General features: G+C 64.1%; 50 protein-coding genes (2 of these 50 running past the window's edge). 37 read left to right on the forward strand and 13 right to left on the reverse strand.

The genetic code is table 11. The annotated features are described in order from the left end of the window. The 3 genes from OG394_RS29310 to OG394_RS29320 all read left to right on the forward strand — a co-directional run. On the forward strand, window positions 1-776 hold the 3' portion of the coding sequence (locus OG394_RS29310) for a hypothetical protein (RefSeq protein ID WP_328990339.1). Its footprint begins 595 nt before the window's first position; only the last 776 of its 1,371 coding nucleotides appear in the window; its start codon lies off the left edge, out of view; the stop codon is at window positions 774-776. A 177-nt stretch (window positions 777-953) separates the two neighbouring features. Next, window positions 954-1,562: a RusA family crossover junction endodeoxyribonuclease gene (locus OG394_RS29315; protein WP_328990340.1), complete on the forward strand. Its 609-nt coding sequence runs from the start codon at window positions 954-956 to the stop codon at window positions 1,560-1,562. Between the two features lie 312 nt (window positions 1,563-1,874). Then, complete coding sequence (locus OG394_RS29320) at window positions 1,875-2,555, forward strand: hypothetical protein (RefSeq protein WP_328990342.1); 681 nt, start codon at window positions 1,875-1,877, stop codon at window positions 2,553-2,555. Between the two features lie 53 nt (window positions 2,556-2,608). Here OG394_RS29320 and OG394_RS29325 read toward each other — a convergent pair whose 3' ends face one another. Next, on the reverse strand, window positions 2,609-4,477 hold the full coding sequence (locus OG394_RS29325; protein ID WP_328990343.1) for a hypothetical protein: 1,869 nt from the start codon (window positions 4,475-4,477) through the stop codon (window positions 2,609-2,611). Between the two features lie 995 nt (window positions 4,478-5,472). Between OG394_RS29325 and OG394_RS29330 the strand changes: the two genes are divergently transcribed. Continuing rightward, the gene (locus OG394_RS29330) at window positions 5,473-5,865 is read left to right on the forward strand and encodes a hypothetical protein (RefSeq protein ID WP_328990344.1); all 393 of its coding nucleotides are present in this window, start codon (window positions 5,473-5,475) and stop codon (window positions 5,863-5,865) included. A gap of 73 nt (window positions 5,866-5,938) precedes the next feature. Here the strand turns inward: OG394_RS29330 and OG394_RS29335 are convergent, their stop codons facing one another. The 7 genes from OG394_RS29335 to OG394_RS29365 all read right to left on the reverse strand — a co-directional run bounded on the left by OG394_RS29335 (window position 5,939) and on the right by OG394_RS29365 (window position 17,520). After that, window positions 5,939-9,184 carry a hypothetical protein gene (locus OG394_RS29335; RefSeq protein ID WP_328990345.1) on the reverse strand — a complete coding sequence of 1,082 codons (3,246 nt, stop codon included), beginning with the start codon at window positions 9,182-9,184 and terminating at the stop codon, window positions 5,939-5,941. Then, window positions 9,181-11,499, reverse strand: a complete 2,319-nt coding sequence (locus tag OG394_RS29340; RefSeq protein WP_328990347.1) for a hypothetical protein — start codon at window positions 11,497-11,499, stop codon at window positions 9,181-9,183. The genes OG394_RS29335 and OG394_RS29340 overlap by 4 nt, the downstream gene beginning before the upstream one ends. A gap of 47 nt (window positions 11,500-11,546) precedes the next feature. Next, window positions 11,547-12,428, reverse strand: a complete 882-nt coding sequence (locus OG394_RS29345; RefSeq protein WP_328990348.1) for a hypothetical protein — start codon at window positions 12,426-12,428, stop codon at window positions 11,547-11,549. Between the two features lie 49 nt (window positions 12,429-12,477). Beyond that, the gene (locus OG394_RS29350) at window positions 12,478-13,362 is read right to left on the reverse strand and encodes a hypothetical protein (RefSeq protein WP_328990350.1); all 885 of its coding nucleotides are present in this window, start codon (window positions 13,360-13,362) and stop codon (window positions 12,478-12,480) included. A 32-nt stretch (window positions 13,363-13,394) separates the two neighbouring features. Then, window positions 13,395-15,821, reverse strand: coding sequence for a DNA topoisomerase (locus tag OG394_RS29355; protein ID WP_328990352.1), 2,427 nt, complete (start codon window positions 15,819-15,821; stop codon window positions 13,395-13,397). A gap of 194 nt (window positions 15,822-16,015) precedes the next feature. Beyond that, window positions 16,016-17,179: a hypothetical protein gene (locus OG394_RS29360; protein ID WP_328990354.1), complete on the reverse strand. Its 1,164-nt coding sequence runs from the start codon at window positions 17,177-17,179 to the stop codon at window positions 16,016-16,018. A gap of 2 nt (window positions 17,180-17,181) precedes the next feature. Beyond that, window positions 17,182-17,520 carry a hypothetical protein gene (locus tag OG394_RS29365; RefSeq protein WP_020385236.1) on the reverse strand — a complete coding sequence of 113 codons (339 nt, stop codon included), beginning with the start codon at window positions 17,518-17,520 and terminating at the stop codon, window positions 17,182-17,184. A 283-nt stretch (window positions 17,521-17,803) separates the two neighbouring features. On the opposite strand from OG394_RS29365, the gene OG394_RS29370 reads away from it, so the two are divergent. The 23 genes from OG394_RS29370 (at window position 17,804) to OG394_RS29480 (ending at window position 37,373) form a co-directional block, all read left to right on the forward strand. Next, window positions 17,804-18,073: a hypothetical protein gene (locus OG394_RS29370; RefSeq protein ID WP_328990359.1), complete on the forward strand. Its 270-nt coding sequence runs from the start codon at window positions 17,804-17,806 to the stop codon at window positions 18,071-18,073. Window positions 18,074-18,120: 47 nt separating this feature from the next. Continuing rightward, window positions 18,121-18,594 (forward strand): hypothetical protein, encoded by a 474-nt coding sequence (locus tag OG394_RS29375; RefSeq protein ID WP_328990361.1) that lies wholly within the window; start codon window positions 18,121-18,123, stop codon window positions 18,592-18,594. After that, a complete protein-coding gene (locus OG394_RS29380) occupies window positions 18,591-18,839 on the forward strand; it encodes a hypothetical protein (RefSeq protein WP_328990362.1) in 249 nt (82 codons plus the stop codon). Before OG394_RS29375 ends, OG394_RS29380 begins: the two co-directional genes overlap by 4 nt. Before the next feature lie 304 nt (window positions 18,840-19,143). Beyond that, window positions 19,144-19,557, forward strand: a complete 414-nt coding sequence (locus tag OG394_RS29385; protein ID WP_328990364.1) for a hypothetical protein — start codon at window positions 19,144-19,146, stop codon at window positions 19,555-19,557. Between the two features lie 147 nt (window positions 19,558-19,704). Next, the gene (locus OG394_RS29390) at window positions 19,705-19,953 is read left to right on the forward strand and encodes a hypothetical protein (RefSeq protein WP_328990366.1); all 249 of its coding nucleotides are present in this window, start codon (window positions 19,705-19,707) and stop codon (window positions 19,951-19,953) included. A 192-nt stretch (window positions 19,954-20,145) separates the two neighbouring features. After that, window positions 20,146-20,496 carry a hypothetical protein gene (locus OG394_RS29395; RefSeq protein WP_328990368.1) on the forward strand — a complete coding sequence of 117 codons (351 nt, stop codon included), beginning with the start codon at window positions 20,146-20,148 and terminating at the stop codon, window positions 20,494-20,496. A 278-nt stretch (window positions 20,497-20,774) separates the two neighbouring features. Then, the gene (locus tag OG394_RS29400) at window positions 20,775-21,005 is read left to right on the forward strand and encodes a hypothetical protein (RefSeq protein WP_328990369.1); all 231 of its coding nucleotides are present in this window, start codon (window positions 20,775-20,777) and stop codon (window positions 21,003-21,005) included. 375 nt (window positions 21,006-21,380) lie between these two features. Beyond that, on the forward strand, window positions 21,381-21,860 hold the full coding sequence (locus OG394_RS29405) for a single-stranded DNA-binding protein (protein ID WP_328990370.1): 480 nt from the start codon (window positions 21,381-21,383) through the stop codon (window positions 21,858-21,860). Between the two features lie 247 nt (window positions 21,861-22,107). Further along, the gene (locus OG394_RS29410) at window positions 22,108-22,521 is read left to right on the forward strand and encodes a hypothetical protein (protein ID WP_328990371.1); all 414 of its coding nucleotides are present in this window, start codon (window positions 22,108-22,110) and stop codon (window positions 22,519-22,521) included. A gap of 321 nt (window positions 22,522-22,842) precedes the next feature. Then, complete coding sequence (locus OG394_RS29415) at window positions 22,843-23,193, forward strand: hypothetical protein (protein ID WP_328990373.1); 351 nt, start codon at window positions 22,843-22,845, stop codon at window positions 23,191-23,193. Between the two features lie 12 nt (window positions 23,194-23,205). After that, window positions 23,206-23,529, forward strand: coding sequence for a hypothetical protein (locus OG394_RS29420; protein ID WP_328990375.1), 324 nt, complete (start codon window positions 23,206-23,208; stop codon window positions 23,527-23,529). A gap of 73 nt (window positions 23,530-23,602) precedes the next feature. Beyond that, window positions 23,603-23,833, forward strand: coding sequence for a hypothetical protein (locus OG394_RS29425; protein ID WP_328990377.1), 231 nt, complete (start codon window positions 23,603-23,605; stop codon window positions 23,831-23,833). Between the two features lie 67 nt (window positions 23,834-23,900). Further along, on the forward strand, window positions 23,901-24,275 hold the full coding sequence (locus OG394_RS29430) for a hypothetical protein (RefSeq protein WP_328990378.1): 375 nt from the start codon (window positions 23,901-23,903) through the stop codon (window positions 24,273-24,275). A gap of 1,340 nt (window positions 24,276-25,615) precedes the next feature. Next, window positions 25,616-26,917, forward strand: coding sequence for an ATP-binding protein (locus OG394_RS29435; protein WP_328990379.1), 1,302 nt, complete (start codon window positions 25,616-25,618; stop codon window positions 26,915-26,917). After that, on the forward strand, window positions 26,914-27,462 hold the full coding sequence (locus tag OG394_RS29440; RefSeq protein WP_328990381.1) for a hypothetical protein: 549 nt from the start codon (window positions 26,914-26,916) through the stop codon (window positions 27,460-27,462). The genes OG394_RS29435 and OG394_RS29440 overlap by 4 nt, the downstream gene beginning before the upstream one ends. 148 nt (window positions 27,463-27,610) lie before the next feature. Next, on the forward strand, window positions 27,611-28,234 hold the full coding sequence (locus OG394_RS29445; RefSeq protein ID WP_328990383.1) for a hypothetical protein: 624 nt from the start codon (window positions 27,611-27,613) through the stop codon (window positions 28,232-28,234). Further along, on the forward strand, window positions 28,227-30,050 hold the full coding sequence (locus tag OG394_RS29450; protein ID WP_328990384.1) for a hypothetical protein: 1,824 nt from the start codon (window positions 28,227-28,229) through the stop codon (window positions 30,048-30,050). Before OG394_RS29445 ends, OG394_RS29450 begins: the two co-directional genes overlap by 8 nt. Further along, a complete protein-coding gene (locus OG394_RS29455) occupies window positions 30,047-32,770 on the forward strand; it encodes an ATP-binding protein (RefSeq protein WP_328990386.1) in 2,724 nt (907 codons plus the stop codon). The genes OG394_RS29450 and OG394_RS29455 overlap by 4 nt, the downstream gene beginning before the upstream one ends. A gap of 133 nt (window positions 32,771-32,903) precedes the next feature. Continuing rightward, window positions 32,904-34,325 carry a restriction endonuclease fold toxin-2 domain-containing protein gene (locus OG394_RS29460; protein WP_328990388.1) on the forward strand — a complete coding sequence of 474 codons (1,422 nt, stop codon included), beginning with the start codon at window positions 32,904-32,906 and terminating at the stop codon, window positions 34,323-34,325. Continuing rightward, the gene (locus OG394_RS29465) at window positions 34,325-34,729 is read left to right on the forward strand and encodes a hypothetical protein (RefSeq protein ID WP_328990390.1); all 405 of its coding nucleotides are present in this window, start codon (window positions 34,325-34,327) and stop codon (window positions 34,727-34,729) included. The genes OG394_RS29460 and OG394_RS29465 overlap by 1 nt, the downstream gene beginning before the upstream one ends. 40 nt (window positions 34,730-34,769) lie before the next feature. After that, window positions 34,770-35,183 (forward strand): hypothetical protein, encoded by a 414-nt coding sequence (locus tag OG394_RS29470; protein WP_328990391.1) that lies wholly within the window; start codon window positions 34,770-34,772, stop codon window positions 35,181-35,183. A 574-nt stretch (window positions 35,184-35,757) separates the two neighbouring features. After that, window positions 35,758-37,023, forward strand: coding sequence for a hypothetical protein (locus OG394_RS29475; protein ID WP_328990392.1), 1,266 nt, complete (start codon window positions 35,758-35,760; stop codon window positions 37,021-37,023). Window positions 37,024-37,040: 17 nt separating this feature from the next. Beyond that, entirely contained in the window at window positions 37,041-37,373 is a 333-nt protein-coding gene (locus tag OG394_RS29480) for a hypothetical protein (protein WP_328990394.1), read from the forward strand. Window positions 37,374-37,598: 225 nt separating this feature from the next. On the opposite strand, the gene OG394_RS29485 is transcribed toward OG394_RS29480, so the two are convergent. Next, a complete protein-coding gene (locus OG394_RS29485; RefSeq protein ID WP_328990395.1) occupies window positions 37,599-38,168 on the reverse strand; it encodes a hypothetical protein in 570 nt (189 codons plus the stop codon). A gap of 489 nt (window positions 38,169-38,657) precedes the next feature. Here OG394_RS29485 and OG394_RS29490 point away from each other — a divergent pair, with 489 nt between their 5' ends. Both OG394_RS29490 and OG394_RS29495 read left to right on the forward strand, forming a co-directional pair. Continuing rightward, a complete protein-coding gene (locus tag OG394_RS29490; protein ID WP_328990396.1) occupies window positions 38,658-39,392 on the forward strand; it encodes an HD domain-containing protein in 735 nt (244 codons plus the stop codon). 146 nt (window positions 39,393-39,538) lie between these two features. Further along, window positions 39,539-40,003 carry an NADAR family protein gene (locus OG394_RS29495; protein ID WP_328990398.1) on the forward strand — a complete coding sequence of 155 codons (465 nt, stop codon included), beginning with the start codon at window positions 39,539-39,541 and terminating at the stop codon, window positions 40,001-40,003. A gap of 69 nt (window positions 40,004-40,072) precedes the next feature. Here OG394_RS29495 and OG394_RS29500 read toward each other — a convergent pair whose 3' ends face one another. The 3 genes from OG394_RS29500 to OG394_RS29510 are packed head-to-tail and all read right to left on the reverse strand — an operon-like array spanning window position 40,073 to window position 42,753. Next, window positions 40,073-40,924: an N-6 DNA methylase gene (locus OG394_RS29500; protein WP_328990399.1), complete on the reverse strand. Its 852-nt coding sequence runs from the start codon at window positions 40,922-40,924 to the stop codon at window positions 40,073-40,075. Beyond that, window positions 40,921-42,216 carry a ParM/StbA family protein gene (locus OG394_RS29505; RefSeq protein WP_328990400.1) on the reverse strand — a complete coding sequence of 432 codons (1,296 nt, stop codon included), beginning with the start codon at window positions 42,214-42,216 and terminating at the stop codon, window positions 40,921-40,923. The genes OG394_RS29500 and OG394_RS29505 overlap by 4 nt, the downstream gene beginning before the upstream one ends. A gap of 57 nt (window positions 42,217-42,273) precedes the next feature. Beyond that, window positions 42,274-42,753 (reverse strand): hypothetical protein, encoded by a 480-nt coding sequence (locus tag OG394_RS29510; RefSeq protein WP_328990401.1) that lies wholly within the window; start codon window positions 42,751-42,753, stop codon window positions 42,274-42,276. 1,522 nt (window positions 42,754-44,275) lie between these two features. Here OG394_RS29510 and OG394_RS29515 point away from each other — a divergent pair. The 3 genes from OG394_RS29515 (at window position 44,276) to OG394_RS29525 (ending at window position 47,480) form a co-directional block, all read left to right on the forward strand. Next, window positions 44,276-45,835, forward strand: a complete 1,560-nt coding sequence (locus OG394_RS29515) for a hypothetical protein (RefSeq protein ID WP_328990403.1) — start codon at window positions 44,276-44,278, stop codon at window positions 45,833-45,835. Between the two features lie 559 nt (window positions 45,836-46,394). Further along, the gene (locus tag OG394_RS29520) at window positions 46,395-46,874 is read left to right on the forward strand and encodes a macro domain-containing protein (RefSeq protein WP_328990405.1); all 480 of its coding nucleotides are present in this window, start codon (window positions 46,395-46,397) and stop codon (window positions 46,872-46,874) included. A gap of 45 nt (window positions 46,875-46,919) precedes the next feature. Continuing rightward, window positions 46,920-47,480 carry a hypothetical protein gene (locus tag OG394_RS29525; RefSeq protein WP_328990407.1) on the forward strand — a complete coding sequence of 187 codons (561 nt, stop codon included), beginning with the start codon at window positions 46,920-46,922 and terminating at the stop codon, window positions 47,478-47,480. 87 nt (window positions 47,481-47,567) lie between these two features. Here the strand turns inward: OG394_RS29525 and OG394_RS29530 are convergent, their stop codons facing one another. Then, window positions 47,568-48,080: an Lsr2 dimerization domain-containing protein gene (locus OG394_RS29530; RefSeq protein WP_328990408.1), complete on the reverse strand. Its 513-nt coding sequence runs from the start codon at window positions 48,078-48,080 to the stop codon at window positions 47,568-47,570. A 152-nt stretch (window positions 48,081-48,232) separates the two neighbouring features. Between OG394_RS29530 and OG394_RS29535 the strand changes: the two genes are divergently transcribed. The 5 genes from OG394_RS29535 to OG394_RS29555 all read left to right on the forward strand — a co-directional run. Then, window positions 48,233-50,080, forward strand: coding sequence for a DHH family phosphoesterase (locus OG394_RS29535; RefSeq protein WP_328990409.1), 1,848 nt, complete (start codon window positions 48,233-48,235; stop codon window positions 50,078-50,080). Then, the gene (locus tag OG394_RS29540) at window positions 50,080-50,889 is read left to right on the forward strand and encodes a CPBP family intramembrane glutamic endopeptidase (protein WP_328990410.1); all 810 of its coding nucleotides are present in this window, start codon (window positions 50,080-50,082) and stop codon (window positions 50,887-50,889) included. The genes OG394_RS29535 and OG394_RS29540 overlap by 1 nt, the downstream gene beginning before the upstream one ends. Before the next feature lie 90 nt (window positions 50,890-50,979). Then, complete coding sequence (locus tag OG394_RS29545) at window positions 50,980-51,420, forward strand: hypothetical protein (protein ID WP_328990411.1); 441 nt, start codon at window positions 50,980-50,982, stop codon at window positions 51,418-51,420. A 1,225-nt stretch (window positions 51,421-52,645) separates the two neighbouring features. Next, on the forward strand, window positions 52,646-54,511 hold the full coding sequence (locus OG394_RS29550) for a DNA primase family protein (RefSeq protein ID WP_328990412.1): 1,866 nt from the start codon (window positions 52,646-52,648) through the stop codon (window positions 54,509-54,511). An 85-nt stretch (window positions 54,512-54,596) separates the two neighbouring features. Then, window positions 54,597-57,671: the 5' portion of a hypothetical protein gene (locus OG394_RS29555; protein ID WP_328990413.1), read on the forward strand. Its footprint extends 198 nt past the window's final position; the window shows 3,075 of its 3,273 coding nt (coding positions 1-3,075); its start codon is at window positions 54,597-54,599; its stop codon lies off the right edge, out of view.

Consider the following 57,671-nt stretch of genomic DNA (forward strand, 5'->3'; position numbering starts at 1 on the left):
ACGTCTGCATCGAGGCAACCTCGATCAATCCGTCCCGGGACAGGAAGGGCCAACTGCTGGACGGACCGCCTCGAGACACGCCAGAGTCGCAGCAGTCGTATGTTCAGGACTACCTTCCGATCAGGTATGCCGGTCCGCTCACGGCGAAGCTGTCCAAGCGGTACTGGGAGCAACCACATGTGGACGGGAAGCCACTTATCTTCGCGATCCAAGATTTCCAGGAGCCTCTATCGATGACCTGGACGCGATCAGCTCTCCCCACTTACCTGTACGGGATGGCTCATGAGCCGCATCGAAGAAGTGACGGCAGCTTGGAGATTCGAGCGGTTCCCGTTGCCTCGCACACGTGGGGTTCAAAGGAAGTCCAATCGGGGTTCTTCTCGCTTCCCGGTGCTGAGAACGTCAGTGCTGTCCTGTTCAACAGCAGCGGCACGATCTCCAAGTTCAACCGGATGGGCGTGGCAGCTGGATTCGGTCCTCTAAACGTCACATTGATCCGCAGAGGGGTCGCCGCAGACCCTGACCCGAACGCTAGTGAGCCGACATCGTTCGTACACATCGTCGGCGAGGGCTACCCGGAATCATGGATCGAGGGGACCGATGTCTACCACAATCCGCACGCCACACATCCGCTCGATCCTGAGATGCTTCCGGGAGCTGCGCACCATCGTCTAATGGATGACGGGCAAGTGGAGACTACCGCCCCTCGCTGGCAGCCGCTGTCCTCCGTGACATCGATCGTCGTCTTACCTGATCGCAGCGCAGATCTGCCTTGAGGGTCTGAGACTTGCGGCTCAGCGAGGCTGGCGTCGTGCGCGCTCCTATCTGGAGGGGTGTCGGCCTCTTCGTGCCAGTTGTCTGCACCTGCTGACGTTGAACGAGCAGCGATACTCGTATCTATGGGATTGGCAGAGGCGGCGTTCCGGATCGACGAGTTCTACGATGCTGGCCGAGTGGACATCCTCAGCACAGTTGCTCCCGTGACCCTTCAAGCCACTCCCTCTCGTAGGCGTGACTTCAAGGATGCACTCGGATCCGCGGTCACGGCTGCGACCAAGGGGATCTTCACCCATGACGTTGAGGTGACGCTCATCTGGTTCATCGAGGAGGCTCGGCGCTACCAGACGCATCTCGTCGCCGATCTCGACAACGTGCTGAAGCCGATCCTCGACGCCGTGACCGGGCCAGAGGCATTGCTGATCGATGACAACCAGATCCAGTCGATCAAGGCGTCGTGGATGACCCCAGGGCTTCATGGCGCCGGTTTCCAGTTGACTTTCGCAGCGCTGATGCGCGAAGAGTACGTGAGCCGGCAAGGACTCGCGTTCGTCGAGTTTTCCGCCGATCGCTGTTACATGCTGCCTGGCGGTCTCGGTGAACACGCTGCCCGATTCGTTGCGAGCTACCGCAGGATGGTGGGTGCCTACCAGGACATGCTTGCGGCGGGGATCCATGAAGAGGTGGCCCAAAGCGTCTTGCCGATCGCGCGGCCCTTTCCCAGGGCCAGGCTGGGCCGGTTCCCCGTCCGGCACCACAGCGAATTCGCGGAGCCCTTGGCCTGAGTGGCCTGAGATCGTTGACATATGTGACCTCGCGGAGACGGTCCTTTCCGTCGGGGCTTACGCCCGTCCTGTTGAAGCCTGGCCCGATGGTCGTGGCGTGGTAGTTGAAGGAGGGATGTCATGGCTACTCGAGGGCCACGCTCATATGGGTCCGGTGTAGAGAAGGCGCTGTACCGGCTAGCGCGCGGAACTTGCTACTTCCCTGGTTGCGCTCATCCGATCTTCGAGCTTGTCGATGACGAGCCGATCGTCGCAGTAGAGATCGCGCACATCTTCGGAGCGCTTCCGGGGTCCGCCCGGTACGTCGAGACGATGACGGATGATGAGCGAAGGGCATTCGAAAACCTCATCTTGTTGTGCACGGTTCACCACAAGGTCGTCGATGGTCCGCGACGTGACAGTTATCAGCCGGAGCTCCTACAGCAGTGGAAGCGTGACAATGAACCGGCTGAGGGTATCGAGGCACTGGAAGCGGCCGGCCTGACCGACGCAGTCCTTGAGAAAGTGCTGGAGCACGTCTTGGCGAAGGTCGGGCCGAAGCGTGAGATCGAAGTCAGCTTAGGTCCCGGCTTCATGGCGACCTTGGTGGGTGCATTGCTCACCAGTGATCTGGAGACTATGTACCGGATCCTAGATATCAACGAACACCTCAAAGTTCACCAGCTGGTGCTGGTGGCAGAGATCCGTAACACGGGCACGCTAGCCGTGAGTATCGCCGCGATCGACCTGTGGCTAGTGCTCGGTGATCCTCAGAAGCCTGCGCACTTCACGCTGATGGGTAGGAACGACTTCCCGGTCCAGAACCCACAGCTTTCTCACCGTCTCGCAGACGGCGATGCCATGTCCTGGCTCACGAAGATGGAGACGATTATCGAGATGGTGTCCAGCGCGAAGGCTGCTGGTCTCGATGTGGCCGGCGTCCGAGCTAAGGCGCGGCTTGCTACAGGCGAGGAAGTCGAGTCGGAATTGATGACATGGGTCGAGCCGGACTGAGGGTCGCGTCACCGATGATGGGGGACTGAATGCAACCGAGACTGTGCGGCGATCTAGGACACTGAGTCGTGGAGGACGATGGTGCCGTCTGCGTGGAGTGAGAAGGCGTTCCAAGTATCGCCGTCGGCTTCGCGTGCTGGCTCGAGAATGTGCGTCTCGGTGGCACCTGTCAGCATCAGAATCGGTGCGGCCGCAGAAAGCACATCTGCGTCGTCTGTGCACGGCGGGTACACCTCAACGGAGACATTGATCGTCGCCCAGTCGCTGCTCAGCTTGATACGCAGCGTCTCGGGGCCGCCATCGAATCCGTCTTCGAGGAGTTCGACATGCTCGCTGTCGGGGTCGTCGTAGAAGATGTGTGTGTGCCCATGAGGGCCGGTCACCAAGGCATGGATATCCAGGTCGTGCACCCCCGTGTTCCACTGCAGTGTGACAAGCAGGACCTTGCCGGTTAGTCGCATCGACGTCGGTTCGTGTTCCGGTGGAGGCGGGGCCGGCGGCAGGGCGTCGATGATCGCTTGCCGGAAAGTTGTCGACTCGGTTGGACGAGAAGGACGTAGGTCGGCGACAGTGATAGCTCGGTCGCGATTCTCGTCAGCCACGTACCTCTTCACGGTCCGCCCGAGGGGACCGTACGCGGCAAGGATCACCACCGCGTTGGGGAGACCGGCGGTGTAGTCGGCCAGCGCCTGGCCGTGAGTCTTGTTCGCAGCTTTCAGGTATTGCTTCACCTCGATGGCGAGTGGAGTGCCGCTGGCCCGGTCGGTAGCGCCGGAATCGAGGAAGCGATAGTCGGGTTGGATGTTCTTGGTTCGCGACTTTCCAGACGGATTGTCTAAGGGGGACCGGACCTCGGCCCACAACTCGAGGGTGGTGCTGTCACAGGGCAGGGTGGCGATCAGGGTTTCATGGAAGGGAAATGCGAGCCGGCCCTGGTCGACGCGGAAGCGCAACCGGTGATCAAGTGCCGAGTCAATTTCGGTGATGACCCAAGCTGCGTACAGCTCGTGCCGGAGACCCCAGGTCGGCAGCGACAGAATCGACTCCAGCACTTCGCGCCGCACCTCTGCTTGACGCAACCTTGTGGGCAAGGCGCTCAGCCAGTCCTTCAATGCACCGAGTAGATCGGGCGCCAGATCTTCGACGTTCTCGACCGCGAGCGCCCTGTGTAAACCGACCACGCACTCAGGAAGCCAGTACTCGGATACCAGCATCCAGAGTGCTTGGACGTCACTTGATGACTCGGCTCGAAGGCCACTGGGGGAGCTCAGCGATAGTCCACGCAGCCGCGCTAGGTCGGCCCGGCCGGACGACAACATGCGTGCACGTCCGAGCACGCTGCGGAAGACCTCCATTGCCTCGTCGGTCGACTGGTCCAAATCGGCAATCCCCGTTTGGGGTGGAGACGGAATCGTGATCGGCCAAGACTCACCGTCGACGTATTGGTCTACCCAATCCCTCAGCTCGGCCGGCACTAGGCTGATGCCTGCGCGGTCTACGAACGGAAATCGGGGATTCTCCGTCGTCAGCTGGACGGACAAGACGGACTCCAGCCGCGTGACGGTTCTCTGGACCTCCTCGCGGAAGTTGCTGAGTAGAAGATCGAGCCTTTGGTCCTGCTGGAACTCGTAAACGATTCGCAGGTTGTCCCCGGTGCCAGTGTCGCTGCCGATCCGGGCATAGAGCTCAAGAAGGTCCGTGAGCATCTCCGTGAAGGAGTGCAATGACATGAGCATGACGCGCACCAATGCCTCAGCGGTCGCCTCGACACGGGTTAGTCCAGCGGCTATTTCCTCGCGGGCCGTCAGCTCGAAGGCTGCACGGACCGTCTCGGCGAGGTCTTGGTCGTAGCCTCTCAGGCGCAATTTCTTCGTTTTACATAGGTCGCGCCAGAGATCGGCGGCCGAGGATATTGCGGTCATGGATGATCACCGTAGGAGGAAGCGCGGTCGCTGCCTAGACCTGATCAGGCCGAGGTTTGGCCGGGTAGCCGCTGTGCGTGCAGGCTCGCTGACGGGTGCTCCGTGCTGTGTCGACGTCGGGGCAGCAAGTCAGCTGCGTGGGTCACATTAGTACCGCGTTCCGCCTGCCGCCTTGTACCTGGCCAACGCCCGGTTCGCTTGACTCGGCGGCTGCGATTCAACTGGTCGAAGGTGTGCCTGTGCGAACCAGGCCTCGACCGACTCGGTGCGCTTCGGATCAGGCACGTACACGACTCGCGCAGCCCATCCTCCCCCGTTGGCTGCGCGCCACTCGTGGATCAAGCCGGGGCACCACCGCTCGGACTCGCCGACGCGAGCGCGAACCCAGCAGTGCCGCCGCCGGTTATCCGGCGGCGGCTCTGGAGGTGTGTAAACGCGACCTCGCGTCCCCATGGACTCATAATAGAACAGGGGTTCGACACGCCAGTAGATGGCCGTTCAGCAGGCCGTGTTATGTCGCAGGCCGTCAGCAGGCCGGGCTGTTGGGCGTTGATGATCGTAAGAACGGCGCCGACAGTTTGGTCCGCGGTCACTGCTCCTCGTCCATGATGAGGGGTGTGAAGCCTCCGAGCGCCTGAGGCGATAAGCACGTCGTGCAGACCGCGAGCCCCTCCTCTACGCACAACAGCAGGTCGTCGCGACTGCGCCCGGTGTGAAAATCACCTGTGATGTGATCTCGAGCCGGTGATACACCGCAGTAGGGGAGTAGGTCGCCGGCGCGGACATACAGGTGGTGGACAAGGCTCGAGGGCATGGGCCACATGGTGCCATCTCTCGTCGCCGGTTCGCGCACGGGCAACAACCATCTCGCTCCGACCCTCTGTCGACGCGCTGTGGGCTCCCGAAAGTGTGCTTGTGAAACAATGGCATCGCAGAGCAGCGAGCCACGGGGGCGCGCGCCGAACAGGCACGAGGAGGCCGACAGCATGATCGCGATGAGCGTCCGACTCCGCAGACAGGCCTTGATAGTTCCGGGCACGGCGGTTCTAGCGGCTGTTGCACTCGTGCTCGCGGGATGCAGTAGCTCCGACGGTCTGAGCGGCGAGTACTACGACAAGGATGGCCAGCTCGTGATCAAAGCGAGTGCGGTCTCGTACTACGAGTTTGGCTGCGACAAGGCCCGAAAGGGCGAAGCGGTCATCGACAGCGAGTCGACGTCGTCCGGTGAGCTCAGCAAAGAAGGCGACCAGGTCATCTGGTCGAACGGCAAGGGCACCGGCAGAGTGACTGCGAGCAAGAGCGGTGACACCGTCGACATCGACGGGAAGCAGTACACCAAGATGGACAAGGACAAGGCGCTGCAGTCGTACCAGCCAATGTGTAGCTGATAGCGATCTGAGGGCAGCGGCCCCGAACAAGAAGAACCCCTTGGACCGCCATTTACTCCAAGGGGTTCTTCAGCTACTCGTTCGACGAGTCCTGCCGCGTGTGTGGGCGCTTCTGTGTCTCCGAGGCTGGCCGCGTTGGCCGCGTCGGCTTGTCTTGCTGGGGTGGCTGCGGTGCTGGTGCGGCTTTCCGGACACGGGGCGTTGGGTCGGGTTTCCTGGTTTGCTGCGGGGACGTGCTGGCTGAGCGCTCGATACGTGGTGAGCGTGTGGGATGGATCGTGCTCGGCGATCCGTCTTTGTTGGGCAGCTTCGCTCGTGGGCTACTGCTCGGGCCAGAGCCGCGTGGAGGCACCCTCAGGGGTGCGCCGGCGCCGTTCGGCCGCCCTTGGGTGTTGTCCGCCGAGCTGTGGCTACTGCGGCCGTCGGACCCACTGATGTTCTGACCTGTCGACGGAGTGGCCTGGCCAGGAGAGCTGCGACGGTGCTGATTCTGTTGGCCAATGCCCAGATCTGTCAGTCCGCCTTGGTGACTCACAGTTTCGGCGATGTCGCGGTCTTGCTGTGAGCGATTGGCGCGCGTGCCTGGCTTGTTGTCGCTGGTCGCGATCGGTGAACCTGTGTCAGCCACGGATGAGCGGCTCTGGCCGGTCCTGCCGTTACCTGCTCCGGCGGTGCCGTCGCGCGTGTCAGCTGCACCGGCGCTTCCGGTCCTTCCGGAACCGGCCACACCTGACCCAGTTGGTAGCTCGCGGCCCGAAGCCGGGCCGCCGCGGCCGCCTGGGCCGCTGGGGCCAACGGGGCTGTGTGCGGGTCCGCCGTCGCCGGGCGGGAGCATCGGTCCAGGCGAGCGGCCCTCAAGTTCGCCTGGAGCACCGCCAGTAAGCTCGCCCCGCTTCTTGCCTGCTAGCGACAGGCCACCGTTGGTGCCGCCGGCATTCGTGGTCGCTGTGCCCGGCTGGCCGGTGTTGGTGGGCTTGTGAGGACCTGGCTTCGGTGGCTTGCCGCCCAGTTTGCCCATCATGCCGGAGGCCGCGGCCATGCCTGCCCCCGCGCCCAGGCCGTTGGCGATCGCGGGCATCAGACCGCCGTTGGTCTGCTTGGGCGGGGTGGTCGTGTCCAGGAACTTGTCGACCAGTTTGGTTACGGCCTCGTCGAGTGCCTTGAGGACCGTCTTGCGTACCCGCAAGAGGGTGAATGTCACCCCGATGATGAGGATGATCGACACGATCGTCATCACGACCACGGCGATCGAGCCGAGCACCGGGTTGCTGAAGATGTTCGCGAAACCGCGGCCTGAGCCGGTCGGGTTGCTGCTGACCAGCTTCGCGATCGGGCCCTCGATGATTTGCGGCAGCGACACCAGGAGCTCCGAGACGAACTGGTAGAGGAACAGTGTGACCAGCACTTCGAGGATCATGGCAATCGAGTAGATGACGACCTTGGCGATGCCGGCCATCACACCCAGGGTGGCGAAAGGAACTGCCGCGACGGTGCCGAAGGTCCGGCGCAGAGCACCGGTGAGCATTCCGACGCCGTAGAAGATTCCGATGAGTGTGATCGAACTCAGGAGGGTGAAGGTGTTGGCCCAGTACATGAACGAAGCCGGTCCGCTGCCGATCTGAGCCACCGAAGAGTGGAACGAACGCGTGAAACCCGAGGTCACCTTGTTGGACGAGAAGATCGTCATCGAGTCCGTGTTGAACTCGGTGTTCAGGTAGTTGTAGGCGCTGAGCGGGGACAAGTTGCAGTCGGCCGGTTTACCGTCGGTGTTCGGCTCGACGACAGTGAAGCCGCACTTGGTGTTGCCACTGGTCGAGGTGAACTCTGTGCTTGCGCCGTCGGTTCTGGCTGTCAGGCCGGATCCGCTCGTCGCGAGTAGCGGGTGCTCGTTCGGAGGCACTGGCTTGTTGCCGTCGCCGAAGTCCTGGGAGTCCTTGTAGCTCTTGCCGAGGAACCAGTCCTTCTTCAAGTCCCAGTCCACATCCTTCGGGTCGATCGCGGTCACCGCCCCCTGGATGTTTGATTCGAAGTCCGATGAGTTCACCGTCTGGCCCTGGAGGTAGCGGCCGAGCATGCCCAGTGTGGCGAACACGGTGTTCTTGTCGGTGTCGTTGTCCTTCAGCCGCGGGGTGCTGTTGGCCCAGGCGCTACCGGCGTCGCTGATCTTCTCGCCTGCGCTGATTCCGGGGAACTGCCCGGTCTGTGCGTTGATCGCGAGTGCGGAGTTCCGGGCCGAGAACACCGAGACGGGTTGGGCGTGCCCGGTGCTTGCGTCCCAGGTGATCGAGGCGTTCGCCGGCACCTGGAGGCGGTTCGTGTTCATCCACGCGTCGAAGTCGACGTAGGTGGAGAGCACGACTTTGGTCGGGCCTGAGCTCTGTGAGAGCAGGGAGTCGTCGAACTGGTTGAGGATCGAGGTGTACATCCCGCCGATGAGAGGAAGCCCGACGCCGATGAAGACGATGCGTATGGCAACCTTCTTGATTGCGCTGCCGCGCTCCATCTTCTTGAAGAAGACGAGCCCGAGCAGCAGGAAGCCGATGAAGAGCGGCACCAGCACTCCCCACGACAGCGACACCAGTGCGCCGTACCACTGAGACACGAAGCTCGACAGGCCTGAGAGTGCGTCGGGTGTCGTGTTGACGCCTGACGATGTGGTGACCATGCCGTCGGCCCATGTCTTGTACGCCGGGGACACTGCAGCGATGCCGTCGTGGAACCAGAGAAAGGGGTTCATGAGCTTCAGGATCTGGATGAAGATCCAGAACAGCAAGGAGACCCCCATAGCCAGTGCGTAGACCAGCCAGATCAGCGAGCCGCCGACCGCGTGGATCATCGGGTCGAAACCCGCGGACGACATCATGGCGTCGAAGCCGAGGTCGTGTGCGGCTGCTCCGAAGTGGGCGTAGTCCTTCATGCCGGAGGCTTGTGCGCTGTCGAGCGCGTCGTACTTGATCGTCTGTGACGAGCCCGAGATGGTCGAGAACAGCCATTTCACGAAGCCGTCGTCATCGGCGTAACCGAGCATCGAGCCGGCCTGGGCGGGACTGGCGACAACGGTCTTCCAGGAGTCGCCAACCCCTTTCCCGCCGTTCTCAGGGGCGCTCTTCTCACTGAAGTACACGCTTGCGTTCGACGCGAGGTGGTAGAGGCTGTAGTCCTTCTGATCCTTGTTGCTCGGGTCGTCGGCGTACGCCAGCGGCGCTACCGCGAGCACGATGAGCGACGCGAGCAGAGCCGCGAGCAGTCCGCCTGCGACGGTCCGCATCCAGGACGGCAGCCGCATGACGGATGCCGTCGGCGTGCTGTGTCTAGTCATGGCGCTCTCCGGTCTGGTTGTCTCGTCATCGAGGTCTGCGTGTTCTGCAACCCTGGATCGCCGGGATGGGCTGTCGGCTGCGATCCGGCACCGAGGAACTTCTTCCGCAGCTGCGCTGGCGGCGCATTGTCCTTCGGGGGTGTCGTGTCCTTCCCGGACTCGTTGCCGCCGCCTGCTTGGGTGATGTTGGCGCCCGGGACCGGTTTGTCGGTCATGACGGCGTCGAACCTGGCGGAGTCCGCGGCATGTCGCGCGGCGCGCTGCATCGTGCGGCGCTGCTTCTCGCGGTTCGGATTGACGCCCAGCGCCAAGTCCAGGTGGAACACGACGTTGGAGACCCCGCGACGCAGGTAGCTCAGGTTCTCGCCCTTTCGGGTGATGAGCTGGGCCAGGTCGGGTGGGATCCGCTGGTGCAGCAGTTCCTGGTAGTCAGCCACGGTTTTGTCCCGCATCGAGCCGAAGACCGTGTAGTCGGCGGCGTCGAACTTGTTGAACTTCACGCCGGCGAGCATCTTGTCGATGTCGTTGTAGCTGAACACGACCCTGCCGCCGCGCTGGTAGAGCTGCTCGAGCTGCATCTCGATGTACCCCGTGACGCGGTCGTCGATGTTCTCCGCGCCGTGGATCACGACCGTGTCACCGCGCTCGAGTTTGCCGACCGCGAATCCGACGATGTTGACGAGCTGCGCCATCGCGACACCGCGGCCGCGACGCAGGAGCTTCGAGAAGTCGTAGATCACGCGCTTGGCGTCTCGGATTCCGTCGACCGCGGCGGCTGTGTGGTTGTTGAACAGGTCACCGTTGTTGTCGAGCAGGTTCTTCGCGACGCTCTTGAGCACGTTGTACGCGCGCAGCTGGTCGGGGTCGTTCTTGTCGGAGTTCAGCAGGGCCTTGTGCTCGGTGTCCAGGTAGGAGACGAACATCTGCAGGCGCGGCACCTGCTCGTGCGGAATGCCCACGACGCGCAGGCGATGCCGCTGGGCCTTGGCATTTCGCACCCACATGCGCTGGTCGACGTAGAACTGTGTCGCCGTCTTCTCCAGTTCGTTGCGGATGATCGACCCGACACCGCCATCGGCAGACTCGTAGAGCTGCTCGAACATCAACGCGAGCTTCTGCATCTGCGCCGCGAAGACAGGCAGTTCGTCAGCCTCTTCACCGAACATCTCGAACATGTTCACGTCACCTGTGTTCAGGTCGACGCGAGACGTCAGGGCGTCGAAGCGTGGCCCCAGCCTGTCCAGTTCCGCGCCGTCGAGCACCAGGTGCACCACGTGGCCGTTGTTCAGCAGGCACGACTGGGACAGCTTCGAGCACCACAGGTCGGAGATCTGTGCGCGGTTCAGATAGTCCGAGGTCGCACCGTCGGCGATGACTACGTGGTGGTCGTAGCCGTTGGAATCGAAGAGCACCGCCGAGTTGTTCACGTCGCCGACCATGTAGCCGACGTACTCGCCGCCGCGGTCGTTGAGGCCGTTCGTGACGAGCGAGTACGAACCGGCGAACTCCGTGGAGGTGAAGTGGAATCCGCGGCCGCGCTTCTTGTCGTTCTTCTTCAGCAGCCCTGACAGCTCCTGGCGCTGCTCGCCGGCGTACGCCGCGGCCTTGAGCGTCCCGAAACGGTCGATGTAGAGACGCGAGATCCGATCGATGCTGTCTTCCAGGATTGCCAGGTCTGGGGCTTTGAGCAGCAGCCGGTTCTGCACCGACAGGTACGCCGCCCCGTTCTGGATCTCGCTGATCGTGGCCTCGAGGTCGCCGGCGACCTTCCTCGCCTTGAGCTTCGAGGACGTCGTACCGCCGTCGACCAGCTCACCCGCCTCCAAGTTGTCGAGCTTCTCGGACTGCTTCGTGTACTGGTCGATCCACTTGTCGGTCATCCGCGCGACCTGTTCGAGTACGACCGCGGTCACCCGTTCGTCGAGGCCATCGGGGATGCGCCCGATGCCCCAGAACGGGCCGAAGCTGTCGTGGGCGGCCATGTCGTGGAAGAACGCCAGGACGCAGCCGACCGAGGCGTCGACCTGGAAGTAGTCCGACCGGAAGAGGTACTTCTCCTTGGGCTTCAGCGCGAGCAGGTGTGGGTACGACTCGAACTTTCCCTCGAGACGCTTCGCATCCTGGCGGCGTCGCCACCAGCCGAGCCTGGCCTCCGACTCTGTTTGATCGGCGACTCCGCCGGCCGCATCCTGCCCGCTCGCCATGGAACCGGCAGTTGCCGGCGCGTCGAACGAGAACTCGTCGGTGAGCTCGGGACGCGCTTCATCCTTGTTCGGGGTCCCGAGTGAGGTTCGAAGCTTGGTGAGCAGTGCCATCGTCTCGTCTTCTCCTGCGTATATGCAGGGGTCGCAGTGCTGTCGGGTCAGCCCAGAAGGCTTTCGGTGGTGCCCTGGTACAGGATCCGGAGCATCTGATGGGACTCGTCGCGGCCGAGCATCGTGACCTCCTTGATCATGAGAGAGGAACCCTCGACCTCGGCCTGCAGGACCAGGTGTCCCTGGCGCAGCACGTCGGCGCTCTTGCCCTTGAGCAGGACGTATTGATGGATCGAGGTGAACTTGCCACCCACATGGCCGGTGAGGATGTCGTACTGCTCGTTCTGCAACTCCAGGAGATCCGGATCCCGTACCTGAAGAGCCTGATTGCGGCGTTCCAGGTTGGCCACCTGGTGGTAGATCCGCTGCGGCTCCTTCGTGGTGATAAAGACGTGCTCGCAACTGGTCGGCACCTTCCGCCAGAACGAATCGACGCGATCCAGGATCGAGGTCCGGTCCTCGTCGAACAGCAGGTAGCTCGCCGAACCGACCACGAGGTATACCTGGCCGAGGCTGCCGTCGGAGAAGCTGATCGCGCCGTTCTCGGTCACGTCGTCGACACCGACGATCGAGTAGAAGCCGCTTGGATCAGCACTGCGCCGCGTGAGCACCAGCCGGGCCTTTCTCGGCAGGTAGGCCAGCAGTGCCGGCACGGTCATGAAGCGCAGTTCTCTGGTCCTGGTCAGGCCGCCGAGGTAGAACACGGTGATGAGCGACCAGACGACGAACAGCACGATGAGCGCCGGGCCGGCCGACTTGATGAACGTAGTCGTTGCCGCCCACAGGGTGACGAGGACGCCGCCGCCCAGGAACAGGATCTGCTTCATGGGAGACGGCGGGACCTGCCAGCCGCCGACGCTGAACGAGATCTCGTGGTCGAGGAAGGACCTGTTCAGTGGTGCTGGGATCTTGTAGGAGTGGCGGGCCATAGTTGCTGTCCTTACTGCCGGGTCATCGGGCCAGGGGAGTGCTCGGCTGTCACGGTGCCTCGAGAAGGGGGACGGGACCGCGCAGGTCGAGGACCGCGAAGCATCCGGGTGTCCGCTCGCGGTCGAGGATTTCCTGGCGGACGGGGACCGGCTGAGTCGCACCGTCTGCCGTTCCGCGCCGAAGGATCGTGCGCTCGGAGTGGCGCAGGTGATAGCGGCCGCTGACGGTGAGCGTTTCCTTGCCCGGGTCGAGCACCGAGAGCACGCGTTCGGTGTGTTCGCGCTGCGCTGTTCGCGCGTACGTCAGGTCGCTCGGGTCCCAGCCCGCGCCGTCGCCCAGGTAGGCGAGCAGCCCCGGAGTGGCCAGAGCCTCATGCGCGAGCACGACGTCAGGACCGATCGGCGACGACAACAGTCCCTGCGCCTGGGCATCAGTCGTGAGCTCGGCGGGCCACCAGTTCCTGCCCGGCACACGCAGGCTGCGGTCGAGGCTGGCTGCTCCCGACAGCCAGCCGATCGCGTGGACGGGATCGGCGAGGCCGCCGTTGCCTGCGAGGACCACGCCGGAGCGGGGCAACAGATCGATATGGGAGAAGATCTGAACGGTGCCGCTGGCGTCGCGGGGGAGAGCGTCGATCAGGTCGTAGTTCTCGAGGCTGCCGAGCACCACGTAGAGCCGGAGCCCCAGCTTGGCCAGCGTGCCGTTGAGCTCGTCGAGAGCGCGTGACTCGGCGCGGGTGCCGCTCCAGATCAGCCCGAAGTTGCCGAGTTGTACCAGCGAAGTGCACCCGCGCTGAGCCAGAATCGTCGCGGCTCCTCGCAGAAAGCCTGCGTCGCCGTGTGCGTCGCCGATCAGCCCGACGAGTCCGCCCAGGACCGGGTCCGATGCCAGCTGCGCAGGGGCTACAGCCCTCGAAGGATGAACGGTGGTCATCAAGGAAGTCCTTTCCGTTGCTGCCGCGGAGTTCATGCGAAGGCCGGCACGATCTTTTTCCTGCCGTCCTCGTTCTTCCAGGTGAGGTCCGCGTCGAACTTCCTGCCTCTGGCCGAGGTCAGGCCCTTCACATGGATGCTCGTGCCTCTGGCCAGCGCGGTGCGCTCGTCGTCGGTGAAGACGTGCTGGCACCAACTCGTCGGCGGGAGAGAGGTGTCGAAGTCGGGGACGATCTTTTTGCCTTCGCCGGGCTTGTCTTCCTTGAACCAGACCTTGCACTGGAAGGCGTTGCCCTGCTTGCTGAGGAAGTCGCCGGCCTCGACCGATCCACCGGCCGCGAGCTGTTTTAGCTCGGCGGGTGTGAACACGTGGGAGCACCACTCCTTGGGTGGCTGGGCAGCGCCGCTGGCGTCGCGGCGGCCGAGGCCGAGCTTGCTGAAGCCGACAAACTTGTTGCCTTTGAACGTCTGTTCGGCCAGCTCGCCGAATACGTCGTAGGTCTTGCCCTGCTGGCTCCTGGCCTCGAACTCGATTGTCTCGGCGGCCAGCAACTGCTGTACTTCCTGGTCGCTGAAACGGTGGCCACCCCACGCACGGGCAAATGTCACTGACTGGCCGGTCTTCGCCCAGATACCAGTCGCACGCTCCTTGTGCGTGCCTGCGGTGCCTTGCGGACCGAGTTTTGCCTCGATTGCCGCGGCGTTCTTCTTCATCTGCGCGATGTCCTCGCGCACCCAGTCCGCGACGACGGCGAGGCGTTCCTCGGCGGTCGCGGTTCCGGCGGCGATGTCGCGCATGTCGGCATAGATCTTCTCTGTGAGATCCAGGCTGCCGATCCGTGTGCCGGGCAGCAGCAGCCAGCTCAGCTGGCCCGCGTCGGCGAGGGTGAGCTTGCGGCCGCGCTCCACGAGCAGTGGGTACTTCACGCTCGTAGAAGTCACCTCGCTGTAGGTCGAGGTCCGCGTTGCGCCTGTGCCGACGTCGCGCTTCTCGAGCTGCTTCATGAGCCACTTCATGCTCGGGTGCTCGGGGCGCTTGTTCGCGCCTTCGAAGACGAACGGCTCGGCGTTGCGGCCGAGTCCCTTGCTGGTCTCAGTCGCCACCGGGTCTGCCGTAGCGGAGTTGTCTGCAGGATTGTCACCGGAGTCCGGGTCGAACACGGCCTTCCAGCCTGCGCTCTTGGGCACGTTCGCGATCCCGACGAACTCCGCGTAGCGCTGTACGTGGCCCTTCTGCTGCTCGTAGACGTAGTCCTCGGCCAGCATGGCCAGGTAATTCTTGGCCAGGGTCTCGTAGATGAGGCGGCCGGTCTGGCCGAACCGTTGCGCGACGTCGTCCAGCGATGCAGGCACCTTCGGTCCCGGCCGGTTCGCACCGTGCGCGCCTTGAGGTTTGACGTGTGTTCGGCGTGGCTTGCGGTGCGTCAATAGAGCAATGTCGACACCGGCGACCGCGGCGATGTTGTCGGCGAGTGGCGCGAGCTCGTTGAACTGCTCCGGCGTGATCGTTTTGTCCTCGGTGCGCGGGTAGCTGACGACCTGTGCCTCGTACATCTTCTGGTACGTCTCGAGGACGAGTTTGGCCTTCACACCCTTGCCCACCAGCATCGACGACAGCGCCGCGAGGTCGAGCAGCCGCGGCGGCGCGGTCTGCTTCGTCACCGTGGCGTCGAGCACGACAGGCGATGCCGAGTACCGCTGCGGTACCTGAGCCTTCTGGCCGAATCGCGGCTCGTTCGGGTTCGTGTACATGACGTCGTTCTCGTCGCGGAAGCGGTTCTGGAAGAACGGCTGCTTGACGTAGTCGCTGTACGCCTTCAGCTGGTCCCCGACCAACTTGACCATCGCGGACTTCAGCCGGCCCTGCCGCAGCACCGTGTCCCGGCCGCGGGAGCGCGCGATGCTGGTTGCGCAACGGGTCCACTGCATCGACAGGAAGTCGAACTTGGAGCGGTAGATCGCCTTGGCATACTCGTCGAAGTGCTGCAGCGAAGCGATCGTCTTACGCGACGAGAACGCCTTCTGCAGCGACACCGGTGCCTCGTCGGTGAAATACATGCGCGACCACGACTTCGGCCGCAGACCCAGCTCAAGGAACGCATTCACGGCAATCATGCCGCCCTCACCCGTCGGGTCCACATCGGTCGCGATCACGATCTCGTCGCAGCCGGCCAGCGTCTGCTTCACCTCCTGCGCCACCTTGGCAACGCCCTTGATGACCTCCAGATTCCAGGTGAGGTCGCGCGGATCCCAGGGAAGATTCGCCAGGTCCCACTGGTGATACCTGCCTGCCAGAGCGGGGTCGGACACCATCTGGTGCGGGTCGACGAACTCATACAGGTGCCCACGCGCGTGGGCGATGACGAACCGCTCGCCGTTGTAACTGCCGCTCTTGCCTCCCAGCGCCGCCGCGAAGTGGCGCGCGGCCGACGGCTTCTCGGTCAGGATCCCCACAGTCATATCGACTCCACCTCAGATGTCTCCATCGCGGACACTGAGCAGCCTATCCTGATAGTCATTCAATAGTCTATTGAATGACTATCTGAATGGGTCGAGTGATGAGGTGAGGACGTGGATCGGTCGCGACTACTGCGGTCGGAGCTTCCTGGCGCCGGATGCTGTTCTCGTGCTGCTGGCCGGCCGCGGCTACGTGCTCACCGGATCGGCCTTCCGTCCCGGTCGTCCTCGAACTTGCTGCGTTTCCGCGTCTCATCCCGGGCTCTGTCGCGAATATAGATCGCGTCCTGGTGCGTGATCGGCGCGTCATGGATGTTGTGCGAACCGCGCAGGAAGTTCACCGTGCGATCGGCGATCGAGTACGCCACCGATTGCTCGATGACAGCGCTGGTCCGCTGAATGGCTGTCGCCATCGCGTGCAGACGCTCCAGCTGGGTGGTGTGCTGGTGCTCCAGCTGCTCGAGGGTATCGATGCGCCCGGCAATCGAACCGAGCAACGGGTCCTGTGAGCGGAACAGCTCGACGGCCGCTTGCGTCGCCGGGTCCGTCTCCATGCGCACGTCCAGCTGGGCCAGCAAGAAGGCGGCCACCAGAGCGCCCTGGCTCAGCCGCCGGCTGAACGCCTCGGCCACCTTGTCGCTGACACCTCGCTCGCGTATGGCCGCGGAGTGAAGCTGCAGGCGAAGCGCATCCACGAGCGCGCGAGGCAGGTTCCGCACCATGGGCTGGCTCGCCAGGCCGATGATCCGGAAACCTGACTCCGGCAGGGATTCGGCAGTACCGCTGCCGCCGCCCCTTGTCCCGGTTGCCGCCTGGATCGCGTCCTGCTGGTCGGTCTTGCGGTGCGCTGACACCGCGGACACGGCCAGGTGATCGAGGTTCCGCTCGTCCTCGGCGTCCAGTACCGCATCGAGCTCCTGAGGTGCTCTGATCTCCGGCCTCGGACCACTCGTGTCTGTGCCATCCGATCGGGGAGACGTCGCGGCTGGTTGCTGTGGGTCCGGTAGGGGTGCCGATGTACCGCCGCTGCCCGACGAGCTGCTGCGGCGCGGGCTACCGCCGTGGTTCGTCGGACTGCCTGCGCCCACTGCCTCAAGCCCATCGTGCGCCGCTCTCTCGGGGGTGGGTGTGTCGGGCACCGGCTCGGATGCCGGGGGGCCGGCTGCCTGCCCAGCAAGAGCGGCATCTTCAATCGGTGGTTCGGCAACGTCGAAGGTCGGCTCGTCGTAGGCGGCTCCCTCGGCCGGCGGAGGGGTTCCCGCGCCGGTCCGCCGGAACTCGTCGAGGAAGGATGTGTCGACCTCCATGGAGTCGTTGGCCTTCGCGTCATCGAGCAGGTCCTGAAAACTGCTGCCACCCATGATCACAACTCCCCGTCCTCGGCATCGAGCAGATAGTTGTCGCCTCGAGTGAGGCCGATGAGGGAGTCGAAGCCCTGTGTGACAACCCGCTCGAGGTTCGCGCTGTTCGTCGACAAAGCCTTGACCTCGTCGACCAGCTGATTGAGCCGGGCGATCTCAAGGGTCGGCAGGTCGTAGTCCAGGTTCTCGCGCCGGATCTTCTCGTCGACAGCCTCGGCCATGTACTCGTTGACCGACGTGTAGCCGCGGCGCTGGGCCCAATACTCCGCCCGCTGCTTGACGTCCGGATGGAGGCGCACGACCGCGCGCTCCCGGCGATCCTGGTTGACGACTGCCGACATGCCGAACCTCCCCGGTGAGCATCCACGTCCTTTATGAATACATCATACTAAGCCATTTACATACTTATGTAATATCTATCTAATGGTTCATTGGATCTGTGAGTGGGCTCGGGCTAGTGAGATCGACAGAGTCGATCCGGGATCTCAGCGAAGAAGAAACCTGGTTGGTTGCAGGGCGCCCGGTTGAGTCCGGGCGCCGGAACCCGCAGCACTACGCGTGCGCAGGGCCTCCAATGACCACTGCAGGTCTCATCCATCGACACGACATTGAGGACCACCTGCCATGCCCACAAACACCATGAACCGAATCGACGCCGGACTGATCACCCTGAACCTTCCGGTGAGCTCCGACGGCGGAACCTGGCACCAGATCCCGTTCAAAGGCGAGAGCGCCACGTACGTCGACCGCCAGGCAGCCGCATACGTCATCGCCTACCGGGACCGGGTGGACATCGCCATCGACGAGAACACCGACTGGTCACGATTCCCGACAACCTTCGACGCCCTGTGCGCCAACGTGCCCGTCTACGCAGTGGAGTACGCGCAGGCCTGATCCACGTACTCGCCCACCCACGTCCCGAAGCGGGAGCACCGATCACCATGTCATTCCTCGAACGCATCGGCTACCTCGAAACCAAGGGACAGGAGCAGGCGCGACTCGCCCAGTCCCCCGAGGGCTCGACCAACCACTACCTGTCCACGCTGCCGATCACTCTTGCCGACTGGCCCCAGGACATGCTGGTCGAGCTGCCCTGGAAGCCGCCGCGCACCACGGAACCGCACCGTGTCGTCGTTGTACCCCTCGACTACCGGCCGGATTCGCGTCCTGGTCGCGTTGCCAAGGAGCCGTTGCCGCGCAAGCGCAACAGCGATGCGTGGAGCTGTGCTGTGGTCTCGTCCGACCACCCGAGCTATCCGGCCGGCGGCTATCGCATCGTCGTGTCCGCCGCCGAGATCGCGCGCGGCCGCAGGATCGACCTCGCCGGCGTCCTGGCCAGTCCGAGACCGTCCCCAGCGATGACCACGAGCAAAAGCACGGCTGGGCGATCCAATGGAAGTGGGACGCCGTCATGAGCACCGCTACTTTCACCGACAAGCTCGGCGCCACCGGCCGCACCGGAGACCGGGTGATCGTGCCGATCTGCAACGACGATGGGCTGCCTCAGCTCGCGATCGCCGAGGTGGTCGAGGTCGTCGTGCGGGAGCCCAATCCATTCGCTTCCGAACTGAGCGTGCGCATGCGCGTCGGCGACGACGAAAGCTGCGTCTACGAGCCCGACGAGATCGTCATTCTCGCTGCGGCCGGCACCGGCCCATGAGTTGCGCCGATCGGCACGGCGGCGAGCGAAGCCAGCTGGCTGACAACGCCTCTTCGATGACGTGCGTGAGGCACACCTGCAACACCATCCCCGTGCTGCCCTGCGTGGTGGCCGCGAAGACAGGAGAGCCGTGATCTTCCGTAACATCGCATGAATCCTCGCCGTCGTACTGATCGGCGCCGGCGCACCGGTGTCCTGCAGCGACGACCAGCAGGCCTGTGCCGCCACCGCAGGTAGCCCGTCGAAGCCGAGCCCGCCGAGGCCGGGATCCCAGCGCACCTCGTCGAAAGTGCAAGACCGGCCGATGAGGACATCTGGCTCGAACCCGGGCAGTAGCAAAAAGACCACGACGAACCCGTACTGGCGCACGTCGACCAAGCCCACCACCTGGGGCGGCTACAACACCGGCGGACGAACCTGGTCGCAGCCGTACCGGAAGAACATGCCGCTCGCACCTCAGCCGGTAATCGTGAACTACTACGGCCGCGACTACCGCACCTATCCGAGCTATCCCGGCTATTACACAGTCGGGGTATGGCCCGACGGGTACGGCGCCCGGTACGGCTGTGTGGCTGACCGCGAGAGCGGCCCGGAGCTGACTGGCACACCGACGCCGTCCCCGACAGCAACGGTAACCACCACCGTCGAGCCGACCACGATTCCGACCGCCTCCGCGACTCGCAGCGGAACGGCGACTCCGAGCGACACAGGTCGCTAGGCGGTGACCTCCGCCTCGGCCCGCGTCCCCCTGCAGGATGCCCAGCCCCAGGCCATGCGAACAGCCGCCCCGTTTCGAGGAGCGCGATGCAAGCACAACCGCAGCAGACGCCCCTCGTCCCCCCTCCACGCAGACAGGAACCGTTCAATGCGGATCTATCACGGCACAGCGATAGATGGCGACGCGCCGATCACCAGCATGGTGGCAATCGCCAAGGATGAGGTGTCAGCGCGTCGGGTGATGCACGAGTACGAGGCAGACGTCCACACGGACGACCCGCGCCTGGACGACGAGATCTGGCTCAGTCCGGAGCGGACTCACATTCAGTTCCTCGGCGAGGCTGCACCGCACCTCGCAGCAGGAACCGTGTTGTGTCCCGTGCCGGGCGCCATCTAGTCGTGGACGAGATATTCAGCCCGCCTCCAGCAGACAGTCACGGAAAGGCCGCTGGTAGTCGATCCGACCGCCGTCTCGTTCTGGGACGATCATGCGGCCCACGTATCGCTGCAGAAGACTGACGAAGTACGAAGGCACACCATCTACGCGTGCTCCCCCGAACGACCCACCCAAGCGCACAAGGAGACCCCAATGACCGATTCCGATCCGAACCTGACCGTCATCGGCAACGAGATATCGATCCGCTTCTCCGGAGGCCTGGTCGAATTCGTCGGCACTGTGCTCCACGACCCGGCAACCGGGCTACTCATACTGGACACCGGCGACGGTGAGCCCGAGGAGTACCTGAGCATCTCGCTCGATGCCTACGGCATCTCCCGAGCAGCCGACGACGAGGTCTTCGTCAAGGACTGGTCCGAAGGCGAGGGAGTCGCACAGAGCCTCATCGACGCAGGCCTGGCCGAGGTCGTCGGCGAGCACAGCGTCGGATCGTTCTCGTCGCGGGCCGTGCGTCTGCGCATTCTCCCGAAGCACGCGAGCTGATCAGCATGCTCGAGGAGAACGACGGGCCCGTTCCTTACTAGGAGAACCCGCAAGGCATCCGGGCTGCAGAGACACAGCGCGGCTTCAGTAGGGGAGAAGCTGCAGGACAAAGAGCAGGGATCAACGGAGTTGATCCGGGCTTCATTTGGACAGCACACCTGGTCTGGCTGATCTCGGCCTCGGCGGTCTGCTTGTCGCCACTCAACCGCCTATCCCGTCGACTGGTGCATGACACCTCGGCCGGAGGAGGCCTACGGCGTTCACAGGAGGACTGCCCCATGCCCGCACACGATCCGAGCGAGACCGAGATCGACATCGCCGTAGCACAGAAACAACTCGTAAAGCTCGCCGAAGAGCAGCGGCGCATTCAGGACAAGATCCAGGTAGAGCTGAGGACCCAGAACCTGATCGCGTTCTTTGCCGTCCTCAAGCAGCCTGCCGGTCCGGGCGCCGACGACTCGGAGCTCGAAGAACTCGAGCAGGACATTCGCAGCCGCTTGAAGAGCTGATCTGCAGGATGCTGTGATGGCCGATCTATTGGCTGCTTCAGGTGGCTCTGGCGCGCCCATCATCACAGCCCCTCTTCCTGCGCCAGGTGTTCGACAGACCCTCATCGAGGCCAGGGACCCGAGCACAGCAGGGCATCAGGCCAGGTCGACGTGGTTGATCCGCGACCCAGAAAGCGTTACTGCACTCGATCGGCGAGGCCGATTCGGGCGGCGAGATGACTACTGAATTGTGACGAGTCGCCTGAACGGCGCAGCCCATTCGAGGCATGCCACGAGCCCAGTCAGCCACCTGTGGCAAGCCGTCTCGGCAATGGGATCAGCAAGTCCATAGCCGTGCCCGCTCCTCCATCCAGCCAACTCACCCAAGGAGACAACATGTCGAACCCGGTCAACCACGGAACCCTCGTCGGCCGTCTGGCCCGTGACCCGATCCGATTCAACAACAGCGACGGCTCGCAGAAGGTCGTCTTCACGGTTTTCGCGGACCGCGACTACAAGAACGCCCAGGGCGAGGCTCTGTCGGACGCGATCTCCGTCGAGGCGTTCGTGCGCAAGGAGACGGCCTTCGAGGAGACTCCCTTCGCCAAGATTCATCAGGGAGACAAGGTCGCGCTGAGTACGACCTTGCGTCTGGATTCCTACCTGCGCAACGGCGAGAACATCTTCGACCTGAAGGTCGTCGTCGAGAAGGTCACCTTCCTCGATTCACTCCAGGTCACCCAAGCCCGCCTCGCTGAACGCGTTGCCGCTGCCGAGCAGACCAACCAGGCGGCCCGCGCAGCTGTGCCGGCACAGGCCAAGGCCCTCGTCGGGGCCCAGAGCTCGCCGATTGGCTCCGAACTCCCCTTCGGCTGATCACATCCGGCCAGCAAAGCAAACACCTGCGGACGGGAACCACACCGGGCATCGGCTGCTGCCGGGAGATGGTTCCCGTCTTCTGGACAATGCCGCGCCCGATGCACATCAGCGTGGCCTGGTCCTGACCTGGACGAGACTCCGCACCCGGCCCGGCCCACCAGTCACTTTTCTGAGCGAACACCCGAATCCATCGCAGCCCCCAGAAGAGGCCCCACCATCGGAAATGAATTGAGAGTGCTGCCCCATGCCCGAACCACTGCTGTCGAAGACGTGGCGCTTCCTGCACCGCGGCCAGGTATTGCGTGCTGCGCAGGGTTTCCGCGCTGCCTGGGCCACACATGCGATGGTCGACGGACTCGCGCCACGCATGCTCTGTTCTGAGGCAACAGCGCTAGCGGACCTGCTGTGCGCGTTGGGCGAACCAGAGTTTGCCGGCCTGTTGCTGACCGCGCATACCGTCGAGCACGCGGGCGTGCCGGAGCGCGTGGCCCGCCACCACGGCGATTCCAGGATCGACCAGGCCCAAGTAGAGGCCAGGATCGCGCAGTGGCCGGAATGGAACGAGGTCAGGCAGCCACTTCCGGCCGATGACGGCCTCGACGTCGCAGCGCATACAGCGGCCTGGGACCAGATCGCGACTACGGACCGGACCGCCTGAATTCAACCAGTGCCGGCCTTGCGCCACCGCTCTATCAGGATTCTTCATTGAACTCACCGATCCCCGTGACGGGTCCCCGGACAGGCGCCGCATCCGGCTGGCCATCTGGGCTGCCAGGTGCTGAGCAGTAGCCCGAGACGCTCCAGACCCGCGACGAGGCCTGCCGGTGGACACCGACGTGATGTCCGATGGCAAGTTGCCGCGCTTCACGTACTTGCCAAGGGCACCGACACCGATGAGTCGTCCAATTCACCCCAGCCCATCACGCGCCACAGATCGACAGCGTCGGTCTGTGGCATTCCCCAGAGGAGATAGCACTCGATGCAGCTCATCAACGACCGCTCCGAGTACACGCAGTTCACCGACGAGCACCTGGCCAGCACCGACTGGCAGCACGCGGCCGAGAGCTACCTCGACGCCAGAGTGGAGGGACGCGCGTTCACTGCCCATGGTCACTGGCCCCGCGCGGTTCAGCGCACCCTGAAGCAACCACTCGAGCAGCACGTGATCTTCTCTCGCGTAATTCGCGATGAGTTCACCGGCGCGGTGATGGTCGCGACCGACATCGCCGCGGTCAACCTCGCCACCTTGTGCGCCTGGGCCGCGGAACCACCGCAGAGCCAGACAGCCCAGTCCGATGGCATCGACTGTCATCGCCGAGCCCCGGAATGAGGTGATGGCTGGATGAGCCAGCCCGTCGCGGTGTCGGACCTGAACCCAGGCGACTACGTATGGGACATCGGGTGGACAACGCCACTGTTCGTGACAGGAGTGTCGACCCCCATGCACCCGGCACTGGAAACTGCCGGCTACCTGGTCGTCGCCGGCCACCGGTTCCTACTGACCGAGAACCACTGGAGCCCGCGCGAACAGAAGCTCACCTACCGGGCCAACAAGCAACTGACACTCGATGATCCGGCCGTGGCGGCCTCGATCTACGGCGCACCGGCAGGCAAGGAACGATCGATGGCTAGAACGATCACCACGATCAAGCCCACCACGGTCTAACGCGGCACCGTCTCCAGATCCAAGCCACGAACACCGGACGATCCACAGGGCCACCGGAGCCACGGAGGAAGCCGTGAGTCAAGAATCTCAAGGCGAGATCGATGCTGCATGGCAAGCCATGAAACTCAAGCACGGTTGTGTCTGCTTGAAGAACCAGACCTCTCCTGAGTGCAACCTGCACAAGGACCAGAAGGAAATTTCGATCATGTTCCAGGGGCTCTTCGACAAGGCCGCTGACATCACCGACATCGAGTTCAGCCATCGCATGGACGCCCTCCACATCGATATCTACGGGGAAGCGTAGTGAGCAAATCCGAACCATCGCCCGGTGCCGGCGTCCCCGTTGAGCACACCAAGTTGAGGAGCGCTGCTTGACCAACCTCGTCCACAAGTACGCCGAACTGCAATACACGATTCCCAGGGCCACCGCCGCGACGATCCTGCATCGGGCGGCCGCCGACCCGAACGACCAAGTGACGCTGATCGCCGACGAAGGCGGCATCACTGCCACTGTGACCCTGCAGACCGGATACGACAGTGCCGCCCAAGCGACCAGCGACGCGGTGACTCTGGTCAGCGCCGAGATGTACCGCCATACCCGTCAGCAAAGTGGCATCCCGGCGCCCTGGCGGGTGCTGATCGTCGACCGCGACGGCATGGCCGACCACCTCGCACATCCGCATGCCACCACCGGCCCCGAAACATTGCCTCCGCACGATGACGGCTTGGCCGGAACCACGTCCTGATCCACACCGTGGTCATCGAATGCCCCGGTCAGAGCCCAGGCCGGACGGGGACCCTCAGCGGCGACGACCGTGAGGATCAGCAGCCAGGCAGATTCCCGCTGACCTGGACCGACAAATCGAGTACTCCGGGCGACCCCCGCCGATCGAGCCTGGCGCTCAGTCGGCGGGGGTCTTCTTTTTCCGCGCAGGGCGAGAGCCCGTCGTTGTGACATCTCGCCGTTTGAGGACTGCGGGTGAGGCGCCGGCCCCTGTGCCGGCTTCTGGCCCACTGTCACTCAGGCAGTAGCCGTCTGGCCATGACCCGGGCGGCGGTTTGAAGGGAGTACACAATGGCTGAAATCTCCTGCGCCCGCTGCAGGAAGACGTGGGACACGCACTATCTGCGGCATGAAATGGGCTGGTTCAAGTGTGTCGACTGTGGTGCGCCCATTACGAAGTTCAGAGATGGGAGCTGGCAGGACAACCGCTTCCCTTGGCAGGGATCACCGGGGAACTGTACGCATCCGCTCGGCGGCGAGCTGCACTGGAACATTAGCCACCGCGCTGGGGTCCCCGCTGAGATCGCCGACAGCCTTGACCCGGAGGCCTGGTTCGAGGCTGTAGTTGCTGACCTGGGTTGTCCCGAGTGCGGGGTGCATGGCGGGGGCCCAGCACCCCGAATGTGGACGCTGATGCGGTGGGTGCGTTCCTCGATCTGGAAGATCAAGAGGGCGGCGAGCTGACCGCCCACTGAGAGAGTTGCGAGAAGCCCTGCCCAGCTTCGGCCGGCAGGGCCTTCTTGCGTTCCCAATCTGAACTGGGCTCGGCCTGATCGAGCGCGCACCCCGACGGTCCGATCAGGACCGCACGGACTGTTGCCCTCGGCATTGACACGTCGATGGTGCGGATTGCGTAGCGCCGTTCAGGTGCCGACCGCGGGACCTCGCGCTGCTACTGGCTTCGAGCCGGGCAGGGACGGGCCATACGCGAGCGAGGCCCGGAAAGCGAATGCCCCGCTGGAAAGCGCGAAGTGAAGGGAGTACCTCTGCTTCGCACCTGCATCAGACGGGGCATTCATGATCCAGTCGCACTGAATCCACCAACCCATGACGGAGGCGGGGTGCTCCCAGACTGTAACCATGCTGCCTCACCGTCGAGGTCAGACACAACCACACCCCGACGATGCCTGATGCGAGCGTCGACTTGACGCGACCCAGGCCCCACCCCGCATGGCAGGACTCCCCGTTCGCTAGGCCTGCTTCGCTGTTGCGCTGCGAGTTATCCACAGGCAGTTCTGCAGGGATCCGGTTCATCGACCTACGATCGAGACTCAGACCGAGGTCACATGGGCAGGAGGCGGGATGAGCTACGGCAGTCCCTTCACACCTAAGCCCGGTGACGTACCCCTGTGGCCGCATGGGCGCGCCGCCGAATTCGATGCGATCCGGGATCTTGCTCAGCGGGTCGCCGCAGGGGAGGTTGGTGATACGAACGGCTTGCTGATTCATGGCACCCAAGGCATCGGCAAGACAGCGCTCCTCAACGCCGCCAGCAAGCAGTTGGCCGATGGTGGCTGGCAGGTGGCGGTCATCAGCAAATACGACTCGCACGACCTCAGCGACATCTTCCGCAACAGCGTCGACGCCCAACGGATGCGCGGCTTCGCGGCACGAGCTCGAGAGCGGTCGGCGCGTCTGAAGGGCAGCGTCCACGGCGGCAGCCTTTCGATTGGACTGCTGCGCGGTGTAGGCGCCTCAGTCGAGATCGGGCCCTCCAAGACCTCGTGCGACGTCGCACAGCAGCTAGTAGACGCCGGCCAGCGTGCTGCCCGATCCGCCCGCCCCGCCATGATCCTGGTCGACGACCTCGAGAACTGGTCGCCTTCCGAGCTCCGGCAGCTCTGTAACGGTCTCGAGCAATGCTCACGTGCGGGGTCTCCGGTCGGCGTGATTGCGACCAGCGCTCCCGCCGGCGACCTACGGCTCGCCCGGGCCGATCGCGCTGGTGTCTTCAACGCCCGTCGGCTCGGTCCCCTGACACCAAGCGAGGCCCAGGCGGTCTTGGTGCACACGGCCGGAGCGCGCGGAATCGCCATTGAGCCGGGCGCCTACGAGCGACTCCTGACCGTCTCGCGGGGACATCCACAACGCCTACAGCTAGCCGCCCACGAGGCCTGCAAGGCAATGTCGCCCAACTCAGCCTTGCTGACCGTGGCCGCCGCGGACCACGGCATCGAACGGGCCATCGCCAAGCTGGACCGCCAAGTCCACGCACCGAAATGGCACATTCTGACACCAGCAGAACAGTCAGTCGCACAAGCCCTCGCTAGCGTCGGTGGGAACCTCCCGCGCGACCGCGCAGTACTGCGTGCGCACCTGCCAAGAGCAGATCGGGCCCAGTTCGAGCCGGCCTGCGACGCCCTGGTGCGCAAAGACGTGGTCATCGAAGATGCGGCCGGTTGGCTCGCTTTTAGCAACCCCGGCACAGAAGCCTGGATACTGCGCCATCGCCCTCCCATCGGCTCTCCGATCCACGTCTTGCGGGGATCGCCACAGCAGCGTCCACTAAGCTCCCTGACTGCTGGCTCTGGACGACGAGCCAAGCAACTAGGCCAAGGTGCAAGCGCAGACCAGCGCAGCCGACGAGGGATTGGCGGGCCATGACTCAACCTGCATCAGCCGAACGCCAGCGCACAGTACCCGGCCTGAATCTGGATATCGACGACGTCATCGACACCCCAGCCCAGGTCGCCGCGATCGCAGACGCTGCGTCCGACAGGGAGATGGCTGCGATCATCCACTGCACCGAAGCACTCGCTGCCTACGTCGCCGAACTCCACGCCCCGCACGGCTTCGACCAGTTTCTGACGCCAGCCGAATGTGCAGAGGTCACACAGTTCATCGCAGGACTGGGCAAGAACGCCGCTCGTGCTGATGAGTTCTTCGAGCCGCGGACCGGGCTGGAGCTTCGCCGTCGCAACCCGGCAGCCGGCTGGAACGCCACGACCGCGCGTGAGGCGGGCGTGCGAGGGACCGAGCTCCAGACACACGACGGCCTACCGGCCTACGCGCTCGAATGCATCGCGTTGCTGCAGGCACTGATTGCCTATCTGGACGATTTCCACGGCACCGACGGCTTTCAGGAAGTACTTACGCCGCAGGAACGATCGAAGGTAGGGGAGCTGATCAGCCAGATTCTCAGCGACTGAACAGCCAGCCGAAGGGGAGCACAGCACAAACACCGCTTGTGCATTTGTGAACCGACTTCGCCGGTTTGTGGTGCGCTGGGCACGTTCAGTAACTACAGTTGCCCTGGCGCGGCCCACTGGGGAGACCGCACGTTTTCGGGAGGATGCTGTGGCTGGCACGCGGGCCGGGCTCGAAGGTCGGCAGCACACCCACTTGCTTTTACCGCATGCCGCCTTGGATGCCCCGCAGCGAGCCTTGTTTGAGAGCGCGTTGCGCCCAGCCGGCTGGACAATCGATCCCGACGACAGCTCCAGCATGTCCCTGCGCTGGAATCGGGGCCGCGCGGCCCTGCGGCTGCAGACACTCGGCTGGTTCCCCCTACTGGTGACGGTCGGCCCGATCGGGAAGGCGACCGCGGTCCACCGGGATGCCGCAGCCAGGCTGACGGCGGCTGTCCTGGCCGGGCGCGGCATGAATTTCACCGATCAGCAGCTGGTCGAGTACCTGCCGCAGGCACAAGCCCGCTGGCAGCGGGCGCTGATGGAGCGGCGGCGACTATCCACAGCGGAGCGACTGCTGCAGGCGCGCCGCTGCTCATACTGTGCCTCCTGGTCCGACACGTCCGCGACGCACTGCGCTGGATGCCGCCGGAGGTTCACCGTCGCGGACGACACGGAATGGGACACCACAGTCAGCCGAGCGACGGCAACCGTGGCTGAGGCCGAGGCGATCCTCGCCGACCTGGCGCGTGGTGTGGTGCTGGAGCGGCTGACCGGGGCGTCGCATGGCTGAACCGATCGTTGCGACCCATGAAGCCGAGCAGTGGGGCTGGGAGTACCGCGGGCAAGAGGTCGTGGTCGTCGAGCAGGAAGACCCACCAGTTCCCGCCGTGCCGCCCCCGTCGACGCTCGCGACGTTGGAGACCAAGCGTGCTTCTGCAGCCCGGGTGAGCCCCGTCCTGACCTGGGCGACGACGGGGGTTGTTGCCGCAACCGTTGTGGTCTACGTCGCAGTCGATCCGTTGCTGGCCCTGGTGCCTGCCGTGATGGCAGTGGGTCTCGGTTGGTTGCGGTGGGGCCGTCCGGAGATGCTGCGCCGGGCTGCGGTCAAGGAGCATCAGCGGTGGCTGGCCGACTGTGTCACCACGATGGCCGGATTCGAGCGCGACGTACAGGTTTGGCAGCAGGAGCTGAGTCAGCGGGAGCAGACGAAGGCGCTGCAGGTCAGTGCAGTGCGTCCGTGGGTGCCGGTAGGCCCGGTAACCAAGGAGCGCGTCGACCTGTACGGCGGGACTGCGGCCGGCTGGCGTGCTGCGCTGCTCGCGATGGGCAGCTCGCTGATGAGTGCGGGCGGGCGCCTGGTGGTGCTCGACCTCACCCAGGATGCCGTCGTTGAGCCGCTGCGCCGCATGGCCGGCGAATACGGCGCACCGATCCGGTCGGCCGTCGTACCGAACGAAACGAAGGCTCTGAATCCGCTGACTGGTCTGAACCCGGACGAGATCGGTGTGGTGATCGCTGAAGGGCTGCGCGGGGCAGAGCCCGAGCAGAACGAGTCGCGCGGTGTCGACGCTAGCTTGGTCCAGCAGATTGTTGAGTGCTTGACCGACGGCCCGGTTACGTTCACGAGGCTGCATTTGGCGTTTCAGGTGTTGCTGCGGCAGCTGACTCCGGATCAGCGGGGTGAGCTGACGCGTCCTGAGTACATGAAGCTGGCTGATCTGCTGAGCGAGTCTGCCCGGCGTACGGCGGAGGCACGATTGTTCAAGCTGGCTGCTGGCGTGCGGCGGATGGCTGCCGTGACCGGAGACGAGCCGATGGACGGGTGGGACGGCGACGAGGTTTCGTTGCGGGTATTCGAGCTGTCGCCCCGTGAGTCGGAGCTGTCTGCTTCGTTGCTGCGGCACCTGATGTTCCAGATCACGATGGTCCGAATCCAGCGCGGTCAGCTGTCGGGGCTTGGGGAACGCATCGTCGTGATCGCTGGAGCGGATGCTGTGGCGAGGCCGGAACTCGAGCGGTTCGACAGCATCTGCCGGCGCAACGGGCTCCGGCTCGTGCTGCTGTTCGCGCATCTGCGCGACAGTGCCGTGGAGCTCCTGGGCGGTGGGGACGCGGTGCTGTTCATGCGCCTCGGGAACGCCAAGGAAGCCGAGCAGGCTGCGACCTTCATCGGACGGCAGCACCGACTGGTGGCGAGCCAGTTCACCTACTCGCACGGGACGAACACGTCCACCTCGACGTCCGACAGCACCACGCGGGGCAACAGTGCCTCGACGAGCGATTCGGTCGGCGTACAGACATCGGACAGTCGGCAGACGACCTTTGGATTGCTGTTCAGCCGGCGGCACCGGTCTGGTTCCAAGACGTCTGGTGAGCAGTATTCGACGTCGACCACCGGTGGAACGTCGTGGTCGGAGGCGATCTCTAGCTCGGAGTCGAGCGGCTCTACGGAGAGTACGTCGGTCGGGTATCAGCGCACGTATGAGTACTCGATGGAGCCGACAGTGCTGCAGGGCTTGTCACCGACTGCCTTCGTGATGGTGGACCCGCTCGATCCGGCGAGTCCGCGGCTCGGCGACTGCGATCCGCGGCTGGGGGATTCATGATCTCGAACAGCGCGATTCCGCAGTGGCGCATCACCGAGGTGCCGTTGGCCGGCGGGCCGGACACGGGTGCGGCGCAACGCCTCGCCGCACTTCGGCGCGGGCTGTTGCCGACGCTGAGGATGCTCGCATCGGCTGGGCGGCCGTTCAGTTTCTGCTGGACTCGCGCGGTGGCCGGCGGGCCGATCGAGGTCCGGGTGGGGATCGAGCCTGTGGACGGTTCAGTGTCCTATCCGGTCGGCGCACGAGCTGCCGATGCGGACTCGGTGAACTTTCCCTACTGGGTAGAGGTGAACGGCGCGCACGACGTACTCACCGCGCTGCCCGAGGCCGAGGTCGAACCAGCCGGAACGCTGGAGGACCTGGCCGAGGTTTTGCCGGCCTTCGCCTGGCTGATCACGGCTGCTCCCGTCGGAACAGGGGAGCGCTCCGAACTGCTCGACGACCTTCATCTGCAGATGACGATGGGGCTGGACCGCGAGAAGGTCTCAGGAAGGGACGCGCTCGAGCTGGAGCGCAACCGCGCCCGCTACCGCGACTTCTCCGCCGCACAAGGCGGCCTGTGGTCCGTGCAGATCCTCGCAGGAGGGGCCGATGAAGCCAGCGCGAGACTTGTCGCGCAGACCTTCGCCGGGGTGGCCGACCTGCACGCCACCCCCTACGCCTTGACTCCACAGCGTGCGATTCGCACTGAAGCGGCCGTGGTCGAGGCGAGTGCACCCGAGCCGACGGGCTTCAAGGCGACGGGCGAGCTGCTTGCTGCGATCGGGCGACCGCCGGTGCGTGAGATCGCCGGTGTTCGTGTGGTCGAACAGGTGCGGTTCGACCTGACGCCTGAGACACCGGCGAACGGGATCCCGCTCGGCGATGTCATTGATGCGGCTGGACGGGCGGTCGGGGCCATGACGGTTTCGCAGGACACGCTGAACCGGCACGCATTCGTCGCCGGCGCTACGGGGTCCGGCAAGTCGCAAACGATCCGGCATCTGCTCGAAGGGCTCACTGCCGCATCCATACCGTGGCTGGTGATCGAGCCCGCGAAGGCCGAGTACGCGGCGATGGCCGGCCGCTTGGGCTCGGACTCGAGCGTTGCGGTCATTCGGCTCGGCGACCCGGACGCCGTACCGCTGAGCCTGAACCCGCTCGAACCGGAGGCCGGCTTTCCGCTGCAGACACACCTGGATCTCGTGCGTGCGCTGTTCCTGGCCGCGTTCGAGGCGCACGAGCCGTTCCCTCAGGTGCTCAGCCAGGCGCTGAACCGGTGCTACACGGCTTACGGCTGGGATCTCGCGCTGAGCCGGGGCGGGACCGAATATCCGTCGCTGGCCGACCTGCAGACGACAGCACGTGCGGTGGTCGACGACATCGGATACGGCGCTGAGCTCGCGGCGGACGTCCGTGGTTTCGTCGATGTCCGCCTGACGTCATTGCTCCTCGGGACACCTGGCCGATTTCTCGGCGGGGGATACCCGCTCGACGTCGCTGACCTGCTCAGTCGCAACGTCGTCCTCGAACTCGAAGATGTCGGCGACGACCAGGACAAAGCGTTCTGCATGGGCGTCGTACTGATCCGGCTGATCGAACACCTTCGCATGCGGCGTGGACCGTCTTCCAGCCTGCGCCACGTGACCGTCGTCGAAGAAGCCCATCGCTTGCTCAAGGCAAGTACTGACGGCACCACTAGTCACGCAGTGGAGATGTTTGCCGGCTTGCTCGCCGAGATCCGGGCGTACGGCGAAGGCATCGTCGTTGCGGAACAGATCCCCAGCAAGGTCATCCCCGACGTCGTCAAGAACTCCGCCCTCAAGATCCTGCACCGGCTGCCCGCCGCCGACGACCGCGAAACCGTCGGCGCCACCATGAACCTCGACGAACCCCAATCCCGAGCCGTCGTCTCACTCCCACCCGGCCAGGCCGCCGTCTTCACTGACGGCATGGACAGGCCCGTCCGAGTTCGCATCCCGCACGGCGGACCACGCGAGCAACGAGCCGCTACACCACCGACAGTCAAGGCTGCCGATCGCCGGACCCGCTCGCGTGGAGGGGGCAACAGTGATCGACTTTCCACAGTTCGCGAGATCGCGGATGTTGCCCAGCTTCTTGAGCAGAACCCGCGATTCGTGGTGTGGGTCGAGCTGCTGACGGTAGCTCACTTGGCCGCCGCGCCTAGACCGATACCCGTATCCCCGTGGGTGTTCGACGACGTCTCGCCAGAGGTGGTCGAGCACGCGATCGGCGAGTCAGTCGGCTCGGCCGTGGCCGGACGCTTGGAGGCGATCGAAGGCCACGTCGTATCGGCCAGGCTGACCGATCATCTAACCGAGGTCGTACGTGGTGTCGTGAGGGAGCAAGAGCTCAGCTGTGCGGCTACAGAGATCGAGTGGCAGGCCGGAGCGTTCCGGTTCGCCGATGTTGCCGACGCCTTGCGAACCTATTCCGGGCCAGTCGACGCGCCGCATCCATTGACCGAAGAGTGGGGCAAGCGAGGGCTGAAGCTGTGGGGATCGACGATCGAGGAGCAGATTTGGAGCTTCATGAAGGTCGGCTCCGTCAGCGTGCCGTCGGAGCTGCTGCTCGGTAATGGCACTCTGCTTCGTGCAGCCGCCAGTCTGTCCACCGCCACCGATTGGCACTCGCAACTGCTCGAGGCGACCCACGGACTGACCGTGCCCGGACACTGGCATCGCTATATCTTCCGGACGCTGGAAAGCGCGGGCGAGTAGCGACATGGACCGACCACGCAGACCCGAACCCAATGAACCGGACCGTCCTTCCGACTCAGCTCCCACCCCTGACGCTCCGGTAGAGCGGACAGGCCCGGACCCTGCCGGCAACCGGCCGGATCCGGAATCCCGCGTGCAGCAGGGTGCCGCCGATTCGGCCGAGCGAACCGTCGAGGGGCGACCCGCAGCCTCGACCGGGCCGGACAAAAACTCGCCTGATTCGCGGCTGGACGAGGTTCAGAAAGACCGGCCGGATCGACCGTCGAATCGGCCCGCAGGTGACGCCGCAGACGTCGTGGACCAGCGAAACCGCCGCGACGCAGCAACGACCGAAAACCCACAGACGTCCTGCGAGGCCACATCGGCCGCGCATGATGCCTCTGACCGGTTGCCCGCGAAAATGCACGAAAAGATGCTTCAAAGCCCGGTCTTTACGCGCCTCGGCTGGGGATCCGGCGGCGATGCTCACTCCCGAAAAGAAGGCGATGTCCGTGCTCGAGACCCGAGGGAACAGGCAGTAGGTCCTGAGGGGCGACAGGACGGCGGCGAACCGGAGATCGCTGATGTGCCCGAGCCAGCGACGCGGAACGGCGAGCCTGCGGGTCTCGATTCCGACAGCCTCGACGGACCCCCTTCTCCCGAGAAGCAAGCCGAAGGCGACTCCGCGAGCAGCAGTGAGGAGACCGCGGGCGCCGGTCCGGAGACGCCGGTCGTAGCCGACGCTCCGAACCAAGCAGACGAGATCGCGGCTACGCCCGAGGACAGGACCCTGGACTCCGAAGCCAGAGACGACCCGAAGAGCACAGAACCACGCTCCGACAGTGAGCTGGCCGACCAACGCAGCGTCGACGAAGTGGACGCGGTTGCAACAGTTGGTGCCGATGAAGAGCAGCGACATCGGCTCGATGCTGCAGTTGACACCCAGTCGACGGTGCAGGATGCCGCGATGCCAGAAGGCGAGTCGCTCACGACGCTCCCCGATGGCAAAACTGTCGCAGAAGGCCGGAAGGAGTCAGAGACTTCGCTGCTGGCGTCGAACGCCGATGCCTCGGGCAGTGTTCAGACTGGTTTGGAGGAGCGCCAGTGGACGGATCCCGAGAAGCGTCGCAGCTGGGTCGAAGAACGGCTGGCTGATCCGGAACACACGAAACCGGTCACGTCGGATAAACCGTGGGCGCAATACCAAAGGGCGCGCGTTGGAGATGTCGAGGTAGAACTACAGACGGCGGAGCCTGGCAGCACGATCTGGGCAGACGGCCTGGAGATCGACCCTGACACGGTGGTCGTGGTGGAGGTGAAGTATGTGACGCGTCCCGATCGCAGCCTGTATGAGGGCACAGTGCCGCCGCGCATGCTCGAGGTCATGCTGCGCCCGTTCGATCGCGAGATGTACCGCTATGCAAGTGTCGTGCAACACAATGCCAATCCCGTTGAGAGGATCAGACTCGTGACGAGTACGGACGCCGCAGCGCGCTTCCTGGGAGAGCGAGCACGAAGGATCCTCGGCGAGGACATCGACCTGGATATCCAGGTCTGGTCGGAGGAAGAGCACTAATGCCGAACATCATCATCCTGTCGCCCGACGCGGACGGGTTCGATCTGGCCAAGGAGCATTTCGAGACGGCGGTCGTCGACGGCTTCGGGGCACAGGTGACTTCCCTCGTACCAGAGGTGCCTGACGAATCGCCTGTCGACATCGCGGCACGGATCGATCGGCCGGGCGAGCCGGCGTTCCAGATCTTCCACTTCCGCGCCCGCGACGGCATCTACACCGATGGCACAGATGAACAGGCGATCGAGGTCATGCTGTGGGCTCGGTCCATTCTTCCTGAGGAGCCGGGTGGGCGCATTTGGGCTGTCGACGAGGCCTACAACGGACACGTAGAGCTCCGTTCAGGGATGACCAAGGAAGACATTGAGGCAGGCTGGGTCGATCACGCGGATAATCCACCTGAGTAGCTGCAGACTCACGAGCCAGCGCAGCGAAAGGATGACCCCAGTGCTTGAGCAGAGCAGCGAGCAACTCACCGAGATTGGTGCAGCCATGCTCCGCGCCGCTCCCCCCGGTTGGCGACTCCTCCGACTCTCTGCGACCGGCGCGGCAGGCATGATCGGCACAGACCTCGAGATCGACATGGGAGACGGTTCCACGGACGTCTCAAACACGATCGAGCGCGCCGGACGTATCGCCTGCGACCTGCTCCGAGCAGAGATGTATCAACCAGGCAAAGGCACCTGGTACAACGCCAGTTTCATAGTCGACCCGGACAGTCGAATCGAAGCCGAGTTCGACTACGATCGCCGGCCCTTCGGGGAACAAGCCACCGATGACCTCTTACGAGAAGATCAGGAGGTTTACCCGCGTGACAACGAACTGTTGCCCGATTGGCACCCCACAAAGGCGCTCGACTGACTACAACGGATACCTAGCGCTGAGCTCAGAGATGTCCAAGTACGACGTTCAGGCGGGCTGGGGCGGATCACGCGGTCGAGTAGCTGCAGACTCACGGGAACGCACATGATGACTGTGCCTGGAGAGTGGCATCGATATGTCTTCCGGACGCTGAATAGCGCGGGGGAGTAGCGCCATGGACCGGCCGCGTAGGCCAGAGCCCGTCGAACCGGACCGCCCGTCCGATCAGACCCCCGGCCGCGACGCCTCGATCGAACCTGCCATCTCTGAGGCTGTCGACAGCCCAGAACCCAGCATTCAGCAGGACACCACCGATCCCGGGTACCGAGCGGTCGAGGGGCGACCCGGGGCCGCTGCCGGGCCGGCCAAGGACTCGCTCGACTCACGCGGGCACAAGGAACAGGACGACCGGCCAGATCAAACCCCGATACGACCAGTCCGTGATGGCGAAGACTCTGCCGACCAGCACTCTGGACGTGACACAGCGACGAGCGAGAACGCACAGTCATCCAGTGACTCGACGTCGATCGCCCAGGATGCCGCTGACCGGGCGCCCGCGGGAATGCGCGAAAAGATGCTGGAGGACCCGAGGTTTACACGCCTTGGCTGGGGATCCGGTGATGAGGCCAACTCGGATGACGGAGCTGACGACGGCGCCCACTCTGGCAAGCAAATAGAGGACCGCAACATCGAGACCAAGGAACAAGCGCCTCCTGAACGGCGCAATGTCGACGACGGCGAACGCACTGCGGGCGTCGATCCGGCCCGAATAGTAGACGAAGAGCGAGCCCGCACTGACGAGCCAGCGGTCGCTGATGACGATGCCGAGTCTGTGCACAAAGACGTGCCGTACGCAGCCGTAGACGCTACTGATCGAAGTCGCGATCCGGTCGCCAATCCCGAGAGCTCACCCGATACCTCGGAGGGACCGTCGAACGACGACCATCACAATGACAGCATCGACGACGACGTCAGCAAGGGCCGCGAAACCGCAGATCGCTGGGACCTCTTCAGCGCCGATGCCGAAGTCAACGGTGAGATCGTCCGGGCGCGCTTCGATCGCTGGAACCCTGAGCAATTCACAATGTCACGACCGCCGAAACCGGATGCCATCGAGCTGAACACCCCTCCACCAGATGAAGATCCCCTCGACGTCGACGTCCAACGTGCCGAGGACGGGCGAAATGCAGTTCTATACGTGGCAAACCACAAGGATTCTAAGCCCTGGTTGGAGCCGGTAGTCGACTGCGAACCCGTAGTCCAAAGCGTGTATGTCTCAATCGATCAAGGAGGTGGCCACGGTCACATCCGGCATGGTGCGATGGGTACTGACGAAATGCAGGCTCGCAGGGTGGCCTATAACGAAGATCCCGCTCAGTTGGACCCAGGAAAGAGGGCTCTCGGTATCGATGGCCTCGACCCGACCAAGCCGCACTACTGCGGTCGAGACGCCACAAGGATTCACGACGCGACAGCCTTCGCGGCTGCGTACCTCGGAGCGACTGAGCATCCCGACGTTCGGGCGGTGCTCACAGCTCGATGGGATGAGAATTTCAAGCCCCTGTTGATCCCAATTCCGATTGCTGATCTTCTCGGCCCGGACGGACATCGATTCTGCTCTGGATTCGCACTCAAAGACTGGCCAGAGTCCAAGAAGCAGCGTAAGCAGTGGCTGCAGGCGCGAGATTCGGGGAGCGACCTAGGATCAGTTAAAGAGCCTGAGGTGGAGCAGATACCGACCTTTGAAGGCGGTGAGATCGCAGTAACTTTCAAGAGGAACCTTGGCGGTACTGGATATGAGATCGGAACAATCTTCCCTCGACTGTCCCGAGATTTGTGATGGCAAGGAGCGTTGGAATGCCCGGAATTGACATGTACTGGCTTAAGGATAAGACGGTTCCGTTTGCGACCTTCCTCGGTCTCATTCAAGCGTATTACCATCCGGAAGTTCGGAATGATGAATTTGATCTGCTGGTAGGTCGCGCGCAAGCGAATCGTCCTGATGACTTGCAGATGGCGACATTCAAGCAGGAGTTCGTCCGGCTCCTCCGGGGCGATCGCGAGGGGTTGCACCCTGAGGCGATAGACGCCGCGACCGAGTACGACGACTGGGACAACGACGACGAGTTTCTGCTGTGGCTGTGGCAGCAGCTGTATCCGACCGAGCCGGTTCCCGAGCGTGACGAGTGATCAGTTTGACCAGTCAGCATTCCACCCTTCGCGATGGCCCGAATACTCTGCCGACCGATCAAGCGCAGCGACGGCAGGCTGCAGCTGTGAACGGACTGAGAGGGCGGCGGCCAGAGTGCAGCCCGGCGCCCTGAAGCACGCCACCGAGTCGCTCGGCTCAGTGGCTTGTGGCCTCGACGACGATTACATCCGTTGTAGGGGCCTGAGTTGACTGTTGGATGCCGGTCATGCGGTAGGTCGATTGGCTTGGTTTAGCATTCGGTTGATGGTCTCCAGCAGCACTCCGTTATCGGCAGACCCTCGCCACTGCACGAACTCGAGGTTGTCGTCGCCTAGAAGCTGGGCCAATACCCCAACAGAGCCTGGCCCGAGCGGGGCGGGGGCCACGAGAATCACCGGTACGCCAAAGTCGGCCCGGAGAGCGAATCCGGACGCATCTTGTGCTCGGAACGTCGGTGCGCGCGTGAACTTTGCCTGCACGATGATGCTTCTCGCGCCCCGCTTCAGTATGATCCCGGTCGAGCCGTCCTGGAGCCCGGTCTCAGCCCTGTATTCAGCCGGGCCAAAGTGCCTCCAAAGCTCCGCTCGTAAGTCTGATTCGTATGCCTCAGCACGTTGCTGATCTGAGAGCACCTCCGCGACTGCACGTCGGGTGCTGGAGGGCAGGTCGGCATGTACGCCGTCGAGTGCCTCTGCCAGTTCGTTTTTCGCTTCGTCTGGCACCGCGGGGTTCTCGAGCACGCGATGCGTCACTGCGTTTGCGATCCGGTCGAACGCAGCCTCGTACTCGCCCACGCGCAGGCTGCGGAGGCGTTGCCCTGACACCGCGATATCCAAAGAAGGCCGCCAGCGCGAGCAGGACTGGTACGCCGATGCTGCTCGCATCTTTGGTGAAGACTCCCACAACTCCCGCCGCTCCGGATGCGGTGCCAACCAGGGCGCATGCAACGCGGGCGAGGCGGCCGAGTGCAATCGAAGATGCTGATTCCTCGATCTTGGAGGGCACGGGGGCCGGCTTCTCGGGGGTCTCGGAGCTCACATACCTGATCCTGGCGCAGTAGTCGCCGCGGCGCCAGCTTGCTCTGAGAGCAGCCGGCTCCGTTGTGGCCCGCGCTGTTGATCTGCGGGGACGAGCTACGCCACCGAACCCGGCGCCAATCACCGTTTCACTTGCGCCCGCTCTCTTGAAGAGGCTGTCGGGTGGCAGGTGTGCGCTGCGTTGCAGCGCCGGGGGAGTAGCGACCATCGAGTAGCTCGTTCCCACAAAGAAATGCGAGCACAACCATGAGCGCACTGCCCACTGACTTTCCGCAGGTCCCACTCAAACAGATGGATCCGTCGATGCTCGTTTTCGAGCTCGGCCGTGAGGTTCACCGACTCATGCCCGAGTCGAGCGAGCTCATCACCTCCGCCGCTGCGATGGCATCCTTCCTGCACCGCAGGCAAACCAGGTTCGTTCGTGGTCGTCTGCCGTGGGTGCCGTACATCGAGCACCCGCTTCGCGTCGCGCTACGGCTGATGCGATGGGGCGTTCGTGATCCAGAGGTCTTGGCCGCGGCTCTGCTGCATGACGTAGTAGAGGACTGCTCCGAAGAACTGCTCCGCATATTTGGTCGTCAAGCCGAGACGGCACGGGGTTGCCTGGCTCGGCTCTTCGGCGATGGGACGGCACAGCACGTGCATCAGGTCACGAACCCTGCTGCCGTGGTCGACCTGGAGAGCTACCAGATCCACATGACGGCACTGGCCTGGTCGCGGATTCCCGCGTTGTTGATCAAGGCCAGCGATCTCAAAGACAATGCTGGATCGATCCCCTACCAGCTGGGATACGGGCAGGATGAGCGGATGCTGCGTCGGCTTCGTAAGTACCTGCCGTGCGTGCGCGAGGTTGCACGGGGCTTAAGTGCTATGGGGCTCGAGGCAACATCTGAGTTCGCTTGGTCTGCGGCTGCAGCCGACCTGCGCCGGCTTACAGCAGAGTTGGAAGAGCTGGCCGGCGAGCTGGGCATTGTGGTGTGAGCTGCCCGCTCCGATCGCGCCAGCCTGCGGCAAGCCTCGCTCCAGCGAGATCTGCCCTTCTGCGCTCAGCGGTGCACCTCAGGCATCAGCACAGCTGATTCGGGGGCGCCCGGCCAGACGAGTGGATAAAACTTGGAGTGATAGCCGTGGGCCAGTTCGATCAGTCACCCATGTTCGCCGGAGAGCTCGCTTTCCTGTCGAACTTTGACCAGACACCGTTCCTCATGCCGCTCCTGGACGCCGAGGTTGCTTCGGCGGAGCACGCGTTCAACGCATTGAAGACCGTCGACGAAGACCAGCAGCATCACGTGCTCGAGGCGCCGACGCCGGGGGAGAGCAAGCGCCGCGGGCGCCGGGTGCCCCTTCGGCCCGGTTGGGATGCTGGCGTGCGGGTCTGGGCCATGCGGCAAGTGTTAACCGCCAAATTCGCGGTCCCTGCCCTTCGCTACCAACTCGTGCGTACCGAGGGCCGCGTGCTTGTGGAGACAAATCACTGGCACGACCAGTACTGGGGCTCGTGCTTCTGCCCGAGGCATGAGCAGACTCCCGGTATGAATATGCTCGGCGAGCTGCTGATGGTCATCCGCGCACGTCACAGGTCAACGACCTAGTTTCGCCCGAAGAAGCCCTCCTGGATCTCTCTGATCCGGGAGGGCTTCTTTTTGGTTGAGGCCGTCTGTCTATCGAGCCGTCCCCAGAGGCATTAGGGTGCCGCCGGTCCGGGCATCCGGTCGTGACGGGTGCAACCGTCCACCATGGCCCGAATCCAGGTTGGTGCAGCCTGGAGCCATCCTGTGGTCCGTTGTGGTGAATGAGGGTCCACCGGAGGTCGCCGGCGAGTCGAGCAGCTTCTGCGCTCTCTCCACCGTGTCGACATGGCGGAGCTTCCAGCCCCATCCGCCGAGGATGTGGGCTGGTGTTCGCCAGCTGTCGAACGTCTCCATGGTGAGGGTGTTTCTGCGGTGTACGACCGCGGGAACGTGGAGCAGCGACAGGTGGATGTAGGCCATGTGGACGGCTTGGGGTGCGATGTCCTCTGCCGTCACGTGTAACTGGGTCTGGGGGTTCAGTCCGGCGGTGCGCATCTCCTGAGTGATGGCGACGATGAACGCGGCTGCTCCACATGCTGGTTCGTACAGACTCGCGAAACCCTGGGACTGGATCTGCTCGGCAATTGCGTCGATCTGCATCCCTGCCATGAGCCTGGCGACGTCGTAGGGGGTGTAGAACTGGCCGAGGCGGCCGTTGCCGAGCTCCAGTTCCATGTAGAGGCGGCCGAGTACGTCGCAGGGTGCTTGCTCCATCGCGTTCACGACGAGCGCGAGGGCGTGCGCGAAGCGGTTCAGCTCGTCGCGGTCATAGCGACCTGCGGTGCGCAGGTACTGCTCCTCGCGCTCGTCGTACCCCCAGGAATCCACCGCGTTCCGGACGGCGAGCGCGGACATCTCGACGAAGTCGTCGAAGACTTCCGACATTCGCTTCTCGCCGGCGTTTGCCACGAGCAGCTTCACGATCTGCCTGTAACTGCTCACGAGTCGGGCTCGCCGACCGCCTGCACGGTGCTGGCCATCTCCACGTGGCGTGCCGCGATGTACATGCCTTCACGATTCAGGTGGCGTGAGTAGCTCGAGTCGAGGTAGAGGACCGGGACGTCGCCGGCGGCCTGCAGGAGTCGTGGGTGCAGCATCTCGCGTACCGGACCCGCGCCACCGCCGTAGACGTAGACCACCTCGGTCGTCGCGCCGGCCTGCGAGAGGACGTCACCGAACGCGGAGACGATCGCGTCGACCAGGTAGGTGGCTTCGTCGGCGACGAAGCCGGCAGCACGCTCGTGCCGTGACTTCTGCAGTACCGAGGGTGGAGCCTGGAGGAAGTCAGCGAGCTGCTTGCGCGATGTGAACTGCAACGCCTTATCGGATTCGCTCATGCGCTCCATGGCATTCATCAGCGCCGTACCGTGGCCCTGCTCGAGCGTGAACGCAGCCTCAGGGTTGAACCTGCCATCGGTGAAGACCGGGAAGTTGACGGTGCCCTCGCCGATGTCCACACCAACGGTGTTTCGGACAGTTACGAGATCGGCCGCGGTGACGTCGGCGAAGGCGCCGGGTTGACGGGTACGCAGGTCGTCGAGCAGCGCCTGGGCGAGCGGCTCCTTCTTGTCGGTGATCGCGAATTGTGCCGAGGCACCCTCGGCCATGACCTGGACGTCGACGAACTCGAGTCGAACCGATACCGGCGTTGAGAAGTTCTTGATCGTCACGAGGTGCACTACGGGCTCGGTGGCGCCAATCCCCATGAACTCGGCAGCGTAGGCGTTGCGGCGCGCGACGAACTCCGAGATCGGCAGCGCAAGACCAGCGCGCACTTTCACGCGCAGCTCATGGTCAGGAAGCGCGCCTGTGGCACGAACATGGTCGCGCAGCGCCTTGACCGCGAAGACCCCGAGTACGAGCACCTTGGCGAGTTCTTGGTCGACCTTGCTGTGCTTGCCCAGGACCTCGAACTCGGTGAACTTCGAGCCGCGCACATTCAGCGCCGCGCGGCCGAAGATGCGACGGTCACTCGCAGCAACCAGGGGAGTGCTCATCGTGCAGTCGAGTCGGTTGTAGAAGTCGTCACCCGCAGCCGCAGCGTCATCGCTGAGAACTCCAGCGGCAGACGTGTCCGCGAGCGGCACTTTCGGGTTCTGTCGGCTTGTCGAGGTAACCGCCGATGGGAGGTCGATCTCATCGAAGACTCCGCTCTCGTTGTTGCGGATGACACCTTTCACATAGCCGTTGCCGACGTCGATGCCGCCGGTGAGGGGGATGGTCGCTTCGCTCATTTCTGGATCCTTCATCTGCATGGTCTGGTGGTCTGGGGCACTGCGTCGGGCACTCGACTACCGGCGGGTGGACGACATGATTTCGTCGATGGAGGCCTGCTCCCGGACCCCAGGCACTTCGTGCTGCGCTGGTGTGGCTGCCGGCACGGCAGCGGGTCCTTCGAGGGACTCGACCGGCGCGGAAGATTGATCCGCGGGCGAAGACGCCTGGTCGTGTGCCATTGCCGGCGGTGCGTCACTCAACTGGTTGCGCGGCTCGCCCTGCGGAACGGTGTACTTCGCCTGCGAGGGTTCGGTCGGCAGAGTTCCCGCGGTATTGGCCGGCAGAGCTTGCCCATGTCGGAGCAGCTGCTCTACCGGTTTGTTCACGACGTCGATGTAGCCATCGCGCTCGATCGATTCGCGGATCAGCAGCCGGAGCGAGCCCGAGATGTTCTCCTGGAGGTCGAGCCACTGGTTCACCGAGACGTCTGCTGCGGGAACGCTCCAGCGAAGCCGCCGCGGATCTGCCGCCTCTGGCTGACTGGTCTTGGTCATCCGTGCACTCTCCTCGGCCTCGTCTACGGGACTCGGCCAGGTCGCCCTTGAGTCCTCTATCAGATTCGCATCCTATAAGCATTTAATGGTCTTTTGCAAACCTTTTAAAGACCATCTAAAGACCTATCCGCGTTCCGGGGCACCTCACGACTCGGCAAGGACGTCGATCAGACCCAGCCGAGCCCACCCGCCAGTTCCTACCGTGGCCCGTTGGTGGTCTCGTCAGTGCTCCAATAGGGGACAGGTCTGGTATCCCGGCCGCCCCGGTTCAGGCCCTGGTCCAGCAGGTGCCCAGCATCGACCCGGAGCGCGACGCCTGACGTTCGGCGACAGGACCGGCGGCAGACCGCGATGCGTCCCGGTCCTCCCACAGCCCAGTGATGCACGCCATCGAGGCAAGATCTGAACGCGGCTGAGCCCACCCAGGGACCGGATGAGTGTCGGTCGGCGCTCCCACGCCCTGCTCTTCTGGCTCTCCTTCATGCGCCCACGACTGCTGCGCAGTAGCTGTGAAGGGCCTGCGGCCCGCCTCGGGCGCGGTGCAACGAGTGCCGGTAAGACAGCCGTCGTACGAGCGATGCCGACGACCGTCACGGATGCCGGCCCAAAAGAGCCCAATCGAACTCCGGCACACGATGAGGGGCAAACCGCTGCGCGGCGCAACAGCCTGTGGATCCACAGCGCCAACCACCACAGCGATAGAGCGTCGGACCACCCTGTGGCGCCGCTGCGGTAGCCGCTAGCGGCAAGGTATTGCGGAGCCGTAGGCGATTAGAAGACCCACCAAAGCGAGCATCCGTACAGACGGAGGAAGAGTGCGCCGCTCGTACCTCGCGAGACTGCGAAAGCGCATCCGTACGGCGGTGCCACGCACGCCGATCAGAGCGAACAGCATCAGAGGGCCAAGACCAGGCGAAACAGCACCGGACCGTACACGCGCTTCGCGCAAGATGTCCCAGAGTCCGGACCGGTACGTACCAACGATTTCGCCTGATACACCAGCGTTCCAGTCCTCCGCTAACGCTCCGGACGTGGAACAGAAGGCGGAGAAGAAAAAGGGCATAAGAGAACCTGGCAACACGTGCCCTGAAGACGTCGCTTCGCTCGCCCCTCTCCGCTGCGCTCCGAGGACGTGTTGGTCGGCATAGCCGACGGGTTCCAACGGTCGCTGGCGCTCCCTGACCTCGCTGCGCTCGGCATGCCCAGATGGCATGGATGAGCCGCCGCGCTCGTCGCCAGCAATCGATGAATGGATGCCCTGCGGGCGCATCGAGTGAGCCACCAAGGCGACGACCCCGAGGTAGCTGAAGCGGCTCATAGCCAGCAGAGCTGGCACGGGACAAGCACGAGTCGGCGACCGGCTTCGTTATTGGCTCGTCCGCCACGAGATCTCATGCCGACCAGCTGGCAACAACTCCGCAAACACCGGTGCGGACATCCTCACCAGGGCTTGTCGACGCGCCCCTGACTACCGCAACAGGGGCCTCGCTCCTTCCCAGACCTTCCAAGATCGGAGTCGTCCATGGACACAGTGCTGCGCATCGAAAGCACCAAGCAGTTGGTCACCCACCGCGCCAAGCTCATGAAGCTGCATCGGGCAGACCCCTTAGACGAGCAGAAGAACCGGGTCAGCATCGGCTCGCGCGAAATTGCCACGACCAGCGAAGCGGAGCACGCCGACGGCACCATCCACACTGTGATGCATCACGAGATCGTTGAGACCTTCGCAGGGATCCTCGCCGACAGCACGATCGAGCAGTTCGACGTGTGGACTAGCCGCTGCCGCATCGAAAAAGACGAGGTCGGTCAGATCCTCGTCACTCCGTTGCGCATCAACGCCTCTCTCGGCGACGAGCCTGACCCCATGCAAGCGCCGGTTAATCTCGGCCGCTACCACACCTCGCGATCCGCCCTCGGGCAGGCCGCCCGGGAGATCTTCGGGCCCGACAGGCAGGCAGCCACGCTTGCCCCCGTGATGAAGTACTGGGACGAGAAGTTCCCGGGACGCGGACAGATGCCCAGCTCGGAGTACCAGCGCGACCTGCTGCCGTACTTGGTAGGCGCACAGACCGCCGCCGATGTCGCCGCAAACTGCTTCGGAGCCGACAACGTCCGTGCCGACGTGGTCAAGGCTGTGGCCATGGGGAAACTTGAGGCCCTCCGCTGGGCACTGCTGCTCTGGGATCGCTCAATGCCGGTCGATTGGGCCGTCGCTCACCTACGTCAGCACCAGGAGCGGGACGTGCTACTACCGGACTGGTTCGAGCTCGGCTCACCGTTTGGCAAGCTGATCCGGGGTCTCGACTCGAAGAGTCGCGCCCGGCTTCTGAAGAGGCGCGTCAGAGAAGGGGACTGGCGGCGGGGCAAGGAAGGAGACTCGTGGTGTGTCAGGGACGCCATGCGCAACTACGAAGCTCTGCTAGACGAGATGTGCGGGCCCGGCGGTCTGCCTGGCGTCGACGTAGAGCTACCAGGGCACGTACGGACCTGGAAGGAGTTCGAGGACGCCGTCAACTACACATGCGGCCACACCCGAAACGAACTCGCTCGCCAGAGCCGGGAGGACAGCGAGCGCCGAAGAATAGCTCGGGCAGTGTGGTTCGAAACAGCAGACGGCGAGCGCTGGCTGAAACGACGCAATGCCGCTGAGCAGCGCAAGCTCATTGAACGGCAGAAGGCTGAGTCCGAGAGGCTCGACAAGCTGAAGAAGGCGACCAGCACCGTGCACTCGACCTACGTCCTGCTCGTCGAGCGACTGGCCGCGGTCAGCAAGGCAGGAGACCTTCGCTACGTCGTAGCCGCAACACAGGCTCAGCTACGTGAATGGTCGATTGCCATGCGCAACTGCATCGCTGGGTACTCAGCGGACGTGTCTCAGACGTACACACCGCTCGTCGGAGTCTACGACCAAGACGAGCGGCTGGTCGCGAACATCTCGATCAAGATCGACCCCCGGTCGGGTGCTGCAGCAGTCCATGAGCTGGAGATCCGTCGGGGCCGTTCCTACCACACCCGATGGAGCAGTCAGATCCACCGCGACCTCGCCGAGGTGCTCGCTACGGCTCCTGCACGATGCGCGTGATCTGCCCTTGCCCTGCCGCGATTTCGACGCAGGTTGGTCGATTCCGCGGCAGAGCGACGACAAACCCGTGTGTGTTGGCGCCGCGGACAGTCCCCGACATGCACCCGGCGGAAGGTTTCCGCCGGGAGCCATGCCGGCCGACCGTCTGCGGAGCCAGCGGAGCTGGCACGGGACGGAACAGGAGTAGTCGGGCCAAGCCCAGTTCCTGTACCCCTGAGGAGAGTTCCGTGAATCATGCCTCACACCAGCGCACGCACGTGACGCATCAGATGAGAGCCGTCCCCTGTCGACCGGCTCGCCTTCGAGAGCGTGCCTGGTGACCACCGACGTCTCTCTGATCACGATTGCAGTCGAATGCCCTGTACCTGACTGCGACTCGATCTTGCGCAGCCGCAACCTGGAGCACGTCGTGTATGAGCACTTGGTCGAGAGACATGGATGCATCGACACGGTTGCGCACGTGATGGCCTATGAGGTCTCAGCGTCAGCAGCCGACTAGGGCATGCGCCGCCGGCCAGGCACGCCATCAGCTCGCTACCGATTGAATGCTGGAGTCATCATGCCGATCATCTTGCAGTCCCCCGGAACGAACCTGTTCGGCAGTGGCGCGGACATCCTCGTCAATGCCGTCAACACACGAGGAGTCATGGGCGCCGGTCTCGCCCTGCAGTTCAAACAGCGCTACCCGAGCATGTTCGCCGCCTACCGCGATCGCTGCCAGTCCGCTCTCGTGTCCATAGGATCCATCGACGTGCACATCGTGGAAACACACTCGCCGCGCACAGTGATGGTCGCGAACTTCCCCACGAAAGAACACTGGCGCGACCCATCGAAGCTCCAGTGGATCGAAGCGGGGCTCGTCGCCCTTCGACAGGTAATCATCGAATCCCAAGCCCGATCAATTGCCATCCCGCCTCTTGGCTGCGGCCTCGGAGGACTCGACTGGAGCGACGTATCCAACCGCATCGTCGAATCTCTGACGCCGGTCGCCGAGGCCGGCGTCGACGTCCTCCTGTACCCGCCTGCCAGTCGCAACTGAGCAGGACACGTCTCGCAGATGATTCATCGCACGAGAGGATTTACCATGCCCCACGTCACTCCAGACGATGCCGCAGCGGCGCGAATCGCGAATAACCCGCGCCGCCCCGTGTACTCACACGTCGACCTGGTTACCGGCGCGCGCAGCTGGGACGACGAGATCGGCATGCGTGCCGCCTACCGCGAGGGCTGGCGGGGCTGGGGACCGTCGAGCGTGACCAGCCCGCTGCTGGTATCCGGGCACTGCCCGGCAGATCCTGACGGTCGCGGCGCGGACGCCATGGCCGAGATGTTGTGGCGGGCAGAGGGTTTCGAGGTCCTGACCGTCCCCGCCGACTGGACGACCTATGGCAAGAGGGCCGGCTTCATCCGCAACCAGCAGATGGTCGACCTCGTAGTGGCCCTGCTCGAGCAGGGCAGCTCCGTGCGTTGCACGGCCTTCCTCGATCTGTGCCGCAGGCCGCGATGCCCGCAATCGCACGACCAACAGCTCGTGCCGCTGGTGGCGGGACACTTCTCCCATGGCACCGTTGACTGCCGGACCCGAGCCATCCAGGCCGGCATCGAGACCTTCGACGTGATGCATCCCTCGCTGCGTCCGGTGTGATGCTGGAGCCGGCGGGGAGATGTGTGGAACCGCTCTGTGGACTCGCATTCACGGCCCAGGCTGATGATCGAACCGGGCCGCGCCGGGCTATCTCTTCCGGACGATCCCGTGTGCGCCGTCGTAGGCGGCCTGCAACTCTTTGCTGATCCGCCCCTTGCCTTGAGCCTTGAATCCGTTCTCGCGGCCCCAGGCGCGGATCGTCTCGCGTTCCTCGGGAGTCATCTCGGGGACCTCAGGCCCGGGGCTCCTGCGCGGCTTCGGAGGTGCCTTACGGCGCTCCGTAACAATCCCGTGTACCTCGTCGTAGGCGGCCTGCAACTCTTTGCTGATCCGGCCCATGCCTTGGGCGTTGAATCCGTTGTCCCGGCCCCAGGCGCGGATCGCCTCACGTTCCTCGGGAGTCATCTCAGGGACTGCTCGCGGCTTAGGCGGCGTTGCCTTGCGGGCTGCCTCGACGTACTTCTTCAGCTCTGCCTGGAGCTCGCGCCGCTCCTTGGCGGTGAGGTCGATCTCGTACCAATCATCGAAGAGTCCGAAGGTGACCGTCGCGGCATTCGGACGCTTGCTCAGGTCCGACTCGACGACGCTTCGCTTGACCATGGTGTCGACCATAAGCCATTGAGTGATCTATGAAAAGTCATTGGATGACGATTCCTATAGATTAAGCAAAGATGATGTGATAACAGCATCAAGAAGAGGCTCGCGCTGCTAAAATCGCATTAGATGATCATTCGATCAGCAAGGACATGATGATGACCACAACCCCCACGTTCGTCGACTCCGATCGCCAGTGGCAGGGTGCCGGAACCACCTCCGACCTGTTCGCGCTGCTGCGCCACCGCAGGGGCTGGACCGACGAGTACCTCGAGGCCATCGACTGCGAGGAGCACGACGCGCTGAAGGATCTCGAAACTATGGTGGCCGCGCTCGAAGACGTCCGCCGTTCGGGAGGCACGATCACCGTGGCTCCCGATTTCGACATGGACGGCATTGCTTCAGGCGTTCTCGGATTCGCGGGGCTCAAGGAGCTCGGGTTCGAGGTGAACCTCTACATCCCCGACTACCGCCGCGGGCACGACCTGACCATCGAGGACATCGCCGACATTCATCGGCACTACCCGGAGACGACCACGCTGCTCACCTGTGACGGGGGAGTGAACTCCCATGCCGGTGTGCGCGCCGCACAGGCGTTGGGGTGGAAGATCCTGGTGACCGACCATCACCAGGAACTCGCTCCCGGCAGCGCAGCCGATGTCACTGTCGACCCGTGCCGCCTCGATGAGACCTACGCTCTGCGCGGGATCTGCGGCGCGCACGTTCTCTACCAGGTGCTGGAGGCCTATACCGCGGCACACCAGCCATCAAAGCGCTGGGCCATTCGCCTGCTACGCCTGTTCGCCGGCCTCGGTACCGTGTCCGACGTCATGCCCGTGCTGTACGAGAACAGGCAACTGGTGCGCGACTCGCTCTCGATCGCCCGGCTGCTGACCGCGGCCGCGCCGAGAACGGTTCCGAACCCTTATGGCGGGTTGGACCCGAACCCCGACGGCATCGATGTCCAGAAAGCCACGCTTCTGCAACTGCTTGCCGCAGAGCCGGGTGAGCACGATGCGGCGTACCTGGCCGCGTTCGAGGGTTTCGCGGTTCTCCTGAAGGCCTTCGCGCAGGCCGGCAAGGTCCGAAGCGTCGACGACATCGACGAAGGGTTCTACGGCTTCTATGTCGCCCCGGCGATGAACAGCCCCCGGCGGATCGGCACACCCTTGTCCGACTGCTTCGCGGTGTTCACGAGCCCGACCACGAACCAGAAGCTCGCCGCGGCCCAACGGGTGATCGCGAACAACGAGCGCCGCAAGGAACTGGTCGTCGAGCACCTGGCCGAGCTGACCGACGGCGACCAGCCATTGGCGCCATGGGTCTACTTCTCTGCCGCCCCTGCGGGCATGTACGGCCTGCTGGCCAACCAGATGATGGAGAAGCACGGTCACCCGGCCGTCGTGCTGAACCGGCCGGCGACGCCGTCGGAGCCGGTGAGCGGGTCTGGCAGGGCCCCAGCCTGGTTCGAGATCATCGCCGCGCTCGAGGGTCATGAGGACCTCTGGGCCATCGGTCACCAGCAGGCGTGTGGCGTGAAGCTGCGCACCGCCGCAGCGCTCGACAAGCTCTCGGCAATCCTCGAAAGCGCAACCCGCGTCGCAATGCTCGCCGCCGCAGACTCGATCGGGCCGGCGAGTGACCTCGTGCTCGGTCCAGGCCCCGAGTGCGACGCCCCACTGACCGACGTCGAACCACTGATCGAGCTGGTGCGCCGCATCGAGACACTGCGCCCGTTCGGCCACGGCTTCGTCGAGCCGGTCTTCGAAGTCGCACTCGACGGCTTCAGGGTGGACCGGATCGGCACCGAGAAGCAGCACCTGCGACTCGTCACCGGCACCGGTCTTGCCTGCCTGTGGTGGAACGCGGCCGAAGAGCACCATGACCGGCTTGCTCAGACCGCTACCAGCCACGATCTGGAGGCGTTGCGCTTCCTCGGGAGACTCCAGCTCAACACGTTCATGGGCGAGACCCGTCTACAGGTGGTCATCACGGAGCCGCTGTGATGACCACCGAGACTGACCGAAAGCCGCGGACCGAGCCGCCTCTCGCGGCGTCGCGCCGCATCGGCTGGTGCATGCTCGTGATGCTCGGCGTCCCCGGCGGGTACATCCTGCTCGCCGCGCTCGTTCTGGTGTGGATCGGGAACCCGGTCGTTGCCACGATCGCCGTCGGAGCGATCGTCACGCTGACTGTTGTCTGCGCGCGCTACCTGCGGCCCAGATTCTTCGCCTTCGATCCCGGACCTGGGCCAATGGACGGCACGCAGCGATCCCCGGGGTTCTGGCGCTGGGTGCTGCTCGCAATGCCAGTGACATTTCTGGCTGGTCAGACGATCGCGCTCATGCTCTATGGGCTGGTGGGGTCTCCTGGCTTCGACCGGCACCGCGAAGCCGAGCAGGCGTCGGCTCAGGTGCTGGTGATCACGCTGACTCTCGTGGTGGCCCCGCTCAGCGAGGAGGCACTCTTGCGGGGGCTCACCTATCCCCTGCTGCGCAAGCAGGTAGGTGTCGTGACGTCGGCAGTGCTCACGTCGCTGATCTTCGCCTGTATGCACGGCAACCTCGTCCAGGCGGTGGCGACTGCACCTCTAGGGCTCGTGCTCGCACTAATTGCCGAGCGCACCCGTGGGCTCTGGCAGGTCGTCGTTCTCCACTCGGCGTACAACCTTGCCGCAGCTCTGGTTCCACCGGGCGCCGTCCAGGCGCTGGCGACACCGGTCGGCGTCACGGTGACGGGCGCGGCCTGGGTTGGGTGCCTCGCCTGCCTGTTCGTGCGAGTCCGGTCGCGAGGTAGCGCGGCGAGGCCCGGGTGACCGGGGTGAAACCGGTCACCGGGGGGACAGTGGAAAGCCGAGTTCGGCCGGCCTCCTGGCCGGTCAGTGCAGCGAAAGGAGCTGATCATCATGGCTGTCATCGAGACCTGCGTCTACGTGGACGGCGAGCTGATGGCTCCGGCGCTGCTGCCGACGCTCAGGGCGAAATCCCGTCTGGCCTTTGCCAGCGCGAAGTACTTCCCTACCTTCGACATCGGCTACACCCACATCTACCGCATCACTGCCTGGGGTCTGTCCTGCGACAAGGCCGAGCGCCGTGCCAGGCGCAAGGTTGGCCGGTTCTACCGGAAGCTGAACCAGGTCGAAGGCTTCAGCACCATCACGCTCGACAAGCGTGAAGACTATGTGCGCAGCAACCAGAACTACTCGGTCACCTACGACATCGTCTATGTGATCGAGCAGACAGGCTCGCGCACCCAACGACCCGACGCCCCGTACCCGGAGTACCAGCACGATCTTCAGAAGCTGACGTTCACGCCGGAGACTGCCACGGTACTGACCCGGCGGTGACCGGACGCAGATCGTGCGTCGGGCAGGACATGCGAGAAGGACCGAAGGGATCCCTTCCCACGGGGAATACCCTCCGGTCCTTCTCTTCACGTTTCCATCCGCCAAGAGCGACGGTGACGGCGACAGTCTCCTGCCGTCTGCTTGTCATTGTAGCGGAATGAAAGATCATTCGACAACTATTGATAGATCATGCAGATGTGATCCCAATAGAGCCCGAATAGTCATCCATGACCCTCGCCTTGCGAGTGGCCGACCGCAGTGGCAGTCGTCCACCCCCCAGTTGCCCGGCAAGATGAGAACTGCTGCCGGCCATCTCCTACCACCCCGAAGCCGGCTACTGCCGGCTCTTCTGCCCCGGATGAGACCTCCTGTCTCGTCCGGGGCACCTTTGTTCAGATCAGATCGCTGCCAGATGTACCACTTGCTCTGGTACACCTCACGAACCGCGGTCTGACCTGGGGAAACGCATGGCCTGGGATTCGACAGCGCGAGTCGCCCGTACCACTGCGAACATTCCCGTGGTACGCCCGTTTGCCCTGGTCAGATACGGATTTGAGCCCGATGTACCAGAGGTACCACCGATCTGGCACCTTCCTCTAGCAGTGGGACGGCCGAGACACCGAGTCCCGCCGTCGCGGTGGCGTCGCAGGGGAGTGGGGGCCCGGCTGAGAACCCTGGACTGGTCGCAGGCGCACCCGCAGGCATGCGCATGTCAGGTCCGAAATCTCTGGTACCTCTGGTACAGGGGCACCAAAACCCCACCTGACCTGGCGTTCTGTCTGTACCACTTCAAATTTGGGAAGTGGTACAGCCCTGGCAGAAGCCCGGCGGAAACACGATCTGACCTGCGGAAACGCCTGTACCACTTGACGTGGTACAGCCTTCGCTGCCCCAGGGTGCCCAGGATCTGCCCGGGCCTGCCGCCTCCCACGTCCCGCCGCATCCGACGAGCGGACCCACTGGGACGAACTCGGGCGGCTGACGCCGCCCCCGGGTGCTGCTAGGCGCCCGCTCGACGTCGAGCACCCCTCGCTGCACGGACTGCACACTCCGGCCCACGTAGCTCACCCACGGGCACAGATAGTCATTCAGATAATCATTCAATGGATTGCAGATGATCATTCGAATGACGTAGGGTCGGTGGACACGTTCCATTCAGAGACGAACCGTGTCGGCTTCCCACCCCCTGCCGACGGGTCTCCATCACGATGCGAAGAGGCGACGCATGACCACTTCCGGCACGGGCAACGGCTCGTCCGTCTCGCCCGGCGACACCGGATCCTCGCCGCCGGTGACGAGAACCGCGACCCTGCTGACCGAGTTGCTCGACTTCTTCGACCGCCGCTCGCAAGCCGCGGCACCGCAGAACCTCATCGTTACCCACGTCACGACCACCTATCTGTCGCGTCTCGACCTGGACGCTGCGCCCACCCCTCGGCTACTGGAGCAGGAGTTGCTTGCCGCCAGCAACGCGATCATCAAGGCCGAGAACGTCAAGATCCCCAAGGGCGACGGCCGGTTGCCACTGGCCAAACGCCTCTCCTGCTGGCAGATCGCGCAGATACTCCTGCGCCTGCACCATGTCATCCGGATCGCGCCCAACGCGAAGGACACCGACCGCGAGTACGACCTACTCGCGATGTACAACGCCACCGGAGTCAATCGCGGCACCTACACCGTGAGCGAAGACGACCTCCGCACGACTGCGAGACGCTACGACACCCAGCTCACCCTGAACGACTTCAAAGAGGTCCTCGCGATCCTGCGTGAGGACAGCCCTCGGACCCAGCGGTGCGCGCACCGGGATCTGCTTGCCGTCAACAACGGCATCGTCTTGTACAGCGCAGCCGACCGCGACATCGAGATCGGTGGCCGGACGTTCCACTTCGAGGGCAAGAAGGTCCACCGCTTCGACCCGGCCATCGTCTTTCTTTCCAAGAGCCGCGTCGACTACGTCGAGGATGCGCCTCCGCAGGTCATCACCCACCCCGAGGACGGGGACTGGGAGATCGTCGCCTGGCTAGAGGAGATGTTCGACCAGCCCGGCCAGGAAGGACTGGCCGATCTGATCTGGGAGATCATCGGCGCAATCGTCCGGCCGCATGTTCGCTGGGGCAAGACTGCGTGGTTCTACAGTGAGCGCGGCAACAACGGCAAGGGCACGCTGTGTGCGCTCATGCGCAACTTGGTCGGTGACGGTACCCACACCTCGATCCCGCTGTCCGACTTCGGTAAGGACTTCGCGCTGGAGCCACTCGTTCGGGCAAACGCGATCATCGTCGACGAGAACGACGTAGGCACGCTCATCGACAAGGCCGCGAACCTGAAGGCGATCGTGACCGGCGACGTCATCCAGATCAACCGCAAGTACCGGATGCCGATCGCGTTCCAGTTCCTCGGCTTCATGGTGCAGTGCCTCAACGAATTCCCGAAAGCCAAGGACAAGTCTGAGAGCTTCTACCGCCGGCAGCTCTTCGTGCCCTTCACGAAGAGCTTCAGCGGCTCAGAACGCAAGTACATCAAGGACGACTACCTGCAGCGCACAGAGGTCCTCGAGTATGCGCTGTGGTACGCGATCAATCGTGCCGGAGCCGCAGATCCGGGGAACTACTACCAGCTCTCGGAGCCTGTGGCGACGAAGGCTGTACTCGCCGAGTACAAAGAGGTGAACGACCCGGTCAGGTCCTTCTGGGAGGAGCTCCGCGAGCTGTTCGTCTGGGACCTGTTGCCGTTCCCGTTCCTCTACGACCTGTTCAAGAGCTGGTTCCTCCGGGCGTCCCCGTCCGGGTCTCTGATCAGCCGGCAACGATTCGTCTCCAGCCTCGTCGCCATCATCGACGGCGACTCCGACTGGCACTGCCCGGACAAGAACCGCAAAATCCGTCCCGGCCAGATGCTGAACAAGCCCGAGCCGATGATCGCCGAGTACGAACTGAAGAGCTGGTACGCCCCTGCCTACAAGGGCACCGACCCGCTGAAGATCGGCAAACCCCTGCTCCAGGCGAGCTACCGCGGACTACTGCGCCATGCCCTGACCGCGACCGGCGCGGCGCCCGTCCCGGCTCCGGGATCGAGCCCCGATGAGCCCTGACACGACCAGCCCCGCTCAACGGCATGAAGCCGTGCCCGGACGAGATCCCGGTTCTGCAGACGCCTAGAACGAAATGAGAGACACGATGCCTGCTACCCAAGAGAGGACCCAGCTTCGGCGGCGACTCCCACCCGTCACAGCGGAGTCATCGCTGTTCACGTTCTATGACATCGAGTCCTTGTCGAATGTGTTCAGCCTCGTCGCCTACACGCCGCGCCCGGACCCGGCCCGCGATGCACTCGAGGTCTTCTTCCTCGTCGACGACGCCACGCTGGCCGCAGCGGTCCAGACGCACTCGCTGGTCGAGGTGATTCGCACCGGCAACCCCGGGCTGCCAAAGGTCGAGGTTTCGCTGTACGACCTGCACACCATCCGAGGCAACCTGCGGCTGGCGCAACTGATGGGGCTTTCCGACGCAGAGCAGGTGTGCGATCCGGAGCAGGACTCCTCATACCCCGGTGACTTGCGTCCCGTCTGTGATACCGACCCCAGCTTTGACCCGGCGGTCCACCCGTTCCTCGCCGGCTACAACTCCATGAACTACGACACGACCATGTTGGCGCTGTACCTGTCCGAGGTGTACTCCGACGTCGTCGACCACCGCGCCCGCCTGGCGTACGCACAGCAGCAACGCCGCAGTGCGAGTACGCCGCAGCGTGTCGCAGAGACCGAACAACTTCTCGTCGACGTCCTCGCACAGCGCCCGCAGTTCAAGCCGATCACCGCGGCCGCGTTGCGCGCACACAACGACGAACTGTTCGATGCCAAGAACATCGAGTACATGCCCGGTTACCTCGGCTGGGACACACCTCAGGGCAAGATCCGCCGCGCGATGCTCCAGTCCGGGCGTCACCTCGACGTCGCGCGGCTCAACGAACTGCAGCGCAAGGTCGGGCTGAAGCGCCTGCTCGGCATGCTCGGGCACCAGATCAAAGAATCCGGCAAGCTGGGCCACGACTCGATCATCACGACGCTCGAGGAGCTCTACGAACTGCTGGCCTACAACGTCGCCGACTGTTTGGGCCTGGCCCAGCTGTTCGAGCACCCGCTGTACTCCAGCGCCTTCGACCTCAAGGCCGGCCTACTGACCCAATACCGCGAGACCGTCTTCAACCGCAACGAGACGGTACGCCGCGACCGGCTGACCATCGATTCGTCCTCGGCGAAGTTCGTCGGCCGCATCCTCGCCCCGCACACGCCCCTGAACGACATCGAGAAGGTCTCGTTTGTCTACCCCGCCGCAGAAATCGCTCACGAGCGCGGAATCGCCCAGGTCAACGTGCTCGACGAATGCGTGCGGTTCTTCGAGGAGCACGTCGCCCCCGATCGCGCCGCCAACCCAGCACAGGCGAAGGCGCACACGGACTTCCTGCAGGTCGTCGCGTACTACCGGTCGATCGAGGGGCAGAACTTCAACGACTCCGAGGAGTACAGCGAGCTGTACGGACTCCCGGTCCGGTCGCTGAAGGAGATCCCGAAGTCGCCCAACAACCTGCCCTACTTCCTGGCCGACGGGACCCCGTCGTCGTGCTTCGCGACCTTCTCCACCGGGGGGATCCACGGGGCCGAGGCCGATATCGCCGGGTTCGAGCGAGACCTCGCGGAGCACCGCGCCAGCACGATGATGCTCGGTCTGGCCCGCCACCTCTACCCCGACGCGAAAGACTTCGTCGCCGAGGCGAAGCGCCAGCACAGCATGCTTGCCCTGCCAGACGGCACGTCAGTCGACAAGCGTCTCGTACTGCTCGGATCGGACCCGGCGAAGGTCAAGTACCGCAAACCCAAGAAGGACGACCCAGTCCAGGCAGAGCAACTGACGCGCGCCCAGACGCAGGTCCCTGACCCGGCAGGCCTCCTGGCGGTACAACGCCCGGACCACGAAGCCCTGGACGTTGCGATCACCGACAGCATGAGTCCCGGCGGCGTGTTCGTCATCCGGGGCAAGACGGTACTGGCAAAGTCCGCGGCCACGTCGGCCGAGTACCGGACGGAGGCGGCGAAGAAGGCACCGGAGCTGTTCGTTGCGAAGGAGGACGCGTCCACCAAGCTCCACCCGAAATACGCCCGGACCTCGACCGGCCACGTCACCCACGAGGACTTCACGAGCTACTACCCGAACCTGCTGCGCAACATGAGGGCCTTCTACAACCCCGAGCTGGGAGAAGACCGCTACGCAACGATCTTCTTCGACAAGGAACGACTCGGACGCGAACTCAAGCAGCCCGGCCTCCGCGCGGCTGAGAAGGAACGCCTGACCACCTTGCGCAACGGGACAAAGCTCATCCTCAACGCCGCGTCCGGCGCAGGCGATGCATCCCACAAGAACCCGATCCGGATGAACAACCGGATCATCTCGATGCGCATCATCGGTCAGCTCTTCAGCTGGCGGATCGGCCAGGCGCAGACGCTCGCCGGTGCCCGGATCATCTCCACGAACACCGACGGTCTCTACTCCGTACTGGACCGGGAGATCAACGACCAGGTGCTCGCCGAGCAGGCAGCACTGATCGGGGTCGACATCGAACCCGAGCCGATGTTCCTCATCAGCAAAGACTCGAACAACCGGCTGGAGCTCACCGCACCCCGAGCAGGAAGCACGCTCGCCGAAAGCCGGATCATCGCTGCTTCCGGCGGCACGCTGGCCTGCCATGTGGGACCCCGTCCGGACAAGTCACTGGCCCACCCGGCCGTCGTCGACTTCGCCCTGGCCCAGTACCTGCAGGTGGTCGCCACCAGGGGAGAGGCCGCACTGTCGGAGGCCTTCGACACAGACCTCGGGCGCAAGCTCATGGGCGAGGCGATCGACCCCGAGGACCCGCTGCGAACGGCGCTGCTGTTCCAGAACGTCATCGCCGCGTCGCGCGGCTCCATCACCTACCCGTTCGCTGCGGCCCCACTGGACCCCACTGCAGGCGACGAGGGTCAGCGGATCGTGGACCCGAGGCCGCTGCAGATGGTCAACCGGGCATTCGTCGTGCGTCACGGCACCGACGGTGCGGTCAGCCTGCTCAACGCCGGCGCCTGGAAAATCCCACCGGCCACCCAGGCGAAACGCCGACACGGTGCTCAGCGCCCGGTACCGGACGAGATCGCCACATCGATCCTCGCCCATCACGGCTGGGCCGCGACCCGCTGGATGAACTCCCAGAACCCCCGTCTG

The sequence above is a fragment of the Kribbella sp. NBC_01245 genome (assembly GCF_036226525.1).
Lineage (GTDB): Bacteria > Actinomycetota > Actinomycetes > Propionibacteriales > Kribbellaceae > Kribbella.

Excerpts from the sequence above, each read along its gene's own strand:
- OG394_RS29320 (WP_328990342.1), top strand. The coding sequence starts at position 1,875 with ATGACGGATGATGAGCGAAGGGCATTCGAAAACCTCATCTTGTTGTGC.
- OG394_RS29325 (WP_328990343.1), bottom strand. The coding sequence starts at position 4,477 with ATGACCGCAATATCCTCGGCCGCCGATCTCTGGCGCGACCTATGTAAA.
- OG394_RS29330 (WP_328990344.1), top strand. The coding sequence starts at position 5,473 with ATGAGCGTCCGACTCCGCAGACAGGCCTTGATAGTTCCGGGCACGGCG.
- OG394_RS29335 (WP_328990345.1), bottom strand. The coding sequence starts at position 9,184 with ATGACTAGACACAGCACGCCGACGGCATCCGTCATGCGGCTGCCGTCC.
- OG394_RS29340 (WP_328990347.1), bottom strand. The coding sequence starts at position 11,499 with ATGGCACTGCTCACCAAGCTTCGAACCTCACTCGGGACCCCGAACAAG.
- OG394_RS29345 (WP_328990348.1), bottom strand. The coding sequence starts at position 12,428 with ATGGCCCGCCACTCCTACAAGATCCCAGCACCACTGAACAGGTCCTTC.
- OG394_RS29350 (WP_328990350.1), bottom strand. The coding sequence starts at position 13,362 with ATGACCACCGTTCATCCTTCGAGGGCTGTAGCCCCTGCGCAGCTGGCA.
- OG394_RS29355 (WP_328990352.1), bottom strand. The coding sequence starts at position 15,821 with ATGACTGTGGGGATCCTGACCGAGAAGCCGTCGGCCGCGCGCCACTTC.
- OG394_RS29360 (WP_328990354.1), bottom strand. The coding sequence starts at position 17,179 with ATGGGTGGCAGCAGTTTTCAGGACCTGCTCGATGACGCGAAGGCCAAC.
- OG394_RS29365 (WP_020385236.1), bottom strand. The coding sequence starts at position 17,520 with ATGTCGGCAGTCGTCAACCAGGATCGCCGGGAGCGCGCGGTCGTGCGC.
- OG394_RS29370 (WP_328990359.1), top strand. The coding sequence starts at position 17,804 with ATGCCCACAAACACCATGAACCGAATCGACGCCGGACTGATCACCCTG.
- OG394_RS29375 (WP_328990361.1), top strand. The coding sequence starts at position 18,121 with ATGTCATTCCTCGAACGCATCGGCTACCTCGAAACCAAGGGACAGGAG.
- OG394_RS29380 (WP_328990362.1), top strand. The coding sequence starts at position 18,591 with ATGAGCACCGCTACTTTCACCGACAAGCTCGGCGCCACCGGCCGCACC.
- OG394_RS29385 (WP_328990364.1), top strand. The coding sequence starts at position 19,144 with ATGAGGACATCTGGCTCGAACCCGGGCAGTAGCAAAAAGACCACGACG.
- OG394_RS29390 (WP_328990366.1), top strand. The coding sequence starts at position 19,705 with ATGCGGATCTATCACGGCACAGCGATAGATGGCGACGCGCCGATCACC.
- OG394_RS29395 (WP_328990368.1), top strand. The coding sequence starts at position 20,146 with ATGACCGATTCCGATCCGAACCTGACCGTCATCGGCAACGAGATATCG.
- OG394_RS29400 (WP_328990369.1), top strand. The coding sequence starts at position 20,775 with ATGCCCGCACACGATCCGAGCGAGACCGAGATCGACATCGCCGTAGCA.
- OG394_RS29405 (WP_328990370.1), top strand. The coding sequence starts at position 21,381 with ATGTCGAACCCGGTCAACCACGGAACCCTCGTCGGCCGTCTGGCCCGT.
- OG394_RS29410 (WP_328990371.1), top strand. The coding sequence starts at position 22,108 with ATGCCCGAACCACTGCTGTCGAAGACGTGGCGCTTCCTGCACCGCGGC.
- OG394_RS29415 (WP_328990373.1), top strand. The coding sequence starts at position 22,843 with ATGCAGCTCATCAACGACCGCTCCGAGTACACGCAGTTCACCGACGAG.
- OG394_RS29420 (WP_328990375.1), top strand. The coding sequence starts at position 23,206 with ATGAGCCAGCCCGTCGCGGTGTCGGACCTGAACCCAGGCGACTACGTA.
- OG394_RS29435 (WP_328990379.1), top strand. The coding sequence starts at position 25,616 with ATGAGCTACGGCAGTCCCTTCACACCTAAGCCCGGTGACGTACCCCTG.
- OG394_RS29440 (WP_328990381.1), top strand. The coding sequence starts at position 26,914 with ATGACTCAACCTGCATCAGCCGAACGCCAGCGCACAGTACCCGGCCTG.
- OG394_RS29450 (WP_328990384.1), top strand. The coding sequence starts at position 28,227 with ATGGCTGAACCGATCGTTGCGACCCATGAAGCCGAGCAGTGGGGCTGG.
- OG394_RS29455 (WP_328990386.1), top strand. The coding sequence starts at position 30,047 with ATGATCTCGAACAGCGCGATTCCGCAGTGGCGCATCACCGAGGTGCCG.
- OG394_RS29465 (WP_328990390.1), top strand. The coding sequence starts at position 34,325 with ATGCCGAACATCATCATCCTGTCGCCCGACGCGGACGGGTTCGATCTG.
- OG394_RS29475 (WP_328990392.1), top strand. The coding sequence starts at position 35,758 with ATGCTGGAGGACCCGAGGTTTACACGCCTTGGCTGGGGATCCGGTGAT.
- OG394_RS29480 (WP_328990394.1), top strand. The coding sequence starts at position 37,041 with ATGCCCGGAATTGACATGTACTGGCTTAAGGATAAGACGGTTCCGTTT.
- OG394_RS29490 (WP_328990396.1), top strand. The coding sequence starts at position 38,658 with ATGAGCGCACTGCCCACTGACTTTCCGCAGGTCCCACTCAAACAGATG.
- OG394_RS29505 (WP_328990400.1), bottom strand. The coding sequence starts at position 42,216 with ATGAGCGAAGCGACCATCCCCCTCACCGGCGGCATCGACGTCGGCAAC.
- OG394_RS29510 (WP_328990401.1), bottom strand. The coding sequence starts at position 42,753 with ATGACCAAGACCAGTCAGCCAGAGGCGGCAGATCCGCGGCGGCTTCGC.
- OG394_RS29515 (WP_328990403.1), top strand. The coding sequence starts at position 44,276 with ATGGACACAGTGCTGCGCATCGAAAGCACCAAGCAGTTGGTCACCCAC.
- OG394_RS29520 (WP_328990405.1), top strand. The coding sequence starts at position 46,395 with ATGCCGATCATCTTGCAGTCCCCCGGAACGAACCTGTTCGGCAGTGGC.
- OG394_RS29525 (WP_328990407.1), top strand. The coding sequence starts at position 46,920 with ATGCCCCACGTCACTCCAGACGATGCCGCAGCGGCGCGAATCGCGAAT.
- OG394_RS29530 (WP_328990408.1), bottom strand. The coding sequence starts at position 48,080 with ATGGTCAAGCGAAGCGTCGTCGAGTCGGACCTGAGCAAGCGTCCGAAT.
- OG394_RS29535 (WP_328990409.1), top strand. The coding sequence starts at position 48,233 with ATGACCACAACCCCCACGTTCGTCGACTCCGATCGCCAGTGGCAGGGT.
- OG394_RS29540 (WP_328990410.1), top strand. The coding sequence starts at position 50,080 with ATGACCACCGAGACTGACCGAAAGCCGCGGACCGAGCCGCCTCTCGCG.
- OG394_RS29545 (WP_328990411.1), top strand. The coding sequence starts at position 50,980 with ATGGCTGTCATCGAGACCTGCGTCTACGTGGACGGCGAGCTGATGGCT.
- OG394_RS29550 (WP_328990412.1), top strand. The coding sequence starts at position 52,646 with ATGACCACTTCCGGCACGGGCAACGGCTCGTCCGTCTCGCCCGGCGAC.